This window comes from Duganella sp. AC917 (genome assembly GCF_979258245.1).
This window is the reverse complement of sequence record NZ_OZ409848.1, coordinates 1-57,671: the sequence shown is the minus strand read 5'-3', so window position 1 is coordinate 57,671 and position 57,671 is coordinate 1. Positions and strand designations below refer to the sequence as shown.

Here is a 57,671-nt window from a genome sequence, read left to right as displayed (position 1 = left end):
TGCGCCTGAACGTGCGCAGCGCCTCGGGCGGCATGGTGCCGCTGTCGGCGGTGGCCAGCACGCGCTGGATCAACGGTCCGGTGCAGCTGGTGCGCTACAACGGCTACCCTGCGATCAAGCTGACTGGCGACGCCGCGCCCGGCCGCAGCACCGGCGAGGCGATGGCCGAACTGGAACGCCTGGCCACGCAGCTGCCGCCTGGCTTCAGCATCGAATGGACCGGCCAGTCGCTGGAGGAAAAGACCTCCGGCTCGCAGGCGCCGGCGTTGTTCGCGCTGTCGATGCTGGCCGCCTTCCTGGTGCTGGCCGCGCTGTACGAAAGCGAATCGATCCCGATCGCCGTGCTGCTGGTGGTGCCGCTGGGGATCCTGGGCGCGCTGCTCGGCGCCCATATCCGCGACCTGCCCAACGACGTCTACTTCAAGGTGGGCCTGATCGCGATTATCGGCCTGTCGGCCAAGAACGCGATTTTGATCATCGAATTCGCCAAGGACCTGCAAGCGCAAGGCATGGGCCTGATGGAGGCGACGCTGGAGGCGGTGCACCTGCGCTTCCGTCCCATCATCATGACGTCGCTGGCCTTTATCCTCGGCGTGCTGCCGCTGGTGATCGCCACCGGCGCCGGCTCGGCCAGCCAGCGCGCCATCGGCACCGGCGTCATGGGCGGCATGATTACGGCGACGGTGCTGGCGGTGTTCCTGGTGCCGGTATTCTTCGTGGTGATACGCAAAATCTTCAAGGGCAGCGAACGCCAGCGCAAGTTGGCCGCTCACGAAATGGACGACAAAAAGCATGAGACTTATGACTAACCGGGCCCGCGCCTCCCTCCCCGCCGCGCGCACGGGTCAGCCTATGACACGGTTGGCAACGCAGCTGACCACCGCCATGCTGGGCGCGGCGCTGCTGTCGGCCTGCTCGCTGGCGCCGACCTACCAGCGGCCCGAGGCCCCGGTGGCCGCCGCCTTCCCGGCCGACACCGCCGGCAAAGCCGCCATGACCGGCTCGGCGCCATCGGCCGCCGCCAACCAGCGCGACGCCGTCGATACCGGCTGGCGCGACTACTTCATCGAGCCGCGCCTGCAACAGCTGATCGCTGCGGCGCTGGAGAACAACCGCGACCTGCGTACCGCCGCGCTGCGCATCGAAGAGGCGCGCGCGCTGTACAACGTGCAGGTGGCCGACCGCCTGCCCAACCTGAACGCCAGCGTCGGCGCGACGCGCGCCAGGACGCCAGCCACCGTGTCGCCCACCGGCCAAACCGTCATCGGCAAGCGGGTCGACGCCGGCCTGTCGCTCTCCTCGTTCGAGCTCGATTTCTTCGGCCGCGTGAGAAGCCTGAGCGACGCCGCGCTGGCCGCCTACCTGGCCACCGACGAGGCCCGCCAGGCGGCGCAAATCAGCCTGGTCGCGCAAGTGGCGCAGGCCTATTTCACCGAACGCGCCTACGCCGAGCAGTACGCGCTGGCGCAGCAAAGCTACGAGGCGCGCGCCCGCACCTACAAGCTCACGCAGCAGCGCGCCGAAGCCGGCGCCTCGTCGCGCCTCGAGTTGCGCTCCAACGAAACGCTGATGGAAACGGCGCGCGCGTCGGCGCTGACCCTGGCGCGACAGCGCGCGCAGGCCGAAAACGCCCTGACCTTGCTGGTCGGTCAACCGTCGGCAACCGGCGCCGCCGCCGGGACCAATGCCGGGGCGATGCCGACCGACGCCCAGATCGACGCGCTCAGCGCCGTGCCGGCCGGGCTGCCGTCCGACCTGCTGGCGCGCCGGCCCGACATCCGCGCCGCCGAGCAGCGGCTCAAGGCGGCCAACGCCAACATCGGCGCCGCCCGCGCGGCCTTCTTCCCGCGCATCAGCCTGACGGCGGCGATTGGCAGCACCAGCCCGACCCTGGGCGGCTTGTTCGACAGCGGCACCGGCAGCTGGTCGTTCGCACCGCAACTGGTGCTGCCGATCTTCGACGCCGGCCGCAATCGCGCCAATCTGACTTTGAGCGAAGTGCGCAAGAACATCGCGGTGGCCGACTACGAGAAGACCATCCAGACCGCCTTCCGCGAAGTGGCCGACGCGCTGGCCGCGCGCGACTATCTGGGCGAACAGGTGGCGGCGCAGCGCGCGGTGCAGGAGGCGCAGGCGGACCGGCTCAAGCTGTCGCAACTGCGCTTCGACAACGGCGTCGCCAGTTCGCTCGACGTGCTGGACGCGCAGCGCGAGCTGTTCAGCGCCGAGCAATCGCTGGTCCAGGCGAGGTTGCAGCGCACGACCAGCGCGATCGACCTGTATCGCGCGCTCGGCGGCGGATTGAAGTAATCATGGCGGCGAGCGACGCGTCAGCGCATCGACACGTATTTTCTACTTAACGCATACACCGCATGTCGTCGCCTATTAATATCCGCTTGGGTCAACGCGCCCGCCAGCGCATCGCCGCCGAAGGCATGCAGGCGGCCGACATCGCCATCGTCCCGGCCGCCGCCGGCGGCCCCAAAGGCCTGATCCTGAACGGCCTCGATCTGTGGTTGTTCGGCTCCTGGCTCAAAGCGGCGCCGCGCCCGCGCAAGCTGGTCGGCGCCTCGATCGGCGCCTGGCGCATGGCCGCTTCCGCCTTCGACGACCCGGTCGCCGCGCACCAGCGCCTGGCCCACCTGTACGCCCACCAGCGCTACCCCGCTAAAGTCACCGCCGCTTACATCAGCCAGACCTGCCGCGCGCTGCTCGACGAACTGCTCGACGGCCGCGCCGCCGAAGCGGTCGACCATCCGCACCACCACGTCAGCGTGCTGACCGCGCGCGGCACCGGCGCGCTGGCCCGCACCAACGGCGTGCGCTGGCGCGAGCTGGCCGGCTTCCTGCTGGCCGCCGCCGGCAACGCCGTCTCGCGCGACCGTCTGGCCGGCGCCATGGAACGCGTGGTTTTCCACAACCGCCACGACGACGTGCACTGGCTGCGCGAGCCATTCGACGCCTTCGCCGGACACTTCGTCGAGCTGTCGCAGGCGAACCTGCGCGACGCGTTGCTGGCTTCCGGCTCGATCCCGCTGGTGCTGGAGGCGGTGACATCGATCGCCGGCGCGCCCAACGGCGCCTACTGGGATGGCGGCTTGATCGACTATCACCTGCACCTGCCCTACCAGCGCGACCCCGGTCTGGCGCTGTACCCGCACTTCAGCGACTACATCGTGCCGGGCTGGCTGGATAAATCGATGCCATGGCGCCGCGCGGGTCGCGGCAACGGCGGCGATCCCGCGCTGGACAACCTGATCCTGGTGTCGCCGTCGGCCTCCTTCGTCGCCACGCTCCCCAACGGCAAGCTGCCGGACCGAAAAGACTTCACCGCCTACGGCCAAAACCACACCGGCCGCATTCGCGACTGGACCCGCGCCATCGCGGAGAGCGAACGCATGGCCGAAGCCTTCGCCCGCTGGTGCGAAAAGCCCGACTTAAAGGCAACATTGTCTTTTTAGGCAAGACACATTGTTTCATATTTGCAACGGAACTTCACTCAGTACATGACCGGCCGCAAGACGCGGCGCATACTTGCGACTATCAAGCCGCGCCACGCCGGCGCCGCCCCGCTTAGTCTTGTCTGCGTTCGTTATCGGAGTAAATCATGAACTTTCTGTCGCATACGCGCATCGGCACCCGCCTCGCCATCGCGTTCGCCACCGTCCTGCTGCTGGCGGTCGTCGCCACCACCGTCGGCCTGGTCAACGCCCGTAGCAACGCCGCCGCCACCAGACAAATGATGGAACAGCCGCTGGCCAAGGAACGCCTGGTCTCGGACTGGTACGTGCTGATTTACTCCGCCGTCGCCCGTACCGAACTGATCGCGCGCAGCAAGGACGACACGCTGCCGGTGGTGTTCGCCGACACCATCGCCGCCAGCACCAAGCGTGGCGGCGAATTGCTCGGCAAGGTCAAGGAGCTGCTGGTCAGCGACGATGAACGCAAACTGTACGACGCCACCATCGCGTTGCGCGCCGCCTACCAGAAATCCAAGAACGAAGTCGGCGACATCCGTAAAACCGGCGACGACGCTGCCGCCGAAGCGGCCTACCGCGACAAGTTCCTGCCCGCCGCCGAAGCGTACAAGAACAAGGTCAACGAGCTGCTGGCGTACCAGCGCAAGACCATCGACGATACCGCGCACGCGATCGACGACGCCAACGACCGCAGTAACACGCTGCTGTTGATACTGACGGTGCTGATGGTGGCCATCGGCTCGGTGGCGGCGTGGATCATCTCGCGCTCGATCACCGCGCCGCTCAAGTCGGCGATCGACATCGCCGCCACGGTCGCCAACGGCGACCTGACCACGCGCTTCGACGGCCCCACCTCGCGCTCCGAAATCGGCGAACTGATGACCGCGCTGCGCGGCATGAACGACTCGCTGCGCAATGTCGTCAGCCAGGTGCAGGTCGGCACCAAGACCATCGCCAGCGCCTCCAACGAAATCGCCGCCGGCAATATGGACCTGTCGCAGCGCACCGAGGAACAAGCCAGCTCGCTGGAGGAAACCGCGTCGTCGATGGAGGAACTGACATCGACCGTGCGCCAGAACGCGGAAAACGCCCGCCAGGCCAACCAGCTGGCGCACGCCGCGTCGGACGTCGCCGAACGTGGCGGCTCGATCGTCGGCCAGGTGGTCAACACCATGGGGACCATCAACGATTCTTCGCGCAAGATCTTCGACATCATCAGCGTCATCGACGGCATCGCCTTCCAGACCAATATCCTGGCGCTGAACGCGGCGGTGGAAGCGGCGCGCGCCGGCGAGCAGGGGCGCGGATTCGCGGTGGTGGCGTCGGAGGTGCGTAATCTGGCCCAGCGCTCGGCGGCTGCGGCCAAGGAGATCAAGGAGTTGATCGGCAATTCGGTCGAGCAGGTCGACATCGGCTCGAAGCTGGTGCAGCAGGCCGGCAGCACGATGAACGAGGTGGTCGACAGCGTGCGCCGCGTGACCGACATCATGGGCGAAATCACCTCGGCCAGCAGCGAGCAAAGCATCGGCATCGATCAGGTCAACACCGCGATCACGCAGATGGACCAGGTCACGCAGCAAAACGCCGCGCTGGTCGAGGAAGCCGCCGCCGCAGCGGCCAGCATGCAGGAACAGGCGGAGCGCCTGGCCGATGTGGCGTCGTCGTTCAGGCTCGGTGACGATGGCGCGCAGCAGTCGCTGGCGGCGCCGCCGGCGCCGCGCAAGGTCGCGGTCAAGGTTGCGGCCCGTCCGGCGCCTGCGGCCCCGAAAAAGCCCGCGGTCCGGCTGGCGTCATCCAACACCGGCAGCGCCGCCCGCAGACCCGCCACGGTCGGCAACGACAAGGATTGGGAAGAGTTTTAAGCGCGTTGCGGAATGATCGGCGTCAGGTCGTCAAAAACATCTGCTGCAAATCGTTGAGGAAGCGCTGCCCCAACTCGGTCGGCTTGATGATTTTGTAATCACGATACAGCAGCCCTTTGGCCTCGGCGGCGTTGAGGCTTTTCTCGATCGCGTTCAAACTCAGTCCCGTGCGCTCGCTGAACAGATTCGGATCGAAGCCGCCGTGCAGCCGCAAGGTGTTGAGCATGAACTCGAAGCCCATGTCATCGCGCGCAATCTCGTACTCCTCCTGCACCGGCGCGCCCAGCCTGACCTGCTCCATATAGGCCTTCGGCTGCTTGTAGCGCGCCTGCCGCAGTATCCGGTGCGGGAACGATATCTTCGAATGCGCCCCGGCGCCGATGCCCAGGTAATCGCCAAACTCCCAGTAATTCAGATTGTGGCGCGCGCGGTGGCCCTCCTTGGCGTACGCCGACACCTCGTACTGCTGATAGCCATTGGCGGCGGTCAGTTCGGCGATCATGTCCTGCATGTCGGCGCTGGCGTCGTCGTCGGGCAGCGATGGCGGGTACTTGGCGAACAGCGTGTTCGGCTCCATCGTCAGATGGTACAGCGACAGGTGCGGCGGCTTGAACGACATCGCCGTCTCCACATCCAGCCGCGCCTCGTCCAGCGTCTGCGACGGCAGCGCGTACATCAGATCCAGATTGAAGTTGTCGAAGTTGGCGAGCGCGATATCGACCGCGCGGCGCGCTTCGTTGTCGTCATGGATGCGGCCCAGCGCCTTCAGGTGACGCGCATTGAAACTCTGGATGCCGATCGATAACCGGTTGACGCCACTGGCGCGGTAGGACTTGAACTTCTCCGCCTCGAAGGTGCCCGGATTGGCCTCCATCGTGATCTCGACGTCGCTGTCGAGCGGCAGCAGGGTGCGCACATCCGACAGCAGCCTGTCCAGGCCCGCCGCCGACATCAAACTGGGTGTGCCGCCACCGATGAAGATCGTATAAATCTTGCGGCCCCAGATCAGCGGCAGCGCCATTTCCAGGTCGGCGCGCATGGCGTCCAGGTATTCCTGTTCGGGGAAGGCGCCGCCCTCCTTCGCCTCATGCGAATTGAAGTCGCAATACGGGCACTTTTTCACGCACCACGGAAAATGGATGTACAGCGACAGCGGCGGCAGCGCCTGCAGATTCAGCGAACCGCTTTGCAGATACTTCAGCGCGACGCCGGCCGCGTCGCCCAAATCGGCGCTGGAAGCCTGCGGTGAAGCCGGTGATGCCGGCTTGCCGCCGGCGCCGACGATTTTGATCGGGATCATTTCAGTTTCTCTACCAGTGCGCGCAAGGCCTGGCCGCGATGCGACAGCGCGTTTTTCTCATCGGCGCTCAACTCGGCCGCGCACTTGCCCAGTGCCGGAATGAAGAAATACGGATCGTAGCCGAAGCCGCCGTTACCGCGCGGCGTGGCGATCATTTCGCCATTCCAGCGGCCGTCGGCGATAACCGGTTGCGGATCGTCGGCGTGGCGCACGAACACCAGCACGCAGTAGTAGTAGGCCGATTTGTCGGCGTGCGCGGCCAGGTCGGCGATCATTTTCTCGTTGTTGCGGGCGTCCGATTTCGGCTCGCCGGCAAAGCGCGCCGAGTACACGCCCGGCGCGCCGCCCAGCGCGTTGACGCACACGCCCGAATCGTCGGCCAGCGCGGGCAGGCCGGTCAGCCGCGACGCGTGACGCGCCTTTTGCAATGCATTTTCGACAAAGGTGTGGAAAGGCTCATCCGCCTCTGGCACGCCGAACTCGCCCTGCGCGTGGACGGAAAAGCCCACGGTGGACAGCAATTCGTTGAATTCCTTGAGTTTGCCGGCGTTGTTGGAGGCGAGAATCAGGCGTTGGGTCATGGTATGGGCTGCGATCGAGTCATGCGGAGAAGGCGATATTGTAAACCTTTTGCCTTCACCCCACGCGCCGGCGATGCGCCGCTAGGGCACCAGCAGCGACTGGATCTCCGGCCGCAGATGGTTTTCCAGCGTGACCATCACCGCCTCGGTCACGACGTCGCGTCCCTTGACGGGCGCGCCTTTGGCCGCCGCGATCGCCGCCTTCATGCCCTGATAGCCCATCTGGCGGGCGTTCTGCAACACCAGGCCGTGAATTTCCCGCTTTTTCAGACCGTCGAGCAGAAAATCGCTGGTATCGAAGCCGATCAGCTTTTTCTTGCCGGCCTGCCCCGTCTGGCGCAGCGCGCGCAGCATGCCGTCGCTGGCCGATTCGTTGACGGCGAAGATGCCGTCAATCTGCTGGTGTTTTGTCAGCGCGGCCAGGCCGGCGCGGGCGATCTTGCCGCGCGTGCCGCCGCCGTATTCGTCGATGATGGCGATATGCGGCGCGTTTTTGGCGAGATAGTTGACGAAGCCGTTGGCGCGGTCCTCGGTCGACGCGCTGCCGGCAATGGTGCGCATCACCAGCACGGTGCCATGCCCGTTCAGCAACGCCGACAGGCGCTCGGCGGCTAGCCGGCCGGCGGCATGGTTGTCGGTGCCGACGAAGTTGGTGTGCCAGTCGCCGCCCAGCGCAGAATCGACGACGACGATTTTGATGCCCATCGCGGACGCCTTGCGGACCGGGTCCATCAGCCGCACCCGGTCGGTCGGCACGATGATGATGGCGTCGACATCCGCGCGCGAGTACAGGCGCAGGATATCGATCTGCGAATCGATATCGTCGTTGTAGGCCGGGCCGCGCCAGGTCAGATTGACGCCGCCGGCCTCGCGCACCGCCTTGTCGACGCCCTGGCGCATGAAGGTCCAGAAATCCTGGTCGCGCGACTTGGGAATGAAGACGATATTGAGGTCTTTGGACAATGCCGCAAGCGGCCAGCCCGTGAAGAGGATAGCCCACAACAGCAGCACGACCGGCCACTTCTTCATGAATTCCCCTCCGCGACCAGGACGGTCGCCCTACATGGATCGTTACGCCACGCCCAGCACCTGCTTCTGCAACTTGATCAAATCGGCGATGCCGCCCTGCGCCAGATCGAGCAGGCGGTTCATGCCGGCCCGGTCGAAGGCCGCGCCCTCGGCCGTGCCCTGCACCTCGATGAAGTGGCCCGCGTCGTTCATCACCACGTTCATATCGGTGTCGCAGTTCGAATCCTCGACATAGTCCAGGTCCAGCACCGGCACGCCCTGGTACACGCCCACCGAGATCGCCGCCACGAAACCCTTGAGCGGAATGGCCGGCACGGCGCCGCGCGCGACCAGCTTGGAGAAGGCGTCATGCGCGGCCACCATGGCGCCGGTGATCGACGCGGTGCGGGTGCCGCCATCGGCCTGGATCACGTCGCAGTCCAGATGCAAGGTGCGTTCGCCGAAGGCCTGCAGGTCGAAGGCGGCGCGCAGCGAGCGGCCGATCAGGCGCTGGATCTCCTGCGTGCGGCCGGACTGCTTGCCGCGCGCGGCCTCGCGGTCCATGCGCGTGTGCGTCGAACGCGGCAGCATGCCGTATTCGGCCGTCATCCAGCCCTGGCCCTTGCCCTTCAGGAAGCCGGGCACCTTGTCCTCGATGCTGGCGGTGCAAATCACCTTGGTGTCGCCGCATTCGATCAGCACCGAGCCCTCCGCGTGCTTGGTGTAGTCGCGGGTCAGGCGCAAGGTGCGCAAGGCGTCGACAGTGCGGCCGCTCGGGCGGGCGAAGGTGGATGGTACTGAGGTCATACGTTTCCTTGTGAATTGAGTGAGGATTATTTGAGAATCTGGGAGGATTTTTCGATCGCGCCGCGTATCTCGGCGATGGCTTTTTCAATCGCGGCGTCATCGAAGACGGCGTCCATCTCCTGAAGCGGCCCGCCCTGGATGGTGGTGCTGTGCAGGTCCTGCGGCAGCGCCTCGGTCGAGATCACCGTTGCGATCGCAGTCGACGCGCCGGCCGCCGTGGCGCCTATGCCGTCGGCCACCGAACTGCCCTGCCACGTAATGGCCAACGCGGTGACGTTGTCGCTGCCGTCGCCGGCGGCGTCCAGCGCGGCCCGCAACAGCTCCGGCACTGCCAGCTCCACGGTTTGCGCGTGCAGGCGGCGCGCCATGTCATCGTCCGGCAGCATAGACCACAAACCGTCGGAGCACAATAACACCTGGTCGCCCGGAAGCAAGCCGCCGCCGCCCGACACCTCCACCTTCGGCAAGCTCTCGGCCCCGAGGCAGTTATACAGCTTGTTGCGGTCCGGGTGGGAGGCGCGCGCCGTTGCGGGCACCAGCCCCCTGGCGATCAGGCTTTCAATATGCGAGTGATCGCGCGTGCGCGCCAGGATAGCGCCGTCGCGCAGCCAGTACAGGCGCGAGTCGCCGCAGTGCGCCCACGTCGCGGTGTTGTGCTGGATCAGGCAGGCGACGATAGTGGTGCGCGGGGTCTCCGGCATGGCGTGGGCCTTGCGGTAGTCGTGGATCTCCTGGTGCGCGGCCAGGAATGCCTCCTCGAGAAAGCGCTGCGGCTTTTTCACGTAGGGCGTGGCCTGCTGCTGGAACATGGCCGAAATGGTTTGCAGCGCGACGCCGGCGGCGATTTCGCCGCGCAGGTGGCCGCCCATGCCGTCGGCCAGCACCAGCAGCAACGCGTCGCGCGTGAAGCTGTAGCCCACGCGGTCCTGATTGGCCTGGCGCCCGCCGATGTGGCTTGCCTGGTACACGGAGAATTGCATTGTTTGCCTTCGCAGTCGGTCTTGCATTCGGTCCGGCTCAGACCAGCGTATCCGGTCCCGCCTTGGCCTTCGGTCTGGCCGCGCCGCCCAGCCGTCCGACCAGGCCGCGCAAACCGCCGCCCAGCTTTTCGATGATACTCCGCCGCGCCTGCGCCGGCGCCGTCGGCCCTTCCGGCGTCGCCGACACTGCCGCCTGCAGCACTTTCTGCAGCGCGAACAGGCTTTGCGGCCGCTCCAGCGGATCGACCATCAGGCACCAGCGCACCAGCCGCACCAACTCCGGCGTGTAGCCGTCGGCGAGCTTTTCAAAGTGGGCCGCCATTTTATCCTCGGTCTTGCGCTGGTCGGCCGGCTGCGGCGGCGAGCCGACCATGCAGGCGAACATCGACGCGCCGATGCTGTAGACGTCCGACCACGGCCCCAGGCCACCGGTTTTGACGTACAGCTCCGGCGGCGCGTAGCCGGGCGTGTACATCGGCGCCAGCGTCGGCATGTCGTTGTTAACTGTCTGGCGCGCCGCGCCGAAGTCTAACAGCATCGGCGTGCCGTCGGTGCGCAGATAGATATTGGCCGGTTTCAGGTCCAGGTGCAGCAGCTTGTTGGCGTGGACCTCGCGCAGGCCTTTGAGCACTTGAATAAAGATCGTTCGGATGAAGGCCTCGCCCACTTTGCCGCCTTTGGCGCGCTGGTTCTGGATATGCTCCTGCAGCGAATGGCCCGATTCGTAGGCCATGACCATATAGACCGTATCGTGGGCGCGGAAGAAGTTAAGCACGCTGACCACGTTGGGATGGGAGATGCGGGCCAGCGCCCTGCCCTCCTCGAAAAAGCACTTCAAGCCGATCCGGAACACCGGCAGGTTGGCGCGCGGGACCGTCGGCGCCAGCTCGCCGTCACGGCGCAGCGCGAGAGAACTGGGCAAATACTCCTTGATGGCCACGGCGACCCCGCCCGGGTCGTACGCGAGGTAAACAATACTGAACCCACCGGACGCAATTTTCTTTACAATGCGATATCCAGCAATTTCCAGACCATCTGGTAACGGGGCGTTGTTTTGTGCAGCCATTAGATTCCTCGCCTCAACAACCGGATTGTGTGGATAAATCACTGTTTTGTAAAGATTAAATCGGGGACATCCATTGAGCATTTCCAGCATGACGGGCTACGCGGTCGCCACCAGTGAAAGCGCGGCGGGCACATTGACGATCGAAATCAAGAGCGTGAACTCACGCTTTCTCGACCTTCAGTTTCGAATAAACGACGATTTGCGCGCGCTCGAACCCGATTTACGCTCGGCGGTCATGGCCGCCATCACACGCGGCAAGGTCGAGCTGCGGCTGAGTTTTGGCCGCAAGGCGGCCACGGCCGGCACGCAGGCGCTCAACCTGCCCTTATTGACAGAGTTGCAACGACTACAACAGGAAGTCGGCGCCCATTTCCCGGCCGCGCCGACCATGTCCGTGGCGGAATTGCTGCGCTGGCCCGGCGTTATCGAGGAGGCCCAGATCGGCCAGGAGTCGCTGCAGGCCGACGTTGCCGCGCTGACCGCCACCACCGTGAAGGCCTTTGTCGTCAGCCGCCAGCGCGAAGGCGCGGCGCTTGAAGCGATGCTCACTTCGCGCATCGAGGCGATGGAAGTGATCGTCAAGCGCATCACGCCACTGATTCCGCAGGTGGTTGCCGCCTTCCAGCAGAAAGCCGTCGAGCGCATGCAGGACGCGTTGGGCCTGGCTTGCCAGGGCTCGAATTCGGCGCTGTCGCGCCAGGACGCGCTGGAGCGCATCCGCCAGGAAGTGATCCTGTACGGCATCCGCATCGACGTCGCCGAAGAGCTGGGCCGGCTGTCGGCGCATCTGACCGAAACTCGCCACATCCTGAAAAAGGGCGGACAGGTCGGCAAGCGCCTGGACTTCATGATGCAGGAACTGAACCGCGAAGCGAACACGCTGGGCGCCAAGGCCTCCGTCAAGGAACTGGCCGACGCCTCGATGGAGCTCAAGCTGCTCATCGAGCAGATGCGCGAGCAGGTGCAAAACCTGGAGTAATACAGAAAAGGGAGCTTCGGCTCCCTTTCTTTTTGCCGGCGGGCTTGCAGGGCCCAGCTTGCTTGCCGCTGCGTGCTGAACGGAGTACTGTGTTTTGAACTGAAGAAGGAGGCGCGATGAATACCGCAACCTTAAAGCAAAACAACGAGCAGATGTCCGAACTTAAAAAAATCACGCTCGGCAAAGAGATTTAATTGCCGCGACGGCACTGGCACATCAAATGACCGTCGTCACGCAAAATGTCGGAGACTTCCAGACCACCGGAGCGATGGTCCTTAACCCATGGCTACAATAACTGATTCAGCTTGGTGACCTTGATGTCGGCCAGGCCGCCGATAGTCTTGACCAGCTCGTGGAAATGCGGCGTCGTTTCGTGCAGCGCGTGCGCTTCGGCGTCGTCCCAGGCTTCGATCATGACAAACGTCGCAGGATCGGCCAAATCCTGATGCAGGTCGTAGCGGATGCAGCCGGTTTCGGCGCGGCTCGGCGGCACGATCTGGTCCAGCGCGGAACGCACCAGCAGCTCGGAACCCGAGTGGGCGGTGATGGTGGCGACGATAATCAAATCTGACATGTTCTATCCTGATGGAATGTTGAGACTTCTATAATTGGGGCGGATTGCCGAATGAAAAGCCCCCGATGCGCGGAGCGGCCCGGCCGGCATGACGTTAGTTTATGCTATCTTGCTGAGCGAGGCGGCGGGCGTGCGCTACAGCCAGTTCACCAATCCCACCGATGCCACGCTGGACGGCGATCCGTTCAAGGTAGGCAAGCACGACAACCAGGCCCGCTGGTGGATGGTGGATGGAGTTCCTGACGCCGACCACCGCCAAGGTCGTCGCGCGCCACAAGCATCCGTCGCGGCCGAACTATGCCGTGCAGCCGGCGCAATACCCGCTCATTGCCCGTGGCGGCACGCTACAGAACGGCAATCAGGTGCGTTACTTGCTAAACTATACAGCCAAGCCGCAGCGCGTCAACGACGTCTACGCCAACGGCACGGAACTGCTGTCGGGACCGGACGTCAAGCGCGGCCAGGCGCTGGAATTGAAGTCCTGGGGCATGGCCATCGTCGAGGAACGCTGAGGCGCTGAGGCGCTGAACGCAGGCGCGGCCCGGCGTCCCGCCACGATCTTCGCAAACGTTTTTCGGGGAGCACGCATGGCCGCATCGAACGCAAAATCGACTATCCGGGTGGGCATCGGCGGCTGGGACTTCGCGCCGTGGCGCGAGACGTTCTACCCGAAGGACGTGACGCAAAAGAAGGCGCTTGAATACGCCAGCCGGCACGTCACCAGCATCGAGATCAACGGCACCTTTTACCGCACCGCCAAGCCCGAACACTTCGCCTCGTGGAACGCGCAAACGCCGGACGATTTCATCTTCTCGGTCAAGGCCAGCCGCTACGCCACCAACCGCAAGGTGCTGGGCGAGGCCGGCGAATCGATCGAACGCTTCATCGGCAGCGGGCTGGCGGAACTGGGCGACAAACTCGGCCCCCTGCTGTGGCAACTGGCGCCGACCAAGCAGTTCGATCCGGACGATCTGGAGGCGTTCTTCAAACTGCTGCCGACGAAACTGGGCACGCGCAAGCTGCGCCACGTGCTCGACACGCGCCACGACAGCTTCATGTGCGCCGACTACGTCAAGCTGGCGCGCAAATACAAGGTCGCCACGGTGTTCACCGACTCGCCCAAATTCCCATCCTACGCCGACGTCACCAGCGACTTCGTCTACGCCCGTCTGATGGACGCGCGCAGCGAACAGGTGACCGGCTACACCAAGCCGGCGCTGAAGAAATGGGCGGCGGTCGCGCAGCAATGGCAGGCCGGCGCGCTGCCGCCGGAACTGCCTTATGCGGCGCCGCCGCCCGCGTCGGCCAAGGCCGCCGACAAGGCGCGCGCGGTGTTCGTCTACTTCATCAACGGCGCCAAGGAACGGGCGCCGGCAGCGGCCCAGCATTTGATCGGACTGTTGTAATTGCGGCCCGATTGCACACCAATTGGAGGCCGAATTGAAAGCCGATCATTGCTCTTGGTAAAATACGTCTTTGGGCGCTGCCCGCATACGCATTTGAAAGTTAATCACATGAGCTCATCCAACGCATTCGCCGGCAGCCTGTTCATGGTGGTGGCGCCATCGGGCGCCGGCAAGTCGACGCTGGTCAACGCGCTGCTGACGCAGGAACCGACGATCAAGCTGTCGATTTCCACGACCACGCGCGCGCCGCGTCCGGGCGAAACCCACGGCAAGGAATACTATTTTACTAACGCCGAGGATTTCGTCGCGCGCGCCGAGGCCGGCGAGTTCCTGGAGTGGGCCGAAGTGCACGGCAATTACTACGGCACCTCGCGCATCATGGTCGAGCAGCAGATGAAGACCGGCACCGACATCCTGCTGGAAATCGATTGGCAGGGCGCGCGCCAGGTCAAGAAGCAGTTCCCGCAGGCGGCCGGCATTTTCATCCTGCCGCCGTCGATTGAGGCGCTCGAACAACGGCTGAAAAAACGCGCGACCGACGAGGCGCACGTGATCACCCGCCGCATGCTCGCGGCCGGCGGCGAAATCGCCCACGCTCCCGAGTTCGAGTATGCTATTATCAATGAAGAATTCACGGTCGCCCTGTCTGAATTGACGGCGATTGTCAGAGCGGCCCGTTGCCGATTTGCGCAACAAGCGGCACGCAACATCTCGCTATTTGCCCAACTGGGTATCCACGCTGAATAAATACACAAGATTTTAGGAGTTATCATGGCCCGTATTACTATCGAAGACTGTCTCAAAACCATTCCAAACCGTTTCCAGCTGACCCTGGCCGCGACCTACCGCGCCCGTCAACTGTTGCAAGGCCACACCCCTAAGGTGGAAGCCAAGGACAAGCCGACCGTCGTCGCGCTGCGCGAAATCGCCGCCGGCAAGGTTGGTCTGGAAATGTTGAAAAAGGTCCCAATGTAAGTTGGGACCCGCGTTCCCGAACAATGTGAATGATGTGGTTAGCAGCGGTTGAGCAATAGCGCACGCCATCGGGTAGTATTTACATTGATATTCTCATTACGACGGAACGCACACGTATGAATCTGATCCCCGCCGATCCGACATTAAGCGGCAAGCCCCGGTCCAAGCAACCGGCGAAACAGCCGGCCAAAGCGCCGGCCGCAGCCACGTCGGGCGCCAACGCGGGCGACAGCACTGCCTCCACCATCGCCTCCTCCGCACCAGCCCCCGCTCAACCAGTGATTTCATCGTCGCCCCTGGCCACGCCCACCCTGACCGCTGGCGTCGCCTCCGTCACGCACCTCACCGAAAAACTGGCCGAGTACATGACGCCGGCCGACCTCAAAAAGGTCAAGGAAGCGTACCGCTTCTCGGACGAGATGCACCTGGGGCAGGTGCGCAAATCGGGCGAGCCGTATATCTCGCATCCGATCGCCGTGGCCGAAATCTGCGCCGACTGGAAGCTCGACGCGCAAGCCATCATGGCCGCGCTGCTGCACGACGTGATGGAAGACCAGGACGTCAAGAAGGACGAGTTGATCGAACGCTTCGGCGCGCCGGTCGCGAATCTGGTCGACGGCTTGTCGAAGCTGGAAAAAATCGAGTTCCAGAGCCAGATCGAGGCGCAGGCGGAGAACTTCCGCAAGATGCTGCTGGCGATGGCGTCGGACGTGCGCGTGATCCTCATCAAGCTGGCCGACCGTCTGCACAATATGCGCACGATGGAAGTCATGGCGCCGGCCAAGAAGGCGCGCATCTCCAGCGAGACGATGGAAGTGTACGTGCCGATCGCGCACCGCCTTGGCCTGAACAACATCTACCGCGAGCTGCAGGACCTGTCGTTCTCGCACCTGTACCCGCTGCGCTACCGCACCCTGGCCAAGGCCGTGAAGGCGGCGCGCGGCAATCGCCGCGAAGTGGTGTCGAAGATCCTCGACTCGGTCAAGACCACCTTGCAGATCGCCGACATCGAGGCCGAAGTCTACGGCCGCGAGAAAACCCTGTACGGCATCTACAAGAAAATGCGCAGCAAGCACCTGTCGTTCTCGCAGGTGCTGGACGTCTACGGCTTCCGCGTGGTGGTCGACAGCTTCCCGAACTGCTATGTGGCGCTGGGCACCCTGCATTCGCTGTACAAGCCGATGCCCGGCAAGTTCAAGGACTACATCGCAATCCGCAAATTGAACGGCTATCAGTCGCTGCACACGACGTTGATCGGCCCGTACGGCACGCCGGTCGAATTCCAGATCCGCACCCAGGAAATGCACCGCACCGCCGAATCGGGCGTGGCCGCGCACTGGCTGTACAAGAACGGCGAGTCGAACCTGACCGACCTGCAGCAGCGCACCCACGCGTGGCTGCAGTCGCTGCTCGACATCCAGCAGCAGACCGGCGATTCGGCCGAATTCCTCGAACACGTCAAGGTCGATCTGTTCCCTGATTCGGTCTACGTGTTTACGCCCAAGTCGAAGATCATCGCCCTGCCGCGCGGCGCCACGCCGATCGACTTCGCGTACTCGATCCACACCGGCATCGGCGACCACACCGTGTCGGTCAACATCAACAACGAGCCGGCCTCGCTGCGCACGGAACTGCGCAACGGCGACATCGTCGAAATCGTCACCGACTCCTCGTCGCGCCCCAGCCCGACGTGGCTGTCGTTCGTCCGCACCGGCAAGGCGCGTTCGGCGATCCGCCACCATCTGCGCACCATCAACCTGCCGGAGTCGATCACGCTCGGCCAGCAGTTGCTGTCGCAGGCGCTGACGTCGCTGGGCATGAGCGCCGACCTGGAAGACCATCTGATCGAACGGCTGCTCAACGAATCGAGCGCCAAATCGCTCGACGAGCTGTATGCCGACATCGGCATCGGCAAGCGCATGGCCGCGCTGGTGGCGCGCCACATCTTCGGACTGCGCGGCGGCGAATCGGCCAGCGCGCCGGTGGACCACAACAGCGCCGCCGAACTCGATCCGGTGACGATATGCGGCAGCGAGGGCGTGTCGGTGCAGCTGGCGGCGTGCTGCCTGCCGATCCCGGGCGACTCGATCGTCGGCCAGCTGCGGCGCGACCAGGGCCTGCTGGTGCACACCAACGACTGCACCGTGGCCAAGCGCCAGAAGATCAAGGAGCCGGACCGCTGGATCGCCGTCAAGTGGGGCACGGAACTGAACCGCCGCTTCGACAGCCGTATCAAACTGTTGATCAACAACGAAAAGGGCATCCTCGCGCGCGTGGCGGCGGAGATCGGCGAATCCGACGCCAACATCACCTACGTCGGCATGGACGAGGACAAGGAACACGTGCTGCATCAGCTGCGATTCACGATCCAGGTCAAGGACCGCGTGCACCTGGCCGGCCTGCTGCGCAACGTGCGCCGCGTGGCCGGCGTCAACCGCATCCTGCGCGAGCGCAGCTAACTCCCGGCGGCGCCGCAGCCGAACCCTCGTCGGCTCCCCCTGACGAATCTTTTCGCATTTGAATATGCGTTTTTGGCATTCGCGCGGCACTTCCCCGGGGCCAATCGCGCCCATAACAAAAACAGATATCGACAACTAAAAGTGTTCGTTCTCAAGCGTTCAATTGAACCGTAGTCTCTGGTTTTTTGAACCCTGCGGCCTGGCCCGCGGCGCCCGGCGATGGAGAGAGCATGAACTTCCAGCAGTTGCGTACCATCCTCGATCTGACCCGCAACCGCTATAGCTTGACCGAAGTGGCGCACCTGTCGCGGATCACCCAGCCCGGCGTGAGCCGCCAGATCCGCGATCTGGAGGGTGAGCTGGGCGTGGCGATCTTTGAACGGGACGGCAAGCGCATCACGGGGCTGAGCGAACCTGGTAAAGCCATCGTCAAGATCGTCGACCGCCTGATGATCGAGGCCGACCAGCTGCGTCGCGCCGGCACCGATTTCGGCGTCACCGCCGCCGAGGAAATCGCCATCGCCGCCTCGCACACGCAGGCACGCTACGCACTGCCGCAAGTGGTACAGGGCTTTCGCGAGCGCTATCCCAATGTGCGCATCACGCTGCAGCAAAGTACCCCTGAATATATCGTCCGCTGGCTGCTGTCCGGCGTGGCCGACATCGGCATCGCCAGCGACCGCCTCAACGCCATCCCGGAGCTGGTGACCTTCCCGGCCTACCGGTGGCAGCACCAGATCCTGGTGCCGGACGGCCATGCGCTGCTGGACCTGCCGGCGCCCGCGCTGGCCGACCTGGCACGCTACCCGCTGATCACCTACGACCGTGGCTTCACCCGCCGCTGCGGCATCGACCCGGCCTTCGAACAGGCAGGACTTCGCATGAACGTCGCGCTGACGTCGATGGATTCGGACGTCATCAAACAATACGTCTCGCTCGGATTGGGCGTCGGCCTGATCGCCTCGATGGCGCACGACAGCGAACGTGACGCCGGCCTGCAAGTGATCGACTCCGCCCACCTGTTCGAAGCCAACACCACCTGGATCACGGTGCGGCGCGGCGCCTATCTGCGCGCCTCGACCTACGAATTCATCCTGCGTTTCGCGCCCCACCTGACACGCCAGCAGATCGACCGCGCCATCAACGCCGAGTGGCAGCCAGACTCGGTGCCGAAGGTTCCCAACCTGCCGCTGCAAGGGACGGCGCCGTCCAGGCGCAGAACCATGATCAACCCGCATTCCTGACCGGACCAAAGGAGCCCGCATGCCCAGCATCCCGACCACCACGGACGACACCCCCGACACGCTCTGGTACACCCGCTGCCCCGCGCCCACCCCGTTTGGCATCGCCATCCAGCACGGCTGGCTGGCGCAGGAATTCAGCGCCGACGGCATTACCGTTCGCGCGCTGCAGGACTCCGCCGACGCCGCGATCCGCCGTTCCCATTTCACCCATAGCCAGCCAAATTCCTTCCGCCAGGGCGGCAATATACCGGCACTGTGGGCGCGCGCCTCCGGCGCGGACACCCGGGTGATCGGCATCAGCTGGGTCGACGAGTTCCAGGGTTTGCTCAGTGCCCGCGGCAGCGCCATCACGGCGCCCGAACATTTGCGCGGCAAGCGCTTTGGTTTGCCCCGCAATACCAACACCAGCACACGCGGCGGCGTGGTCGACTTCCATCGCGCCACCGCGCTGCGCGGTTTCAGTTCGCTGCTGTCTGCGGCCGGACTGACGCTCGACGACGTCCATCTTGTCGATCTGCCCTACGCGCCGATCGGGCTGGCCGACGATAAGCCGGTGGAGGACCAGGGCTACGCGCGCCTGCTGGCCACCCACGGCCAGCAGGAATTCAGCCGCGAGGCGCTGGCACTGGCCAGCGGCGAGGTCGATGTGGTGTTCGCCAAGGGCGCCACCGGGCTGGCGGCGGCCAACCTGCTGCAGGCGCAGGTGGTGATCGACATCAGCCAGCAAGCCGACCGACGGCTGCACGCCAACAACGGTACCCCGCGTCCGCTGACGGTGGACGCGGGGCTGCTGGAGCGTCGGCCCGATCTGGTGGCGCGTGTGCTGGCCCGCGCGCTGGAAGCCGGCGCTTGGGCCGCCGCGCATCCGGCCGAAACAAGCGCCTACATCGCCCGCGAAACCCGCAGCCCGGAGCTGTGGGTGCGTCATGCCTACGGTCCGCAACTGCACCGCCAATTGAACATCGACCTGGCGCCCGAATCGGTCGCCGCGCTCGCCGATTTCAAGGACTTCCTGCACCGGCATGAATTCCTGCCCGCCAGCTTCTCCATCGACGACTGGGTCGACCCGGCGCCGCTGCGCGAAGCACACCGGTTGCTTGCCGACCGCCGGCAGACCAAGGAAACCGCGCTGGCCGCATAGAGCGTCCCTCGACACCCGCAACAGAAAGGCAACCGTATTCATGGCATCCCTGTTTTCCGTTTTTTTCGCACTTTTGCTGTTGCCGGCGCTGTCCGGCGCCGCCACCACTCCCAAGGCCGGCGGCACGCTGAACTTCGTGGTAACGCCGGAGCCGCCGGTGCTGGTCAACCTGGCCACCAGCGCGGTGCCGGTGCTCAAGGTCAGCGGCAAGGTCACCGAGGGTTTGCTGCGTTACGATTTCAAGTTCCAGCCGTTGCCGCAGCTGGCCACCTCGTGGAACATCAGCGCCGACGGCAAGCGCTACACCTTCCATTTGCGCCAGGGCGTCAAATGGCATGACGGCAAACCGTTCACGTCGGCCGACGTGGCCTTCTCGCTGCAGCTGCTCAAGCGCATCCACCCGCGCGGAAAAAGCACCTTCGCCAACCTGGTCGAAGTGAAAACGCCGGATGCCTATACCGCCGAACTGCTGCTGTCGCAGCCGGCGCCCTACCTGATCAAGGCCTTCTCGTCGTCCGAATCGCCGATCGTGCCGCAACATCTGTACGCAAACGGCGATCCGCTGGCCAATCCAAACAACACCGCGCCGATCGGTACCGGGCCGTTCAAGTTCTCCAAATGGGTACGCGGCAGCTACATCGAGTACGTCCGCAATCCGGACTACTGGAACCAGCCCAAGCCCTATCTCGACAAGATCATCGTCCGCATCATTCCCGATGCCGCCGGACGGGCCATCGCATTTGAAAACGGCAGCGTCGATCTGGGTGGAGACACCCCTGTGCCGCTGGGCGACATCGCCCGCCTGAAGAAAAATCCGCTACTTGGCGTCGAGACCAGCGGCTACCAGTTCCAGGCCGGACCTGCGCGCATCGAGTTCAATCTGGACCACCCGGCGCTATCCAAGCTGGCGGTGCGCCAGGCGATCGCCCACGCCATCGACCGCAACGTCATCAAGAGCGCCGTCTTCTACGGTTATGCCGACACCATCACCAGTCCGATCCTGCCCGCGAGTCCCTATTACAGCGCCGCGCCCACGCCCTACCCGTTCGACCCGGAGCGCGCCAACCGGCTGCTCGACCAGGCGGGATACCCGCGCCAGGCCGACGGCAAGCGCTTCGCGCTGGTGCTCGATCCGCTGCCGATCGGCGACGCCCCCACCCGCACCGCCAACTACATCAAGTCGGCGCTGGCCAAGCTGGGCATCGCCGTCACCATCCGCGCGCAAGACCTGCCGGCCTATCTTAAGCGCGTCTACACGGACCGCGATTTCGCCCTGCTGGTCAACGGCATGAGCAACCTGTTCGACCCGACCGTGGGCGTGCAGCGGCTGTACTGGTCGCAGGGTTTCCGGCCCGGCGTACCGTTCACCAACGCCTCGCACTTCAACAACGCGGAGCTGGACCACCTGTTCGAACAGGCTGCCGTGGAAATCGATCCGGCCAAGCGCGTGGCGCAGTTCAAACGCATCCAGCAGATCGTCGCCACCGAGCTCCCCGACATCAATACGGTATCGCCGCGCCAGATCACGTTGTACAACCAGCGCGTGCAAGGCCACACGCTGTCGCCCAACGGCCTCGATGAAAGCTTTGTCGACGTCTGGTTGAGCCGATGAACTCCGAAAGCCCACCCATGAATACCCGCTACTCTTCCGACACCAGCAGCGCGCGGCGCGTGCTGGCCAGCCTGCGCCGCGCGCTGCTGCACGCGCTGCCCACGGTGCTGGGCATCGTGATCCTTAATTTCCTGCTGCTGCAGCTGGTGCCCGGCGATGCCGCCGACGTGCTGGCCGGCGAATCCGGCTCCGCCACCGCCGAGACCATGGCCATGATGCGACGCCACTTCGGCCTCGATCTGCCGGTCTGGCAGCAATTGCTGGCCTACCTGAACAATCTTGCGCACTTCAGCCTTGGCTTCTCTCCGCGCTTTAACATGCCGGTGGTGGATCTGATCTGGAGCCGCCTGCCCAACACCCTGCTGCTGATGGCCAGCGCGCTGGCGATCGCGCTGGTGCTGGGCATCGCCTGCGGCGTGGTGATGGCTACCTGGGTCGGCAAGTGGCCGGACCGCCTGCTGTCGCTGGTGTCGCTGCTGCTGTATTCCACGCCCGGCTTCTGGATAGGCCTGATGGCGGTGGTGCTGTTCTCCGTGCATCTGGGCTGGCTGCCCAGCGACGGCAACGCCACCATCGGCGCCTCGCTCAGTGGCTGGGACGCGCTGCGCGACCGACTCAGTCATGCGGTGCTGCCCGCGCTGGCGCTGGCGTCGGTGTTCATCGCCATCTACGCGCGCCTGACCCGCGCCGCCATGCTGGAGGCGCAAACCCAGGACTACGTGCGCACCGCCGAAGCCAAGGGACTGCATCCACTGGTGATCCAGCTGCGCCACGTGCTGCGCAACGCGCTGATCCCCGTCACCACGGTGGCCGGCATCCATCTCGGGAATCTGCTTGGCGGTGCGGTGGTCATCGAGACCGTCTTCAGCTGGCCGGGCCTGGGCCGGCTGGCGCTGGAGGCGGTACAAGGGCGCGACTACGCGGTGTCGCTCGGCGTATTGCTGCTGTCATCGCTGCTGGTGATTGCCGCCAACCTGCTGATCGACCTGCTGCACGTCTGGCTCGACCCAAGGATCAAGGACTGACATGAGCATCATCGACACCGAAAAGCCAGCCCGCACCGCAGCGCCGCGCCACGCGGCACCCGCGCGCCAAGCGGATAACCTGCGCATCTGGATCGCCCCCAATGTGGTCTCGATCTCCGCACCCGAACCGGCGCCACCCGCGCTGCCCCCGGCGCCAACCACCGCGCCAGGATACGAAGCACTGCGCCGCTACCTGCGCAATCCCGCAGCCATGGGCGGCAGCGCGATTCTGCTGCTGATGGTGCTGCTGGCGCTGGCGGCGCCGCATCTGTTCCCTGGCGACCCGCTCGACATGGTGGCCCAGCCGCTGCTGTGGCCCGGCCAGGACCCGCAGTATTGGCTCGGCACCGATTCGCTGGGCCGCGATCTGCTGGCCGGCGTGGTGCACGGCGCCCGCGCCTCACTGCTGATCGGCGTGACGGCGGCCACCATCGGCCTGTCGATCGGCACCATCGTCGGCGCCTGCGCAGGCTATTTCGGCGGCTGGACCGAAAAGATACTCGGGCGTTTGACGGAACTGTTCCAGGCCACGCCGTCATTCCTGTTCATGATCGTGGTGGTGTCGATCGCACCGCCGACCATCGGCATCATCTCGTTCAGCATCGGCCTGACGTCATGGACCACGGTGGCGCGGTTGGTGCGGGCCGAGTTCCGTGCACTCAAACAGCGCGACTTCGTACTGGCCGCGCGCAGCCTTGGCTACAGCGACCTGCGCATCATCGCGCGAGAAATCCTGCCCAACGCGCTGCCGCCGATTATTGTCACCACGTCGGTGATGGTAGCCACCGCGATCCTGATGGAGTCGGCGTTGTCCTTCCTCGGCCTGGGCGATCCAAACCGCGTCAGCTGGGGAAGCCTGATCGGCAGTGGCCGCGACATGCTGCGCACCGCCTGGTACCTGACAGCCATCCCGGGCGCCGCCATCATCCTCGCGGTGCTGTCCCTGAACCTGGTGGGCGACGGTTTGAACGAAGCGCTCAACCCACGCCTGCGGAGCCGCGACGCATGAGCCATCTGCTGGAAGTACAAGACCTCAACATCCATTTCGGCGGACACCACGCGGTGCGCGACCTGAACTTCACCATCGCCCGTGGCGAGACGCTGGCCCTGGTGGGCGAGTCGGGCTGCGGAAAATCCAGTACCGCGCTGGCGCTCATGCGGCTTTTGCCGGCGCAAAGCCGCATGAGCGGCCGCATCCTGTTCGAACAGCGCGATCTGCTGCCGCTGTCTGCACGCGAGCTGCGCGCCTTGCGCGGCAACGCCATGGCCATGGTCTTCCAGGAGCCGATGACGTCACTCAATCCGGTGCTTACCATCGGCCACCAGATCGTCGAAGTGCTGCGCCTGCACCAAAACCTGACGACGGTGCAGGCGCGCCAACGCGCCATCGAGCTGCTCGACCTGGTCAGGTTGCCCGAACCAAAGCGCCGCTTCGACGACTACCCGCACCAGTTGTCCGGCGGTCAGCGCCAGCGCGCCATGATCGCCATGGCCGTCGCTTGCCGTCCGCGCCTGCTGATCGCCGACGAGCCGACCACCGCGCTTGACGTCACCATCCAGGCGCAGATCCTGGAGTTGCTGGACCAGCTGCGGCGCGAGTTTTCCATGGGCCTACTGCTCATCACCCACGACCTGGGCGTGGTCGGCCAATGGGCGGACCGGGTGGCCGTGATGTACGGCGGCGAAAAACTCGAACAGGGCGAGACTGAACAAGTCTTCACGCGACCGCAGCACGCCTACACGCGCGGCTTGCTTGGCGCCTCGCTCAATCTGGAGCGCGAGCTGCACTATCGCGGCCAACGCCTGCCAGAGATCGAAACCCGCATCGACGACAACGGCCAACGCCAGTTCGCGCTGCGCACCGGCAGCCGGGTGATCGAGGCCAGCGCCGCCTTTCGCCCCAATGGTGGCGTGACGGCCGAAATCGCCGCCGACGCCGTCGTACAGGACACCGCCGGCGCCACTCCGCTGCTGTCATTGCGCGACGTGCATGTGCGCTATCCTGGCCAGCGCGACACCGCCGGCGCGGTCAATGGCGTGTCGTTCGACCTGCTGCGCGGTGAAACGGTGGGGCTGGTGGGCGAGTCGGGCTGCGGCAAGTCGACCTTGAGCAAGACCATCCTTCGGCTGGTGGACTCCTCCGCCGGCGCCATCGAATTCGAGGGCGAAGACATCACCCGCTTGGGCCAGCGCCAGTTGCAGCCTTTCCGGCGCAAGGTCCAGATGATCTTCCAGGACCCGTACGCGTCGCTCAATCCGCGCCACAGCGTGGCCGAGATCCTCGACGCCGCGCTGCGCGTGCACGGCGTCGACCAGCGCCAGGAACGCGAACAGCGCGCGCGCCGCATCATCGACCGGGTCGGCCTGCCGGCGGCATCGTTGCAGCGTTATCCGCACCAGTTCTCCGGCGGCCAGCGCCAACGCATCGGTATCGCCCGCGCACTGGTGCTGCGACCCAGCCTGCTGATCTGCGACGAGCCGGTATCGGCACTGGACGTGTCGGTCCAGGCACAGGTGCTCAACCTGCTGGTCGACCTGAAACAGGAATTCGACCTGACCTATCTTTTCATTTCCCACGACCTGTCGGTGGTGCGCTACATCGCCGACCGGGTGCTGGTGATGAACGGCGGGCGCATCGTCGAGAGTGGCGACCACGCCACCATCTGGAACGATCCGGTCAATCCGTACACCAAAAGCCTGATCGGCGCGGTGCCGACGTCGGCCTTCGCCCCACTTGAGCCGCCGGCGGCGCCCGAGCGCGAGCTGGCCGCACCCTATTACCGCTTCGCGATCTGAATCCGCATGGGAGACACACAATGAAGACATGGGATGTGATTGTGCTGGGCAGCGGCGCCGCCGGACTGGCGGCCGCCTTCCACGCGCGCGCCGGCGGCGCCAGCGTCCTGGTGGTGAATAAAAGCCTTGTCGGGCGCAGCGGCGCGACCATCACCTCGGGCGGCGGCGTGTCGCTGGCCGGCAGCAGCGCCATTGCGCTGGGCCTGGCCGGCGACCCGGCCGACACGGAAGAGAATTTTTTGCACGACACCATCCGCGCCGGCGGCTTCCTTGGCCAGCAAGATCTGGTGCAGGCGATGGTTACCGGAATCGGCGACGAAATCGGCCGGCTGATTGCGGCCGGCACCAAGGTACAGGTGACGCCGCGCGCACCGGGCCACAGCAGCGGGCGTGGCGTCCGCATCTCCGGCCCAAGCATGCAAAACGCCATGACCGGCGCCGCGCTGCGCGCAGGCGTGCTATTTCGCGAAGACTTCCAGTCCGCCGCGCTGCTGCGGCGGAACGGCGCAGTAGTCGGCGTGATGGGATTGGACCGGCGCAGCGGCGAGGTGGAGGCGCTTTACGGCAAAAGCGTGGTGCTGGCCACCGGCGGCGCCACCTCCAACTGGGGTCTGCGCACGGCGCCCGATGAATTGAGCGGCGATGGCCACATGATGGCGCTCGACGCCGGCGCCACGCTGATCGACATGGAAATGCTGCAGTTCCTGCCGTGCTGCCTGGTGGCGCCGGACATGTGGCGCGGCTTGCAATTCCCATGGATACTCGGCCCGCAAAGCGGTGTGCGCGCATGGCTGCTGAACCGCTACGGCGAACGCTTCATGGCCCGCTGGGACGCCGACAAGATGGAACTGGCCACGCGCGACATGGTGGCTGCCGCAAGCGCCACCGAAGTACTCGAAGGCCGCGGCAGCCCGAATGGCGGCGTCTACCTGTCCTGGGCGCACCTGCCGCGCGACATCGTCGATAACTTCCCCACCTGGTCGCGCGGCATCTCCAGCGACTGGCGCTGGGAAGGCTTCGACATGACGCCGCTGGTGGAGCGCATCCGTGCCGGCCACGCGATCGAGGTGGCGCCAGCGGCGCACTTCTCGCTCGGTGGTGTGCGTATCGACGTCGCCGGCGGCACCGGCGTGCCGGGACTGTACGCCTGCGGCGAAGTCACCGGTGGCCTGCATGGCGCCAACCGGTTGTCTGGCAACGCTAGCGCCCAGGTACTGGTGCAGGGCAAGGCGGCCGGCCTGAGCGCCGCCGCCCATGCACGGCGCGAGCCGGCGCCAGACCGCGCGGACAACCACGACATGGCGCGCGCGGCGATCCTGGCGCCACTACTGCGCGCCGGCGACGATGGCGGCGATGACGAGGCCAATGCGCCCCACCGTATCAAACAACGCCTGTGCGCCCTGGCCAGCGAGGCGCTTGGTCCGGTGCGCAATGGGGCGGCGCTGGACAGCGCGCTGGCTGAGCTGCGCAGCATGGTCAACGACGATCTGCCCCGAATGAGCTGCCGCCAGAAAGCGCCCGAATGGAATCGCGACTGGAGCGACGCGCTGGAGTGCCGCGCCGGAGCGGCCGTGCTGGAGGCGGCATTGGTTGGCGCGCGGCGGCGCGACCGTTCGCTGGGTGCCCACAGGCGTCAGGACGAGGCAAAGGGTCAGCCGCCCGCGTCGCTGTTGCACGGCCTGGCCAAGCTGTCGGAAGGTACCCTGCTCCACCGCGTCGAGGCGGTCGATTTCTCGCTACTGGCGCCATCATGCTGATCCACCTTCGCCTGAACCGCAATCACGGCGGTGCGAACGAACCGAACGCCGACACGGGCGCCTGGCGCGCCTACACACTGCCGTCAGCGCAGCTGGCCGGCATCAACGGCCAGGAATGGAGCGAGGCCAGTGTGAGCGCAGCGCTGCAGTACCTGCAACGCGCGGTCGATCCCGCGCTGGCCTACTCGCTGTCGTGCCGTCGCGGGCTATGCAACGTCTGCGCCATGCGCATCGACGGCGAGGTGCGCACCGCCTGCACCACCCCGATGCGCGACGGCATCCGGGTCGAGCCGGCGCACGACAAACTGCACCTGCGCGACACCGTGGTTGAACTGAGCCTGGTGCGCAAGGCGCGCGCGCCGGCGTCCGACCCGTCCTGACCATACATTATCCAAACTCTCAACCGGTCCCCACGACTATGAACCAGATCATCGACACCCCCGCGTCCACCATCCAGCGCTTCGCCGCCCCCGCCGATTTCCCCCACAGCCCGGTGGCGCAAATCCTGCGCCAACCGATGATGCTTGGCCTGTTCCTGCCGATCCAGGCCGGCGGATGGAGCGCTTCGCAGCTCGAACGCAGCACCGACTGGAGCTTCGACTACAACGCCGCCCTGGCGCTGCGCGCCGAGGAATTCGGCTTCGACCTGGCATTCGCCTTGTCGCAATGGCTGCCCAAAGGCGGCTACGGCGGCGTCTTCAACGGCGAGGCCCTCGATTCATTCACTTCCCTGGCGGCGATGAGCGCCATCACCAAGCGCATCATCCTGGTGGCCACCAGCCATGTGCTGTACGGCCCCTGGCATCCGCTACACTTCGCCAAATACTGCGCCACCTTGGACCATATCTCCAAAGGCCGCTGGGGTATCAACGTGGTTACCGGCCACCGCGCGGTGGAGCACGAGATGTTTGGCTGGCAGCGCATCGAACATGACCACCGCTACGCCATGGCAGCCGAATTCCTGGACGCAGTCCAACATCTGTGGGCGGTCGACGAAAACTATTCGGTCACGCCCGAACTGTCGTCGTGGAAGCTGGACAAGGCCTACGTCACGCCGCGCCCGCGCTATGGCAGGCCGTTGCTGGTCAACGCCACCGGCTCGGACGCCGGCATCGACTTCGCGGCGCGCCATTCCGACCTGGTGTTCATCACCAGTCCCGGCGGCGGCGCCATCGACCAGGCATTGGCATCGCTGCCGCCGCACACACGCAAGATCAAGGCGGCCGGCGCCGCGCTGGGACGCGACCTGCGCACCTTGATCAATCCAATGGTGATCTGCCGCGATACCGAGAAAGAAGCCTGGGACTACCACGACGCCATCGCCGCGCGGGTCGATCCGGTGGCCAGCATGCAAAGCTTCAACAGTGATGCCCACGCCTGGCGCGACCGCAAGGACAAACACCAGGACGCGGCGCGTGCAGTGGGCGGCAATATCCGTCTGATAGGCACTCCGGAACAAATCGTCGATCAGGTGATTTCGCTGAAACAGGTCGGCATCGACGGCATTCAGTGCAGCTTCTTCGACTTTGGGCCGGACCTGGAACACTTTGGCACACGCGTGGTACCGCTGCTGAAACAAGCCGGCCTGCGGCTGTGATCCTGCGGCCATGACGCTGCTGCAAATCTGGCGCGGCAATTTCTCGCCGCTGCGCTCCGCGCCCGTGCGCCTGTACCTGGCTGGCACCGGCGTCTCGATGCTGGGCAACTGGCTGCAGCAGACCGCCCAGGCACTGCTGGTGTTCAAGCTATCCGATGGCGCGGCCGGCGCATTGGGCACGGTGGCCTTCTGCGCCGGCCTGCCGCTGATACTGTTCAGCGCCTTTTCCGGCGCGCTGGCCGACCGCTTCGACCGCCGCCGGCTGCTGATCGCCTGCCACGTTATCGAAATGCTGCTGGCCTGCGCGCTGGCGCTGCTGACGCAGACCGGCCACGCGCAACTGGCGCATATCTACCTGATCGCCTTCCTGCTCGGCAGCGTCAACTCGATTCACTTCCCGGCGCAGCAAGCGCTGTTCTTCGAACTGACAGGCCTGGACCAGATCCGCAAACTGGTCAGCCTCAATTCGATGCTGCTCAATGTCTGCCGCAGCGCTGGGCCGGCGCTGGCCGGTTACCTGGTCGCGCGCTACGGCAGCGCGGTGGTGTTCTGGCAAAACGCCGCCACCTACCTGGCGGTGATCGCGGTGCTGGCGCACCTGCGCGGCTTTGGAGCGGCCGGGCCGGCGACGACGGTCAAAGCGGGGATGGGCGACGCGCTGCGCCACATCGGCGCCCATGTGCAGTTGCGCTATGCCTACTTCTCTTGCGCCGTACTGACCATGTTCGGACTGGCGACATTGACCCTGGCGCCCGCGCTGGCGCATGGCGACCCGCGCGAAACCGGGATGATACTGGCGGCGGCCGGCGGTGGTTCGCTGGTGTACGGGTTCTTGCTGTCGCCATTCGTCAACCGCATTGACCGCATGGGCCGGGCCTTGTCGCTCTCGCTGATGTGGATGGGCGGATGGCTGCTGGTGGCGTGTTACAGCGATACACCGGCTACGCGACTGCTGGCGATGTTCATGTTCGGACTGGCGACATCGATGGCGATGGTGGGCAGCACCGGCATGATCCAGGTGCTGGCGCCGTCGGCGATGCGTGGCCGTATGATGGGGATGTTCAGTGTGATCGGTTTTGGCGCGCAGCCGTTGGCGGCGCTGGCGACCGGCCTGCTGGCCGACCGTATCGGCGCGCACCGCGCGCTGGGCGTTTCCGGCACGCTGGCCATTGCCTGCGCCGGCGCCATGTTGAGCAATCCCGCATGGCGCGGCGCCAGCCTGCACGGCGGCGCCCCGGAACCGCTGGCGCTGCCATTGCCGCAAAAGCCGTGAAAGCCTAGCCGCCGTTGCGCGGCTGGCGGCCGAGGATAACGTGACTCGGGTCGTTGAAGCCCGGCGTCGACGGATGGCCGCTGACCACCAGCCGGTCGACCAGCGCTTCGTCTTCGGCGGTAAAGGTGTACTTCAACGCCGGCAGGTAATCATCCCACTGCTCCTCGGTGCGCGGGCCGGTGATGGCGGACGTGATCAGACGATTGTTCAGCACCCAGGCTAGCGCGAACTGGCCGGCGCTGATGCCGCGCTCCTCCGCATGGCGTTTGATTTCCTGCGCCAGCTGCAGCGATTCGGGACGCCACTCGGTCTGCAGGATGCGCTTGTCGTTACGGCCGGCGCGGGTGCCTTCCGGCGGCGGCAAGTCCGGATCGTACTTGCCGGTCAGGACGCCCCGTGCCAACGGGCTGAATGACACCACGCCAACGCCGTAATAGTCTGCCGCCGACAAGTGCTCGGCCTCCGGCTGGCGGTTGGCCAGGTTGTAGCAAGGCTGGCTGGCGGCCGGCCGGTCCACGCCCAGCAAATCGGCCACGCGGACGAATTCGGCCAGCTTCCACGCACGGTGGTTGGACACGCCCCAGTAACGCAGCTTGCCCGCCTGGACCAGGTCGGCCAGCGCGCGCACGGTTTCCTCGGGACGCGTTTCGTGGTCTTCGCGGTGCAGGTAAAACAGGTCGATGTAATCGGTGCCGAGCCGTTTCAGGCTGGCCTCGACCGACTGGATCACGTTCTTGCGCGACGCGCCCTTGTCGTTCGGGCCGGAGGCGCCAGGATTGGGGTTGACGAATTTGGTCGCCAGCACCCATTGGTTGCGGCGGGGAGCGATCAGGCGACCGACCGTCTCCTCGGATTTTCCGCCGTTGTAGCCGTTGGCGGTGTCGATGAAATTGACGCCCTGTTCAAAAGCCTTGTCGGTGATACGGCGCGCCACCGCGTCGTCGGTCTGGCCGCCGAACATCATGGTGCCCAGACACAGCGGCGATACCTTGATACCGGTCTTGCCCAAATTTCGATAGGTCATGCAATCAACTCCTGTCATAAAAGTCTGAATCGGTGAAGGTCTTTGAATCGTCAAGAATAGCCAGTAAGGCCGCCATGCGAAACGAATGTTTTCGCGCTTGTTTATGCCGATCCGGCCCGGCGAAACCTGCCGACATATCCATATTCAGAATGATTCGTTCAATCGCGCCGGAGAGCTGGCTATATTGAGAACCGACCGGTACTTATCGTCCACGAAAGGAATTGCGATGTCCAACGTCCGCCCCCTCGAGCCGCGCGCCGCGCCTACTGAACTGTGGTACACCCGCTGCCCGGTGCCCACCACGTCGGGCATCGCCCAGCATTTCCGCTGGCTGCATGCCGAATTCGCGCGCCACGGTGTGCGTCTCGAGTCGATCAGGGCCTCGACCGATCCGGCGGTGCGCGAGTCGCATTTCAATCACAGCCACCCGGACATGTTCCGTGAAGGGGGCAACGCTCCGCCGATCTGGGCTCGCGCCAATGGACAGGACACGGTCGTCGTCGGCATCACCTGGGTCGACGAGGAACAGGTGATACTGGTGAGGCCAGACAGCCGTATCCACAGCCTGGCGGACCTCAAAGGCAAGCGCCTCGGGCTACCCAAGCAGATCGAGACGAGCCACGTAGATGTCGGCCGCGCGCAAGACCTGCGTGGCCTGCTGACAGCTTTGAAGCTGGCCGGCCTGCGGCGCGATGAAGTCAGCTTCGTCGATGTCGAGGACAGCATCGGCGACGGCCTGCGCGAAGACAACGGCGCAGACCAGCGCAAGCGCAAGGCGCCGCCGCGCAGGCACGCAACCAGCGACGCCCTGCTAGGCGGCCAGGTGGACGCCATTTACGCCAAGGGCGCGGTCAGCGCCACGTTGATTGCCAACCACGGGCTGCGCGCGATCGTCGACTTCAATCAGTATACGGACCCGCTGGTACGCATCAACTCAGGCACGCCGCGGCCGATCACCGTCAACCGCGCGCTCGCCAAGCAGCACCCGGAACTGGTGGCGCGCTATCTGGCGGTACTGCTGCGCACCGCTGAATGGGCCAGCGAACATCCCGACGACGTGGTGCGCGCCATCGCCGCTGAAACAAGTTCCTCGGAAAGCGCCGTGCGGCAGGGTTACGGCGCCAGGTTGCACGAACAGTTTGAACCGAAGCTCAGCGTCGACTATGTGCGGGCGTTGGAGCTGCAGAAGAACTTCTTCGTCGAGGAAGGATTCATCGAGAAGGACTTCGACTTCGCATCGTGGATCGTCCCCGGTCCACTGGAACTGGCTTACAGCCTGGTTCCGGAGGTGACGCTGGAGCAGCCGAAGGCGGATGCGGCTTAATGGCGCCGGCGGCTGGTGATGCGCTGACCGCATTGTTCGGTGCGGAAGGTGCGCTGGCACTGCTGGACGGTTATTGGCCCGAGCGCCGCTTCGTCGTCCACCGCCAGCCGGAGCAGTTGCCCGCGCCTCTGCGCGCGGAGGAACTGGCCAGCCTGGACGCGCTGGCACAACGCTACCGTGGCGCGGTCACATTTGGCCGGGGCGCGCGCGATGCCCGCACCATGAATCTCGACACCAATGCCGTCAGTCTCTTCAAGCTGGGGATGACGGTGTACCTGCCCGATATCGCCAGGTTCTTGCCGGACCTCGGAGCCTGGCTGCTGTCGCTGGAGCGGGCGCTGGGATTGCCGGTGGGCTGCGCCAGGATCGGCGCTTTCGCGTCCCCACGCGACGACGGTGTGGCTTGCCATTTCGATGCAGACGACGTTATCTCGATCCAGCTGCAGGGCACCAAGGTATTCCACGTCGCGCCGGTGAGCGGCTTACGCTATCCGAGCGGACGCCAGTTCGGCCCGGGCATGCTGCCGGGCGACGAGCTATATCCGCAGGCCGGTGATGGATTTCCCACGCCGGATACGGAGACGTTCGAGCGAATCGACATGCATCCGGGGTCGGTGCTGTTTCTGCCGCGCGGAACCTGGCACCGCACTGAGGCGCCGCAAGACTCTTTCGCGGTGAGCATCGGTATTCGGCCACCGGTGGCAATAGACCGGCTGCTACAACGACTGCGCGACTTGTTGCTTCAGGAGCCGCAGTGGCGACGCCCCCTGTATGAAAACGGCGCTGCCGCAGAGGCGCGTATGGAGGAGCTGTTACACGATCTGCCAGCCATGTTGGGACGCATTGCGCCCGGGGATCTGCTGGCTGCCCCCGCGACCTCGGATCGGTTTCAGCGCATTCCCATGGCGACTTTGCGTCATGAACCCAGCGGCATTGGCAGGTTGCGGTTACGGGTGACCGCCTGGGACGGCGACTGGATCGAGCGGGAGACGCTGGACACCGAGGCGCCCGCGCCGCTGGCCGGGGCACTCGACTGGCTAGCGGAGCACGGCGCGGCGTTTAGCATCGCGCAGTTCGAGGCCCGCTTTCCCGGTTTGGCGCCAGCCGATGCGCGTCAGGTTCTAAGTTTGCTGGCCCGGGCCGGATTCCTGAAGTCTCTATGGTTCCCCCTTGCGAAGCCCTCGATCACATAGGTCCGACGCGGGCTCACACAACTACGCGGCGGCGCGAGCCTGTCCGCTCTGTACCCAAAGCGATTGGCCCGGAGCGCTGCGCACATCCGGCCAGTTTTCCCGCAGGCTGGTCGAATGACCATGCTCGAAGGCGGCAATCGATTTGCGTACCGCCTCGAAACCGTGATCCAGCATCTGCGCCTCATAGGCATTCAACCCGTCCAACAGCGCCTTGCGGCCGGCCTTGACCTCGACCAGTTGACGCAGCAGGAACGCGGCATCCGCCATCGCCGTATTGGCGCCCAGCGCGCGGAAGTACGTCATGCTGTGGATCGAGTCACCCAGCAAGGTGGCGGCGCGGGTCGGCCACGGCTCGACCGGCAGCGAAGTGCGGATCGGCAGCACACCCAAGGTCGACGTGTCGGTCAGGTCGAACAGCTGGCGGTATGCCGGATGCCATCCCGCCACCGCCTGGTTGATGAATTCCCGCAGCTGGCCACCATCGAACTTGAACAGCACATCGTCCGGCGGCAACTGTTCACGCAGGCCGCTCAACGCCCACATGATGTAGCTCTTCGTATTGTCGAACAGCAGACCGGCATGGACATCGAGGGCGGCGTCGTTACCGCCGATTTCTCCGGTGGCCTCGTGGCCGGGCTGGAACTCATGCGCGGTGAAGAACAGGTTGAAGCCACTGTCCGACTTGACCGATAGCGTCTTCCGGTAAAACATTTCCGGCACGGCGCGTTTGACCACCTCCGTCAGCTCGATCTTGCCGGCCAGTCGCCGCGCGCCGGTATCGACCCAGCGCGCATGCGGCACCAGTTGGCGACGCACGCGCGAGTTGGCGCCGTCGGCGCCCACCAGCACATCGCCCACCGCCGTGCTGCCATCGGTGAAGTAGGCCACAACCTTGCCGTCGGCCCGCTCCTCGTAGCGATCAAAAGTTTTCTGGTGATGCAGCACATCGGACAGACCGGATAGCAGCACCTGACGCAGCGTGATGCGGCTCACCGACTTATCGCGCTCGCTGTTTTCCAAATCCGGATCGGTGATCTCACGCGGCACCTCTTCCAGCTGCTCCGAGAGCACCGCGTAGTCGGGCGGCGCGGCGGCGTAAGTGGTGGCGAAAGCCTCGTAGAGCGCCGCAGGCAGGCAGGCGCGCAAGGCCTCGATGCCGCGTGTGCGGATCTGCAGGCGAAATCCCTGCAGATAGTCGGTGCGGGCTGCGTCGCGCTCATACACCGCCACGCTGATGCCCTCCTTCTTCAATCCCTGCGCCAGCAACAGGCCACCCGGCCCGGCGCCGATCACGATTACATGCAACGCTTGATGCTCGGTCATACTTTGTCCTCTTGAATAAATTATGCGGCGGCCTGCCAGGCCGGCTCGCTTTGATGCAGATGCACTTCCCAGCCGCGCCGGCGCAGCCAGTGCGCGGTCGTAGCCGCGCGCACGCCGGTGTCGTCAATCAGCACCAATCGCGCGCCGCGCACCGCCAGGAAGCGGAAAGTGCCGAGAATGAGCTGCCCACCCGGCGCCGACAACGCGCCCGGCAAGTGATCGCGTGCATATTCGTCGCTGGTGCGAACGTCGACCAGATAGGTGGTGCGGGCACCATCCTCGCGCCACTGGGCGATGCGCCCGGCGTCGACCTGGCCGATCTCGGGATTCTGGAGGCGACGCGTCTTGCGCTGTGCGAAATCGCCGGCGTCGGCGCTATAGGGTCCGAACACCCGGGTCGGGCCGTGTTCGAGTTCAAACCCGGCGTCGCGCCAGCCCTTGGTGCCGTCGTACAGGAAGACCACCGGATTGCCAACGCCGGCGTCGATCAATGTCTGTGCGCCGAGGATGGCGCGGGCCAGCAATGCGCACGATACCACCACCAGCGTTTCCGCCGCCGGCACCAGATCCAGATAGCGCTGCAACAGCTCCGCTCCGGGCACGCTGACGGCACCCGGCACATGGGATTCGCTGTACTCTTCCAGCGAGCGGGTATCGAGCACGATCGAGTTCCGGCCATCGCGGCGCAGGTCAGCCAATTGCTGCGCCGTGATCGAGGGCGTACCCTCGGCACGCAGGATTTGGTCGGCGTAGTCATTGCCGGTGACGCTGAAGGTGGTGGCGAAACCGCTTGCCGCCCAGGCGCCGATGCCGCCCTTCAGCACCCGCACCGCGCTGTAGCCCAGGTCCAGCAGCAGACGAGCGCCCTGCTCCGCCACGCCGTCGCCGCCGTCAACCAGCACCACGGCGGTGTCGCGTCGCGGCACCGCGCGGACGATGTCGCGTTCAAGGCGTTCGAACGGTAGATTGGATGCGTTCAGCGGCGCGCCCCATTTACCGAATTGCTGCGCGCCGCGTAGGTCAAGCACGGCCAGTTCGCCGGGCTGGTTGAGCAACTGGTTCAGGGCTGCGCTGTCGATATGGAAAATAGTCACGGTAGCCTCGTTCAGGTGGGCGGCGCGAACGCGCCGGGTGGGGTTACAGCCGAAGGCCGGCCTGCTTCAGCAATGGCAGGATGCGTTCGCCGAAATGCTGCAGGTCGGGCAGAAAATCATCGAAACTCAGTTGCACGCCGTCGATGCCGGTTTTCTTCAACGCCAGCAGCTGGTCGACCACCTGCTCCGGGCTGCCGATGATCTCGATATTGCCACCGACGCCAAGGCCCTGTTTATGGCTGGCGTCCTTGCGGCCGCGCCAGGCGTGGGCATCGCTGGCGTAATCGTGCTTGCCGGTGCGCTCGGAGTTGGCGACGATGGCGCGCGCATGCTCGTGCGCCTCACGCTCGGTTTCCCGGCAGACGATGACGGGATTGATCAAGGTACGCACGCGGCGGCCCTTGGCCTCGGCGGCGTTACGGATGGTGGCGATATGCGCGGGCAGCGTCTCGAGCGCGCTGTCGATATGCGCGCCACCGGGACTGGTGATGAAGACGATGTCGGAATACTCGGCGGCGAAGTCGATGCCGGCCGGCGAGCCGGTGGCATTGACCAGCAAAGGACGGCCAAACTGCGGCTTGGGCGTGACATAGGCATCCTTCAGGCGCCACGACGACTGGCCCTCGAACGAATAATTCTCAGTGTCGCCCCACAGCCGCTGCACCACGTCGAAAAACTCACCGGCCAGCGCGTAGCGGCGGTCATGTTCGATCTGTGGCGCGCCGAACATCTCGTGCTCGATAGCGCGGTGGCCGGTAACGATGTTGACGCCCCAGCGACCCTTGGAAATATGGTCCAGGGTGGCGCCGAATTTGGCGAAGTGCAGCGGGTGCCACGGTCCATACAGCACGTGCACGGTGGAGATCAGCAGGATATCCCGGGTGATCGCGGCCATCGCGCCCAGCGCGACAAAGGCGTCCAGCGAAGCTTCGCCGTCGTAGCCCCCTTTAGGCAGCCACTGCGTGCGGCTGAAGGCCAGCTCGAAGCCCAGCGCGTCGGCCAGCTTGACCACTTCGGCGTTGTAATCGAAGGTCCACGTCGAGGTGTTGGGCAGACGCGATTTGCGCATGTCCTGCAGGTTGAGGAACACGCCCAGCATCAACGGCTGCTGAAAAGCCCTGGCGACCGGGCTGCCGGCGATGTCGCCGGGCGCGCTAAGCTGAAAAGTCATGCGGCGGTTTCCTTACGCGGCCAGGCTGGTGAGCTCGGGCAGCTGTTCCAGCGGAGTTTCGAACAGGTGCGACAACACCTGGCGGCGGTAGCCGTCATAGACGCCCACCACGTTGGTCAGGTCCGATTGCCAGGCCCGCCCGGCATTGGCGATGCGGTGCCGGAGGTAGGGATTCAAACGTCGCTGCATATCGTCGTCGGCCGCCACCACCTTGGCCACCCACTCGCGGCGCGCCTCGTCGTCGGGCAGCGCGTCGAGATGGCCCTTGATCCAGTCGACGATATTGATCCGGTGAAGCAGCTCGTCGTCGGCCTCGTTGCCGGCGGCGTAATCGAGCACCTCGTCCTTTTTGCGGCCGTACTTGATTTTGGCGGTGCGTCCTTCGGCCTTGAGGCGGCCCTGGATGTGCATCTCGTAGTGCAGCTGGAAGGCCAGGAAGCCATACACATCGCGGTACGGGATATCGCCCAGCGCCTGCCACAACTCGGCGATGTAGCTTTCCACCAGCGGCAGCTGGTCGACACCCGTTAGCGTTTTGAGGCGATGCCGTGCCAGTTCCGCGTGGTGGCCGTCGTCGCCAACCTGGCGAGCCAGCTTCAGATGGAAGTGGGTGTCGATATCGAGGTTGGCGATCGCCTTGGAGACCGCCTGCACGATGAAGGTGTCGTGCGCCGCCAGTCGCGCCGTGAACTCGACCACTTCGGCGATTTCCTCGGCCGTCTCGGGCTCGCGCGTGTTACCCGGCGCGCTCAATGGCAGGTGCGGCGCGGCGACCGCGATAACCTGGTTGAACAGGGCGTTTTCGAACGGCGCGTCCCACTGGTGACGGCTGGCTTGCTCACTCATGCTGCGGTCCTTTCTTGCTGGTGATCGTTACAAAATGTCGGTTCATCTTAATGACCGCACCGGGCCTTGCAAACGAATAAAAAGCAGCTTTGTTATGCGTTGCGGTTTACGGCTCAGGCCTTGGCCAACCACGCCGAGGCGAAGTTGCCATACACGCTGTCGGCCGAGACGATGATGTTGTTCAGCCGCCGGCTGCGCACCACCGGCGGGCTGGCGGAAATCAGCGGCAAGGTCACGGCGTCGCGCTGCACGATCTCCTGGAACTGGCGGTAGAACGCGCGCCGCCTGGCCGGATCGAGCTCGATCTGCGCCGCCTCCAGCAACCGGTCGACCTCCGGGTTGTTGTAGTGCGCGCCGTTGGAAAACGCGATCCCCGGCTGGAAATTCTTCGACCAATAAAAGCGCTGGCTACCGATCGCCGGGTCGGGACCGGCCGCCGCGCCATAGACCACGGTATCGAAGTCGCGCCGCGTGTAGACGCGGTTGACGAATTCGCCGGCATCCTGCACGCGCACGTTCAGCTGCACGCCGATGCGGCGCAAGCTGCCGCGCAAATACTGCGCCGCCGTCGTCATCGCGTGCGTGGGATACGGATCGCACGTCAACGTCAGGCGCACGCCCTTTGCATCCGGCTTCAGTCCGGCCGCGTCGAGCAATGCAATCGCGCGCGCCGGATCGTAGGCGTAGGACGGCAAGCCAGTGGCAAAGAATGCCGGCAGCGTTTCCGGAATCGGCGAGGTGGCTGCCACCGCGTCCCCGAACCAGACATTCTTGACCAGGAAATCACGATCGATGGCATGGGCGATGGCTTGGCGCACACGCGGGTCGCGCAGCGCCGGCCGATCCAGGTTGAACTCGAACGAAGTGATGGTCGACGAAAAACCGGTCGGACGGGTATCGACCACCAGCGCCGGATTGCGCCGCAACCGCACCACATCGGCCGGCGCGGCGGCGGTGGCAAGCTGGATCGTGCCCGTTTCCAGCGCGGCCGCCATGGACGCCGGATCGGGCAGGAAGCGAAAAATCAGCCGGTCCAGATACGGCTGCTCCGGTTGCCAGTAGTGGGGATTTCGTTCAAGCACGAGATTGCTGCCGCGGGTCCAGCTCACGAAGCGGAACGGCCCCGTACCGATCGGCGCGTTGTTGGCCGGATTGCGCAGCACCTCACCCTGCTGGTACATGTGGGCCGGCAAAACCTGCGATTCGGCCGAGGCCAGCGCGCTCAAAATATACGGCGCCGGCTTGGACAGGCGCCATATCGACGTCAGCGGATCGGGCGAATCGACCGCGACCACGTTGGCAAAGGTGCCACGACCACGACTGTGATAAACGCGCCACACCTTCAGCAGCGAAAACGCCACGTCGGCCGACGTGAACGGCTTGCCGTCATGCCAGCGCACGCCCGGGCGCAGCTTAAAAGTTAAGGTCAGGCCATCCTTGCTCACGCTCCAGGCGGTGGCCAGCTGGGGCTGCGGCGTCAGCGTCAGGTCGTAGGTCAGCAGACCGTCGAAGATTTTCCCCGACACCATCTGGCTCGGTCCGGCCGAGGTGATCGCGCTGGTCAGCGTGGTCGGCTCCGGATTGGCGCCGACCACCAGCGTGCCGCCGCGCTGTGGTACGGCCGACGCGGCGGCCGCGCCTGACAACGCGGGCCAGGCCAGCGCGCCCGCGCCGACCGCGCCGATGAATTGTCGTCTTGAAAATTGCATGGCACCTCCCCGATCAATGTGGCGTGCGATCACCAGCTGACATCGACGCGCGCGTAGTAGTAGCCGCCATCGATGCCGTAAGGCGAAACCCAGCTGTACGAAGGGCTGGTCACCGGGATCGCAAAGAAGCGCTTGGCCTCGCTGTTCAGCTCGTTCGGGCGCTTGCCGAAAAGGTTGTCGGCACCGAGCGATATGCGCACGTGCTTGTTGTAGGCGTACCCGGCGTTGAGGTTGGTGATGAACGCGGCATCGACCTCCTCGTCGCGCGCGGCGGCGACCGAACTGGCGTTACGCACCTTGCCGTAGCGGGTCTCCTTGATGGTCAGGTCGAACTTGCCGATCTTCCACAAGGCGCTCAGCGAACTGATATTTTTCGGGTTGTTCTCCGTCAGCGCGCTGATGGTGGCGCGGTTGTAGGCGATGCCGCTGTTGGCCAGCACGGCGGGGATCGCCGCCAGTTCCGTGACCTTGGTCGAGTTCTGGTTGCTGGTGAAGATCCAGTCGATCTTGCCGTAGCCGGCCGGCAGGTCGGTGCGATGGTCGATCACCAGATCGAGGCCACGGGTACGCGTGCTGGCGGCATTGGTGAAATACGTCACCGAGGTGATCTGGCTCGACGCCAGGCCGCTCGCGTTGAGGATGCGATTGACTGTCGCCCCCTGCAAGGTCGGGGTGGAGATGATGCGGTTGCGAATCGCGATCTGATACGCGTCCAGGCTGACGTTGGTGTCCTTCCACGGCTTCAGCACCAAGCCCACGCTGTGACTGACGGAGCGTTGCGGCGACAGGTCGGTGGCGCCAAGCGCGCGCGCCACCACGCTGTTGGGCGGCGCCGTCAGGGCAAAGCTCTGGCGCAGTTGGGCGGTGGTCGGATCGGTGGTGTAGCCGCCGACCTTGGTGCTGTAATACTGCTGCTGCATGGTCGGCGCCGAGAAGCCGTTGCTCACCGTGGCGCGCAAGGCGACGCCGTCGCTGACCGCATAGCGGGTCGACAGCTTGCCGGTCCTCACGTTACCGAAGTCGTTGTAATGCTCGAAGCGTGCGGCGGCCGCCGCGCTCCATTTGGCGCTGAAGTCCTGGCTGAAGTCGGCGTACACGGCGTCGTTGGTGCGCGAGTACGAACCGGTGACGTCGGGCGAGAAACCGCCCATGCCCGAGGCGCCCGGATTCGGCCGCTGGCCGGCCAGCGGGCCCGACGGGAACGCGTATCCCCCATTGGCGTACGACGCCCATTCGCCCTCGAGCTGCTTGAAGTGCTCGACCCGGTGCTCATAGCCGGCCGACACCGTCAGCGGCCTGGCGAACCAGCCGCTGGCCACGCTGCGCGTCACATCCAGATTGGTCACCCACTCGCTGGACTCGAGCGCGCCGTCGTAGAAATCATGCTGGGTTTGATAGGCCGGCCCCAGCGAGCCGTTCAGCGACTCCTTGGTATAGATCTTCGCCTTGTCGTGGCCGTAGCTGGTGCTCAGGTCCCAGTCCCAGCCGAGCGCGTTCTTGCCGCGCGCGCCGGCCACCACCTGGAAATCGGTTTCCCTGGTTTCGAACTTGGGGATGAAGCCGTCCGGGTAGACGTCGGGATAATTCTGCGGCGAGCTGGCGGGACGGTAGTAGCCCCATCCTTGTGAATAGCGGTCGCTGGCGGTCGAATACGAATACAGCGTGACGTCGTCGTTCAACGGCAATTCGGCGTTGTAGGCCAGGTTGTAGGTCTCGCCGGCCGGTTTGCCCATGATCATCTTGTAGCGCGACTGCGACGTCTCGCGCGGATCGTTACCGAAATAGATTTTGGTGGTGGTCGGGATCGGTCCCTGGTTGTTGGTGGCGCGGTGGGCGTCGGCGGTGGCGCTGATGTTGATGAAGCCGCCTTTGTCGCCCAGCTCGAAGCCCTGGCTGAACAAGGCGTTGTTGGTCTTGCCGCGACCGTCGAAATCGCCGACCGTCTCGCCATACTGGCCATACAAATAGCTGAAGGCGCCGCCGCCGGCATTGGTCTTCAGGATGATGTTGATCACGCCGCTGATGGCGTCCGAGCCATATTGGGCGGCGGCGCCGTCGCGCAGCACCTCGATGTGTTCGACCGCGCTCATCGGGATCAGATCGAGATCGGTGGGCGACTGGCCGTTGATGATCAGCGGCGTTTTGTGGCGGCGCTTGCCGTTGACCAGCACCAGCACGCTGTTGGCGTCGAGGCCGCGTAACGTGGCGGTGGCCACGGCAATGCCGGTCTGGCCCTTGAAGCCGGGCGTGTTGCTGTAGGAGGGATACAGCGTCGACAAGGCGTCGCGCAGGTTTTGCTTGCCGGTGCTCGCCAACTCCTTGGCGCCGACCACGTCGATCGGCGACAGGCTGTCGGCGATGCTGCGCGCCGCGCCGCGCGAGCCGGTCACCACCACGATATCGCGCGCCTGGATGGCGCCGTTGTCGATTGCCGTCGGCGCGTCCTCGGCCATGACCGCAGCGCTGGCGAACAAGCTGCCCAGCACCAGCGCCAGGGGCGACAGACGCGGCAGACGCGGCACAGCGCGGCAAGTTCCTTGTTTTTTTTGCGACAACTTCGACATCAGAGACCCCTAGTGAGAATGTGTGAGAAACCAGTTCACGGGGACTATATCAATCGATGTTTTCTTTGATAACGAATCTTTTTGTCGTCTGTTATTACATTTGGTTTACGCGTAAAAGCCGGAGTGAGCGTCTAACGATATGCGTTTTAAGCACTGGACGTTTGCAGCCGATTGCGGCAAGCTGATCGGCCGGAAAGCCAGTATCCGTGCGGCTCTGGGGCGACGAGATAAGCGTCCGGACATTAAAAATCGTACCGGCCGAACGATATTTTTTTATTATTTATATTATTTTCGGCGTCGCCTAGGGCCGCGCCAGCGGATCATACCAATACGCCTTGTTAGACAACGGCGTCTTCGGTGGCAGGAACGGATTGTCCAGCTTGAAAATGCGCCGTTTGCGCAAACCCACCTTCTCGATCAGGCCATCGTAAGCCTGATGAAACAGCCGATCCAGACGTCCATCGGCGGCGATCGACCGCATGCCGTACTCCAGCCGTTCCGCCAGTCGCGGCTGGGCAGGCGAGATGAAAAAATAACGCGCCAGCGGCATGTACAGCGCCAGCTCTTCCTCGATGGCCAGTGTAGGCAGCCCGGGGGCGTAGGCTTCCCGCTCGTAGACCGCCTCTTCCACCGAACGGGGGAAAAACACAAACCGCTCGGCAGCGAGCATGGCCTGCATGCCGAGGACGGAAGTGCCCATCACAACTTTGAAACCATTATGGACGAGCACCGGCGTCGAGCCCCACTGCCGGCCGGCGCCCACCGTCAGTTCCTTCAACTGCGGCAAACCGCGCACCGCGCTGAACTGTGCCTGGCGGCGGCCGTCGATCAGGAAAATGCGGTAGCCGGAAAATCCTTTGTCGATCGGAATGCGGATCGGGACCAGCTTGCGCTCCCACTCCTCCGAAGTGACCTGCGCGGTCAGGTTGACCATGTCGCCCTTGGCCATTTCCTGCATCAGACGGTCCCGCTCCATGATCAGCGGCGCGACGATCAGCTCGAAAGGGCCGTATTTTTCGCTCGACGCCTCCAACGCCGCCTTCAACACGGCCAGCGCGTACCGGTCCCGGTAATCAGGATTATTGAAGACAAAATCACCCCGGTAGGTATCGAGCGCGCGCGCCGGTTGCGACCAGCCCAACAGCGCCAGCGCCAGCAGCGCGCCGCCGGCCAGCCGTACGGCGCCCGCCGGCAGGCGGCCGGTCCGACCCCGCTTGAGGACAAGTGCCGTGTTCATGGTGCCCATTGTATCGCCGCGCGCAATGTCAGTCGGCCACCGGCGCCGGATAACTCACTTCCAGTATCTCCAGCTCTTCCACCCCATGCGGGGCCTGGAACGTGATGACATCGCCTTCGCGCGCCTTGGTCAGCGCGCGCGCCACCGGCGCCACCCAGCTGATCTTGCCGTTCAGCGGGTCGAGCTCGTCGATGCCGACGATGGTGATCGTGCGGGTTTCGTCGTTCTGGTTGCAGTAGGTGACGGTGGCGCCAAAGAATATCTGGTCGCTACCATGATGCACGCTGGGATCGACGATGGCCGCCGAATCCATGCGCTTGGTGAGGAAACGGATGCGGCGGTCGATCTCGCGCAAGCGCCGTTTGCCATATATATAGTCGCCATTTTCGGAACGGTCGCCGTTGGACGCGGCCCAGTGCACGATGCGCACGACCTCTGGACGGTCGACGTCGATCAGCTGCAACAGCTCATCCTTGATGCGCTGGTAGCCGGCCGGCGTGATGTAGTTCTTCGACCCGGCCGGTATCGCCAGCGCCAGCGCGGCGGCTTCCTCGTCGTCGTCCCCGTCCGATTCTTTGACAAATGCTTTATTCATACGGATCATTGTACCCCCTGCCCGTCGCGCCGCACGATAGGGTTTCCCCGCATCGGCGATGCTTCACGTATCATGCTGTCAGAGGAGCAACATAACCGATAATGAAACCCATCCGACGATACGCACGCAGACTGTTCGCGCCGCTGGTGTATCTCGCCGCCGTGTTGCTGCTGCTGGAAGACTGGCTCTGGACGCTCGGCGCGCGCCTGATGGAAAAGCTGACCGCGTGGCCGCCGCTGCACCGGCTCGAGGCGTGGATCTGCCGCCTGGGGCCGTACGCGGCGCTGGTGCTGTTCGCGCTGCCGGCGGTGCTGCTGTTTCCCGTCAAGCTGCTGGCGCTGTGGGCGATGGGCAACGGCCACGCGCTGACCGGCTTGCTGGTCATTGTCGCGGCCAAAGTCATCGGCGCGGCGGCCGTGGCGCGGCTGTATCTGCTCACCCGCCCGGTGCTGCTGACCATCCTCTGGTTCGCCCGGCTGCTGCACTGGTTCCTGGCGATCAAGGAACGCTGGATAGCCAGCCTGCGCGCCACCGCCGCCTGGCGCCGGGTCGAGGCCCTGGCGGCCAGGCTGCGCCGCTGGCGGCAAGCATTGCCGGCGCCGACGGCCGGCAGCTGGACGGCGCGCTTTCGCCGCCTGCTGAAACGTATCCGCGCCCGCTGGCGCGCATGATCCCGACACTTCTTTCGACGGCTACCCCATGACCGCACCTCCCGACACCCCCAACGACAGCGCCGCGCTGGCGGCAGAGCTGGCCGAGGTGCGCGCCCGCTTCGACGCCATCGTCTCCAACACCCCCGGGCTGGTCTACCAGTTCGTGCTGCATGCCGACGGCAACGTTTCTTTCCCCTACCTCAGCGACGGCTGCCTGGCCCTGCTGGGCGTGACGGCGTCCGAGCTGCACGCCGAGCCCGCGCGCTTCCTCGACCTGATCCTGCCCGACGACCGCCGCGCCTACCGCGACGCCATGCAGGCGTCGGCGTCGGCGCTGTGGAGCTGGAACTGGGAAGGCCGCATCTGGGTCGACGCCTGGAAAGACGTCAAATGGATCAACCTGCGCGCCACGCCCCACGCGCTGCCCGGCGGCGGCGTGCGCTGGAATGGCATGATGACCAACATCACCGAGAGCAAACTGGAACAGATGGAGGTGCGCCAGTCGCGCGCCCGGCTCGCCGAGCTCAGCGCCCACACCGACCGCGTCAAGGAACAGGAACGCACCCGCATCGCCCGCGAGATCCACGATGAACTGGGCGGCAACCTGACGGCCATCAAGATGGCGCTGGCCATGCTGGCGGCCCGCCTCGACGGCGCCGACCCGGCGCTGCGCGAGAAAACCGACTATGTCGACGCGCTGGTCGACCGCACCATCGATGCCGTGCACCGCATTTCGCTCGACCTGCGCCCCGCGCTGCTGGACCTGGGGCTGGTGGCGGCGCTCGAGTGGCAGGTCAAGGAGTTCGAAAAGCAGGCCGGCGTGCCGAGCACCTTCAGCGCCAACCAGCGCGACATCGCGCTCGACAACGACCAGGCCACGGCGCTGTTCCGCATCGCCCAGGAGGCGCTGACCAACATCGCCAAGCACGCCAACGCCACCCGGGTGACGGTCAAGCTGGCGCGGCTGCGCCACCACGTGTCGCTCAAAATCACCGACAACGGCGGCGGCATCCGCCAGGCCGACCGCGCCAAGGCCGCCTCGTTCGGCCTGCGCGGCATGGCCGAACGGGCGCGCGCGCTGGGCGGAACGTTAACGCTGAGCCACGCCGCCGGGGGCGGAACTGTTGTAGCGATCAAGATTAAGCAAGATAGCGCGCGCGAAACGCTCATCGCGGCCGCCGCCGGCACTACAATAGCTGGAGAAAAAATTACCACTGTGAAATAATGTCACGGCGGGCATCCAGCTAGCGTAGAGAAATATAACAAAATGACAGAAAAAGCCATTATCAAGGTCTTCATCGCCGACGACCACGCCATCGTGCGCGAGGGCTTGAAGCAGATCCTGGCCGAGACGCGCGACATCGTCGTGGCGGGCGAAGCGGAGAACGGCCTCGACGCCGTCAAGCTGTTCCGCAAGTCCGAATGCCAGGTGATGCTGCTCGACATTTCGATGCCGGACCGCAGCGGCATCGAGGTGCTCAAACAAATCAAGAAGGAAAAGCCGGAGCTGGCGGTGCTGATGCTGTCGATGCACCGCGAGGACCAGTATGCGATCCGCTCGCTCAAGGCCGGCGCCTCCGGCTACCTGACCAAGCAGAGCGCGCCGCGCGAGCTGGTGACGGCGATCCGCCAGGTGGCCGGCGGCCTCAAATACATCAGCCCGGCGCTGGCGCAGGAACTGGCCAACCACGTCGGCGAGGACCACGAGGCGCCGCCCCACGACACCCTGTCCGACCGCGAATACCAGACCCTGACGATGATCGCCTCGGGCAAGACGGTGGGCATGATCGCCAAGGAACTGTCGCTGTCGGTCAAGACCGTGAGCGAATACCGCGCGCGCCTGCTGGTCAAGATGAAACTGAAGAACAGCGCCGAACTGACGCACTATGCGATCAAAAACCAACTGATCGAGTAATCGGACGCGGGCGACCCGGCGGCGCGGGTAAGATAGTGGTTGCTTGATAAGCTGCACCCAGGGCCGCGCGCCCCGGATGGTTGACGGATTGCACATAGTTAATGCCGTGATGAAAGGCATGATCCGCCCCCTGCTCCGCGCATTGCCATTCAGGACACGGCCTTATCATGGTGGTAATCAGAAAACCTTTTAAAAGGCCGCGTGTCATTTATGTCCAAACCATCCACTCCCGAGCTGAATCCGGCCGAGATCGCCCGCGAGGCGTTCAAGCGGCTGGCCGTGCGGCGCATCGCGCCGACACCGGAAGCGTACCGGGATATATATAACGAGATCGCCGGCATCACCGAACCGGCCGCCGCGACCGCGCCGGCAACGGCGGCGCCGCTCGGCAGCGTCGACCCCGGCCCGGAATCGGTGCTCAGCCAGTTCGCCACGCGCCTGACCGAAAACACCGGCGACCTGGCCGACTTCGGCCGCCGCTTCAACCGCGCCGTCAAGACGCGCGACTGGGAAGGCTACGCCAAGACGCTGTCGCAACTGGTCGAGCGCCATTTCGTCGCCCGCAAAGGCATCGAGATCGCCGACGCCGACAACGAGCAAAGCCGCGTGCTGCGCGACCTGCTCAGCCGCACGCTGACGTTTGCCGTCGCCTCGCTGCTGAGCGGCGCGCCGGTGCTCGTGGCCGAGGCCGAATCGCTGGGCGCGGCCACCAAGCTGGCCCACAGCGAGGAAGCGCTGGCCGAGATCGGCCTGCGCCTGAAACAATTGTGCTTCCAGATCGAACTGCGCGGCGGCGACAGCGGCGAGCAGCAGGAATTGCTGCTGCGCCTGTTCAAACTGCTGCTGGAAAACGTCAGCGAACTGCTCGACGACGACAGCTGGCTGCGCGGCCAGATCGAATCGGTGCAAAACCTGATCGCCGGCCCGCTCGACGTGCGCGCGCTCGAGGAAGCCACGCGCAGCCTCAAGGAAGTGATCTACAAGCAGGGCCAGCTCAAGCACAGCCTGTCGGACGTCAAGCTCACCGTCAAGAACATGATGATGACCTTTATCGACCGCCTCAGCCAGGTCGCCGCCTCGACCGGCGACTTCCACGAGAAGATCGGCGGCTATTCGGAAAAGATCAGCAAGGCCGACAATATCTCCGAGCTCAACAGCATCCTCGACGAAGTGCTCAAGGAAACCCGGCTGGTGCAAAGCGAAGCGCTCAAGGCGCGCGACAAGATGGTGTTGGCGCGCCAGGAAGTGCAGGACGCCGAGTCGCGCATCCACGCGCTCGAGGCCAAGCTGCAGCATTTGAGCGAACTGGTGCGCGAGGACCAGCTGACCGGCAGCCTCAACCGCCGGGGCCTGGACGATGTCTTCGAGCGCGAGACCGCGCGCGCCGACCGCCGCGGCACGCCGCTGTGCATCGCCATCCTCGACCTGGACGATTTCAAAAAGCTCAACGACACCTACGGCCACATCGCCGGCGACGCCGCCCTCAAGCATTTGGTCAAGATCGTCAAGGACACCTTGCGTTCGATGGACGTGATCGCCCGCTTCGGCGGCGAGGAATTCCTGATCCTGATGCCGGAAACCTCGGTCGAGGCGGCCGCCACCACGATGACCCGGCTGCAGCGCGAGCTGACCAAGCACTTCTTCCTGCACGATAACGAAAAAGTGCTGATCACGTTCTCGGCCGGTGTGGCGTTGCGCCGCCCCAACGAGGAGCAGACCGAACTGGTCAAGCGGGCCGACAAGGCGATGTACACTGCCAAACAGACCGGCAAGAACCGGGTGGTGATCGCCGAGTAGTACCGCAACGTGGTCGAATCGACCAACAACGGGCGTCGGCGCCTGTCGAAACCACCCCAACCCGGCCTGCGCCGGGTTTTTTTTCGTCGAAAACAGTGTGAAAAATAATTATTTTGGCCCTAAAGATTCCGGATTCGCGGTCGTTTAAGCGGGCACATGGCGCGAACTTGAGGCGACAAACAGCGATTTCTTACTGTTTCCCACCCTAAAGCTTCCCATAGGGCAACCGTTAATCATTACAACAGCGGTTTGATTGTCTCGGAACAGGGAGACAGACCAAAGTGAAATGAGCATCTAGCCCAAATCGAAGTAATCTGGAGAATCATCATGGCACAAGTCATCAATAGCAATATTTCCTCGCTGAACTCGCAACGTAACCTGAGCACCTCGCAAGCTTCCCTGTCGACCTCGCTGCAGCGTCTGTCTTCCGGTCTGCGCATCAACAGCGCCAAGGACGACGCCGCCGGTCTGGCTATTTCCGAGCGCTTCACGTCGCAGATTCGCGGTAACCAAACGGCTGCGCGCAACGCCAACGACGGTATCTCGCTGGCTCAAACGGCCGAAGGTGGCTTGAGCACTGCTGGCGATCTGCTGCAACGTGTGCGCGAACTGGCCGTCCAGTCCGCCAACGGCACCAATTCCGATTCCGACCGTAAATCGATCCAAAACGAGGTCTCGGCCCTGTCGCAGGAACTGGACCGCGTCGCCAACACCACCCAGTTCAACGGCCAGAACGTGCTCGACGGCTCGCTGACCTCGGCCCAGTTCCAGGTCGGCGCCAACTCCGGCCAGACCATCAATGTGGGCGTGCAGTCGGCCAAGGCGACCGACCTCGGCAATAACACGCTGAAATCGGCCACCGGCAGCACCCTGACCAGCGCATTGTCGCAGCCTGTTGCCGGCGCAGCCGTCGACGGCCAAAACAACGTGGCGGCAGCCGAAACGTTGTCGATCAAATCCGGCGCCGGCGTCAGCACGGACCTGCTGGTCGCCCAGGGCGCCAGCGCGGGCAAGATCGCCAAGGACATCAACTCGCTGAGCACCACGACCGGCGTCACGGCCCAGGCCACGACCACCGCCACCATCACCGGCATCACCGACGGCTCGGTCCAGTTCGAACTGCGCGGCGCCAATTCGAAAGCCAACGACGCCAATTCCAAGCCGGTGACGATCTCGGCCAAAGTGGTCGGCGGCGATCTGTCGGCCCTGGCGCAATCGATCAACGCCCAAAGCGGCACCACCGCCATCACCGCGTCGATCAAGAAAGACGGCGCCACCGGCGCGACCTCGCTGGTGTTGAACAATGCCAACGGCGACGACATTAGCATCAACAACGTGCTGGCCGATACCGCCACCGGCTTGGGTGCGGCCAAGATCGCCGGCGCGCCAACGCCAGCCAACGGCACCACGGCAGCGATCGACTCGACGCCGATCGATATTCCAAAAGGTACCTCGGCCGCTCCGGCCTCGGTAACGGTCGGCGGCTCGGTCAGCTTCTCGTCCGATAGCGGTTTCTCGGTCGCCTCGACCGGCACCGCCATCATCGGCGGCACGGCCGGCACCGCGATCGGTTCGGACCTGCAGTCGGTCGCCAAGCTCGACGTCAGCACCGTCGAGGGCTCGAACGCGGCACTGAAAACCATCGATTCGGCGCTGAACCAGATCAACAGCAACCGCGCCGCGCTGGGTGCGATCCAGAACCGTTTCGCCTCGACCATCGCCAATCTGAACACGACGACGGAGAACTTGTCCGCTTCGCGTAGCCGGATTCAGGATACCGACTTCGCTGCGGAAACGGCCACCCTGACCCGCGGCCAGATCCTGCAACAGGCCGGCACCGCGATGCTGGCCCAGGCCAACTCGCTGCCGAACGGCGTGCTGTCGCTGCTGCGTGGTTAAGATCCGGGGATGAGTTGACGTCGTCCAGTCACTCCGACTAGGTTCCCCGGCTGATTTTTCGTCAGTCGGGGATTTTTCGTAAAGGAACGTATCATGACTATCGATACCATAGGCTCCGCCACGACGGTGCGCCAGGCCGATCGCGCATCCGGCAGCGATGCGGCCGTGTCGCCGGGCGCCCCGCGCGCCCCGGCCACGGCGCTCGACACGGCGGCCGCCGTCAAGGGTCCGGCCAACGTGCCAAGCGCCGAGCAGCTCAAAGAGGCCGTCTCGCAGCTCAACAAGGCGTCCCAGGACAAGTCGCAAGGCTTGGAGTTTTCCATCGACAATGACAGCAAGCGCACCGTCGTCAAGGTGATCGACCAGACCACCAAGGAAGTGCTGCGCCAGATTCCGACCCCGGAAGCGCTGGAAATTGCCAAGGCGCTGGCCTCGAAATCCAGCACCGCCGGCTTGCTGATCCAGCAAACCGCATGAAGCGGCCGCGCCCAGCGCGCGCCGCTTTTTCTTCTTTTCGGGCATGCTTCCCAGAGGCAATGTCCAGCATGCCCCATTCGCGTTGACGCCGTCGGCGCCCGCCGCTGCGGCTGTGCCGCCTGTTTTTTCCGCTTTGCCCGAACAGGCCGGTAATCGCCCCTCTCAAGTCCGGTTTGATTCTGCCGATACTGTCTTATATTATTGCTTTACTTAGGAGCGCATTGTGGCCATCTCATCCCCCGGCATCGGCTCAGGCCTGAACGTCAACGACATCGTCAGCAAACTGATGGTGGCCGAATCGACGCCGCTGGCGCAATTCGACAAGAAGTCGGCCAGCTATCTGGCGCAGGTGTCGGCCTTCGGCAACCTGTCGAGCGCGCTCGGCTCCTTCCAAGCGTCGCTCTCGAGCCTGACCTCGCTGAGCGGCTTCCAGACCATGTCGACGACACCGGGCGACGCCTCCATCTTCACCGCCACCGCCAACGGCACCGCCAAGCCGGGCAGCTACCGGGTCAACGTCACCCAAATCGCCCAGGCACAGACGCTCGCTTCGCAAGGCTACAAATCGACCACGGCCGCCATCGGGCTGGGCGCCAAGACCACCATCAATTTCTCGCTCGGCACCGTCAGCGGCGGCACCTTCGGCATCACCGGCGGCGCGCTCGGCGCCAGCCTGACCAGCGGCGGCCTGACGCCGGGCGCGCTGAGCATCAACGGCACGGCCATCGCCACCGACGGCACCACGCGCAGCGCGCGCCTGCTGGCCGACGCCGTCAACGCCAAGAGCACCACCACCGGCGTGTCGGCCAAGGCCACGGCCACCGTCACCAGCGCCACCCTGTTCGGCGCGGCCGGCGCCTCGAGCTTCGGCCAGGTCGACACCAGCGGCGGCGGCACCTATTCGCTGTCCGTGGGCGGCGTGGAAATCGCCGTCCAGGCCGACGGCGTGGCCGGCGGCGCCGGCGTAACGGCGGCCTCGATCGACGCCGCGCTGACCGGCAACACGGCCACCGCGCGCGCGCTGGCCGACGCCAATATCACCTATACCGGCAGCGCCGCCGATGGCACTTTGCAATTTACCAATGCCGACGGCAGCAACATCGCCATCGCCGAAGCCGTCTCCGGCACCGTCACCGGCGGCATCGGCAACAACGGCGCGGCCAATATCGGTTCGAGCACCACGGCCGTCGGCGCCATTTCGCTGGTGTCGGCCGACGGCAGCCCGATCAAGGTGGGCGGCACCAATCCGGAAGGCGCCGGCCTGACCGCCGGCACCGGGGGCGCCTACCTGGGCGCCGACTTTGCCGCCGACGGCGACCGCACCAGCGGCAACATCGTCATCGATAGCACCAATAATTCCCTGCAAGGCATCAGGGACGCGATCAACAAGGGCAATTTCGGTGTCACCGCCACCATCGTTTCGGACGGGTCGACCGGCACCGGCGCAACCCCGAACCGCCTGATCCTGACGTCCACGGCCAGCGGCCAGAGCTCGACGATGAAAATCACGCTGGCCGGCACCGGCGGCGATCCGGCCGATCCGGCGCTGGTCGGCCTGCTGGCCTACGATCCCAACGGCGTGCAGAACCTGAGCCAGAAAGCGGCCGCCTCGGACACCAAGGCCACCGTCAATGGCATCGACGTCACCAGTTCCAGCCTCGGCATCTCGGGCGCCATCGAAGGCGTGACCATCAGCACGCTCAAGGTGGGCGCGTCGACCCTCACGGTGGCCAAGGACACGGCCGCGCTCACCGCCTCGGTCAACGGTTTCGTCAAGGCGTACAACGAGCTCAATAGCCAGATGACCTCGCTGGGCGGTTACAACGCCGACACCAAAACCGGCGGCCCGCTGCTCGGCGATCCCACCTTGCGTAACCTGCAATCGTCGATCCGCGCCCAAATGTCGGGCACCATCACCGGCTTGCAGGGGACCAGCCTGAAGAACCTGTCGCAGATCGGCATCGCGTTCCAAAAGGATGGCACGCTGACGCTCGACACCTCAAAGCTGCAAAAGGCCATCGACAACAACTACAACGATATCGCCGGCCTGTTCGCGGCGGTCGGGCGCAGCACCGATCCCGATGTGAAATTCGTCAGCTCCAGCGCCAAGACCAAGGCCGGCGATTACGCGGTCAATATCACGCAGCTGGCCACCAAGGCGACGTTGCAGAGCACGGCGGTGCTGCCTGCCGAAACCACGATCGACGCCGGCACCACCTGGACCATCACGCTCAACGACACCGTGCCGTCCAACCTGAACAACACGCAAACGGTGAGCATTCCTGCGGGCACCTACAATCCGACCCAACTGGCCACCATGCTGCAATCGGCGATCAACGGCGTAAGCCAGTTCTCCACCGCTGGCGCGACGGTGGCGGCGACCATCGGCGATGACGGCAAGCTCAAGCTGGAATCGACGCGCTACGGGTCCAAATCGAACATTTCCGTCTCGAACGACTCCGGCACTGCGACCTCCGCCGTGTTCGGCAGCGGCGCCCCGGTCAACGGCGTCGACGTCGCCGGCACCATCGGCGGCTTCACGGCGACCGGCGACGGCCAGACCCTCACCGGCGCTCCCGGCGCCGACGTCGACGGCTTGAAACTGACGGTCGAGGGCGACACGGTCGGCTCGCGCGGCACCTTCGGCTTCTCACAAGGCTATGCCTATCAGCTCAACACGCTGGCGGCCGGCTATCTGGGCGCCCAGGGGGCGCTGACCAGCCGCACCTCCGGCCTGAATAAAACCGTGGCCGAGATCACCAAGCAGCGCGACACCTTCAGCGCCCGCCTGGTCGACATCGAGGCGCGCTACCGCAAGCAGTACTCGGCACTCGACACGACGATCGCCAGCATGAACACGACCATGTCATTTTTGACGCAACAACTCGCGGCCCTGGCGGCCAACAGGTAACACGAACCCATTCACAGGAGACGGAATATGTTCGGATCTCGACACACTGGCGTGCATGCCTATGCCAACGTCGGCATGGAAACAGGCGTTGTGGCCGCCAGCCCGCACAAGCTGATCGTCATGCTGTTCGACGGCGCGCTGGTGGCGCTGAACGCGGCATTAAACGGTATGCGCAGTGGCAATATCGCCGAAAAAGGCAAATCGATCTCGAAGGCCATCATGATCATCGACAGCGGCCTGCGCGCCGCGCTCGACAAAAAGGCCGGCGGCGAGATCGCCGAGGGGCTCGACTCGCTGTACGAGTACATGAGCGGGCGCCTGCTGACGGCCAACATCACCAACGACACCGGTATCGTCGAGGAAGTGCAGCGCCTGCTCATCGAGCTGCGCGACGCCTGGAACGCCATTGCCGACACCCCCGCCGTCACCGGCATCAAACAACCCAACCTCGCGAGCGCCTGATCCATGATGACGAGCCAAGAAATCCTATCCGTGTACGCCGCCATGGCGGCCCTGACCGAGCAGATGGTGCAGGCCGCTACCCGCAGCGACTGGGACATGCTGGTGCTGCTCGAGGAGCGCGTGGCCGTCCACGCGAAGTCGCTGCGCGAGCAGGAGCCGCCGGCGCCGATGCGCGGCGCCGAGCGCGAACGCAAGATCGAACTGATCCGCCAGATGCTCAACGCCGACCGCCAGATCCGCGACCTGACGATGCCATGGATGGAGCAATTGTCCAAACTGATCAACTCGACCGGCACGGAACGGCGCGTGGTTAGCGCCTACGGCAGCGTTTAAAGCAGGCCGGCGTCATGTTGCCGCGTTTTGACGCCGCCGTCCTGCCCGTCCGCCCGGCCGACGGCCTTGGCGCCGGCGCGGCCGTCGGCGACGACCGCCAGGTCGCCTTCCAGCGCGCGCTGCAGGGCATGGTCGGCAAGTCGGTGACAGCTGAAGTCATGTCGCGCTTCAACGACGGCAGCTCGCTGGTCAAGGTGGCCGACAACGCGGTGCGGATGATGTTGCCGCCCAATGTCAACGTCGGCGACCAGGTGCCGCTGACGGTGCTGACCGCCTCGCCCCGTCCGACCTTCCAGCTCGGCACCGGCACGCCGGGCGCCTCCCCCACCGTGGTCTACAGCGAAGGCGCGGGCGCCGATGGCGCCGACGCGCTGTATTCGCCGTCGCTGCCGTCCCAGCAAGCGGCCGGCCAGCCCGCCGGCCCCGGACGTGCGCCGGCCGCCACCGTTCCCGGCCAGCCGGGCCAGCCCGATGCAGGCGCGGCGGCCGAACCGGACGCCCTTCCCGGCCAGGCGCGACCCGGAGCCGGCCCCGCCGCTACCGCCGCCCAGCCCGACACGCAGCCCGCCTTGGCGCGGCCCGGCGCCGAAGCCGCCCAAGCCGCCGCCACACAGGGAAAACCCGCCGATGCCGCAGCGGCTGGACGCCCATTGCCGGCGGGCGCCGGCCAGGCCGCCGCCGCACAATCCGCACCAGGCGCGCAAGCGGCCGGCACGCCGCTGCCCGCCGACGCCGTCAAGCCGCAGAGCCTGGCGGCCACGCTGCTGGGCAAGGCGCCATTGACGCCGTCCAGCGAACTGCCCGCACTGGACCACACCACGCCGCAATCGACGTTGAGCAACACCGCGCGGGTGCTGACGTCGGTGCTGACGACCGCCCAGAGCGGCCAGGTGGCGCAACTGGCGCTGATCGGCAAGACCGCGTTGTTCGGCAACGGCCTGCCGGCCACCGACGAGCTGGCGCAAAAGCTGCAGGACACCATCTCCAAGAGCGGCTTGTTCTACGAATCCCATGTCACCGAATGGGTCAAGGGTGAGCGCAGCCTGCCCGAACTGATGCGCGAGCCGCAGATGCAACGCATGGCGCAAGGCGCCGAGCAGGCAGCCGCGCGCGCCGCCGCCAGCGGTCCGGACCTGACGGCCGCGCAGATGATCAACCAGCAGCTGCACACCCATGAGCAAGGCCGGGTCCAGTGGCAGGGCGAGGCGTGGCCGGGCCAGCCGATGCAGTGGGACGTGCGCCGCGAGCAGCGCGAAGGCGGCAAGCACGATGGCAACGCCGGCGACGAGACGCCCGAACAGATCTGGCGCAGCGGCGTGCGCTTCCGCTTTCCGCTGCTGGGCGAGGTATCGGCATCGGTCACGCTGATCGGCGGCCAGGTCCACATCCAGGTGCAGACCGGCAGCGACGACACCGCCGACACGCTGCGCATCCACGCCAGCCGGCTCGAGCAGGCGATGGAGGCGGCCGGGTCGCCGCTGTCGTCGCTGCTGATCACGCAGGATCACAGTGGCGCCGATGGAACCGGAGGCGGCAATGGCGGATGACGCTCCGCGCCGGCCGCTGCAGCAGGCGGTGGCGCTGGCCTATCAGGACGGCGCGCCGGCGCCCAAGGTCGTGGCCAAGGGACGCGGGCTGGTGGCCGAGCAGATCATCGGCGTGGCGCGCGAGGCCGGCGTGTTCATCCACGAGTCCAAGGAACTTGTTTCTTTACTCATGGATGTGGATTTGGATCAACAAATCCCGCCCACCCTCTATAGGACGATTGCGGAACTGTTGGCCTGGCTATATCATATTGAATCAGCGCAAAAGTTGGGCTTGCCGTTGCCCGATGCGCCGGACACCAGCCTCCCCCTCACCGAAATTTGACGCCGGCCCAGATGTATCCACACTTTCAGGATGTCGAATTGGAAAACTGGCATGACTATGAAATCGAGTCGCGCAAGGAGATCGTCTCCCTGCTGCGTGGCATCGGTGAGAAAAACCAGCTGATCCGCATGCTGATCCAGGGCGAGTCCGACGTCTGCGTCACCTCGATCCTCGACGTCGACGACCAGCTCGACACAATCGTGCTCGACAGCTCGATCGACAAGGAGCAAAACAAGCGCATCCTCGCCTCGCAGGGCCTGTCGTTCGAAACCACACTGGACAAAGTCCGCATCCTGTTTGCCGCCGATCGCGTCGAAGCGACCGTTTTCGAAGGCAATCCGGCCTTCAAGATCGTCGTGCCGCCGACACTGATCCGCCTTCAGCGGCGCGAGTATTACCGCATCGCCACGCCGGTGACCAATCCGGTGCGCGTGATCATCACCTTGCCGGATGAACTGGGCGGCATCACCACCTTCCCGCTGGCCGACATCAGCTGCGGCGGCATCGCCATCCTGGACAATAAAATGATACTGGGCGACGCCATCGGCAAGGAATATCCGAACTGCCGCATCGACCTGCCGGAGATCGGCCAGGTCACCACCGCGCTGCAGGTGCGTAACTCGCTTGACTTGACCCTGCTCAACAACAAAACCAACCGCCGCCTCGGCTGCGAGTTCGTCAACATCCAGCGCAGCACGCTGGCTTACGTGCAGCGCTACATCACCAAGCTCGAACGCGAACGCAACGCCCGCATCGCCGGCATGGCGTAGCAGCGCCAAGTTAGCGCCGGGTCAGCGCCGATAAGCAGTCCGGTAGGCCGACGGCGAGGTCTGCAACACCGCGCGGAAATGCTGCCGCAACGACAACGCCGAGCCGAATCCCGCCTCCTGCGCCACCAACTCGATCGACGCGTCGCCGCTTTCGAGCATCCATTGCGCGTGCGCCAGCCGCTGGCTCAGCAACCACTGCTTGAACGAGGTGCCAGTGGCCTGGCGGAAATGGCGCGTGAAGTTGCGCCGGCTCATGGCGGCCCGTTCCGCCAGCGCGTCGATGCTGTGGGGCTGGTCCAGACGCTGCGTGACCCAATCCAGCACGTCGGCAAAGCGGCCGTCACTGCTGGACACCGGCAACGGCCGTTCGATGAATTGCGCCTGGCCGCCCTGCCGGTGCGGCGCGATCACCAGTTGGCGGGCCACGCGGTTGGCGGCGTCGGCCCCGCGCAGCTGGCGCAGCAGATGCAAGCAGCAGTCGAGCCCGGCGGCGACACCCGCCGACGTCAGCACCTGGCCGGCGTCGACATACAACACGTCGGGATCGACATCGACCTTTGGATAGCGCTCGGCCAGTATGGACG

51 protein-coding genes (1 of these 51 running past the window's edge) are annotated in these 57,671 nt (G+C 65.0%); 34 read left to right on the top strand and 17 right to left on the bottom strand.

Annotated features, from left to right (window positions below; genetic code table 11):
* The 4 genes from ACZ0BA_RS00255 to ACZ0BA_RS00240 all read left to right on the top strand — a co-directional run.
* Positions 1 to 809, top strand: the end of a protein-coding gene (locus ACZ0BA_RS00255; RefSeq protein WP_463449381.1) for an efflux RND transporter permease subunit. It extends 2,344 nt beyond the left edge of the window; only the last 809 of its 3,153 coding nucleotides appear in the window; the start codon falls outside the window, past its left edge; it ends in the stop codon at positions 807 to 809.
* Between the two features lie 43 nt (positions 810 to 852).
* Complete coding sequence (locus ACZ0BA_RS00250; protein ID WP_463449380.1) at positions 853 to 2,310, top strand: efflux transporter outer membrane subunit; 1,458 nt, start codon at positions 853 to 855, stop codon at positions 2,308 to 2,310.
* Positions 2,311 to 2,372: 62 nt separating this feature from the next.
* Positions 2,373 to 3,461: a patatin-like phospholipase family protein gene (locus ACZ0BA_RS00245; protein ID WP_463449379.1), complete on the top strand. Its 1,089-nt coding sequence runs from the start codon at positions 2,373 to 2,375 to the stop codon at positions 3,459 to 3,461.
* A gap of 146 nt (positions 3,462 to 3,607) precedes the next feature.
* On the top strand, positions 3,608 to 5,341 hold the full coding sequence (locus ACZ0BA_RS00240; protein WP_463449378.1) for a methyl-accepting chemotaxis protein: 1,734 nt from the start codon (positions 3,608 to 3,610) through the stop codon (positions 5,339 to 5,341).
* Between the two features lie 22 nt (positions 5,342 to 5,363).
* Here the strand turns inward: ACZ0BA_RS00240 and hemW are convergent, their stop codons facing one another.
* The 6 genes from hemW to ACZ0BA_RS00210 all read right to left on the bottom strand — a co-directional run bounded on the left by hemW (position 5,364) and on the right by ACZ0BA_RS00210 (position 11,083).
* The gene (gene hemW, locus ACZ0BA_RS00235) at positions 5,364 to 6,641 is read right to left on the bottom strand and encodes a radical SAM family heme chaperone HemW (RefSeq protein ID WP_463449377.1); all 1,278 of its coding nucleotides are present in this window, start codon (positions 6,639 to 6,641) and stop codon (positions 5,364 to 5,366) included.
* Positions 6,638 to 7,222, bottom strand: a complete 585-nt coding sequence (gene rdgB, locus ACZ0BA_RS00230) for an RdgB/HAM1 family non-canonical purine NTP pyrophosphatase (protein WP_463449376.1) — start codon at positions 7,220 to 7,222, stop codon at positions 6,638 to 6,640. The genes hemW and rdgB overlap by 4 nt, the downstream gene beginning before the upstream one ends.
* Before the next feature lie 81 nt (positions 7,223 to 7,303).
* A complete protein-coding gene (locus ACZ0BA_RS00225) occupies positions 7,304 to 8,251 on the bottom strand; it encodes a substrate-binding domain-containing protein (protein ID WP_463449375.1) in 948 nt (315 codons plus the stop codon).
* Between the two features lie 42 nt (positions 8,252 to 8,293).
* Positions 8,294 to 9,037, bottom strand: coding sequence for a ribonuclease PH (gene rph / locus ACZ0BA_RS00220; protein WP_463449374.1), 744 nt, complete (start codon positions 9,035 to 9,037; stop codon positions 8,294 to 8,296).
* Between the two features lie 26 nt (positions 9,038 to 9,063).
* The gene (locus ACZ0BA_RS00215) at positions 9,064 to 10,017 is read right to left on the bottom strand and encodes a PP2C family protein-serine/threonine phosphatase (protein ID WP_463449373.1); all 954 of its coding nucleotides are present in this window, start codon (positions 10,015 to 10,017) and stop codon (positions 9,064 to 9,066) included.
* 37 nt (positions 10,018 to 10,054) lie between these two features.
* Positions 10,055 to 11,083: a serine/threonine protein kinase gene (locus ACZ0BA_RS00210; RefSeq protein ID WP_463449372.1), complete on the bottom strand. Its 1,029-nt coding sequence runs from the start codon at positions 11,081 to 11,083 to the stop codon at positions 10,055 to 10,057.
* 88 nt (positions 11,084 to 11,171) lie between these two features.
* Here ACZ0BA_RS00210 and ACZ0BA_RS00205 point away from each other — a divergent pair, with 88 nt between their 5' ends.
* Positions 11,172 to 12,062 carry a YicC/YloC family endoribonuclease gene (locus ACZ0BA_RS00205; RefSeq protein ID WP_463454681.1) on the top strand — a complete coding sequence of 297 codons (891 nt, stop codon included), beginning with the start codon at positions 11,172 to 11,174 and terminating at the stop codon, positions 12,060 to 12,062.
* A 286-nt stretch (positions 12,063 to 12,348) separates the two neighbouring features.
* Here the strand turns inward: ACZ0BA_RS00205 and ACZ0BA_RS00200 are convergent, their stop codons facing one another.
* Positions 12,349 to 12,636 carry a putative quinol monooxygenase gene (locus tag ACZ0BA_RS00200; protein ID WP_463449371.1) on the bottom strand — a complete coding sequence of 96 codons (288 nt, stop codon included), beginning with the start codon at positions 12,634 to 12,636 and terminating at the stop codon, positions 12,349 to 12,351.
* Positions 12,637 to 12,866: 230 nt separating this feature from the next.
* Here ACZ0BA_RS00200 and ACZ0BA_RS00195 point away from each other — a divergent pair, with 230 nt between their 5' ends.
* From ACZ0BA_RS00195 to ACZ0BA_RS00125, 15 genes are all read left to right on the top strand, one after another.
* Positions 12,867 to 13,148 carry a hypothetical protein gene (locus tag ACZ0BA_RS00195; protein WP_463449370.1) on the top strand — a complete coding sequence of 94 codons (282 nt, stop codon included), beginning with the start codon at positions 12,867 to 12,869 and terminating at the stop codon, positions 13,146 to 13,148.
* Positions 13,149 to 13,223: 75 nt separating this feature from the next.
* A complete protein-coding gene (locus ACZ0BA_RS00190) occupies positions 13,224 to 14,042 on the top strand; it encodes a DUF72 domain-containing protein (RefSeq protein ID WP_463449369.1) in 819 nt (272 codons plus the stop codon).
* Positions 14,043 to 14,150: 108 nt separating this feature from the next.
* The gene (gene gmk / locus ACZ0BA_RS00185; protein ID WP_463449368.1) at positions 14,151 to 14,789 is read left to right on the top strand and encodes a guanylate kinase; all 639 of its coding nucleotides are present in this window, start codon (positions 14,151 to 14,153) and stop codon (positions 14,787 to 14,789) included.
* Between the two features lie 24 nt (positions 14,790 to 14,813).
* On the top strand, positions 14,814 to 15,017 hold the full coding sequence (gene rpoZ, locus ACZ0BA_RS00180; RefSeq protein WP_008451304.1) for a DNA-directed RNA polymerase subunit omega: 204 nt from the start codon (positions 14,814 to 14,816) through the stop codon (positions 15,015 to 15,017).
* 116 nt (positions 15,018 to 15,133) lie between these two features.
* A complete protein-coding gene (locus ACZ0BA_RS00175) occupies positions 15,134 to 17,476 on the top strand; it encodes a RelA/SpoT family protein (RefSeq protein WP_463449367.1) in 2,343 nt (780 codons plus the stop codon).
* Positions 17,477 to 17,706: 230 nt separating this feature from the next.
* Positions 17,707 to 18,720 carry a LysR substrate-binding domain-containing protein gene (locus ACZ0BA_RS00170; protein ID WP_463449366.1) on the top strand — a complete coding sequence of 338 codons (1,014 nt, stop codon included), beginning with the start codon at positions 17,707 to 17,709 and terminating at the stop codon, positions 18,718 to 18,720.
* Between the two features lie 19 nt (positions 18,721 to 18,739).
* Complete coding sequence (locus ACZ0BA_RS00165) at positions 18,740 to 19,861, top strand: ABC transporter substrate-binding protein (protein ID WP_463449365.1); 1,122 nt, start codon at positions 18,740 to 18,742, stop codon at positions 19,859 to 19,861.
* A gap of 40 nt (positions 19,862 to 19,901) precedes the next feature.
* On the top strand, positions 19,902 to 21,473 hold the full coding sequence (locus tag ACZ0BA_RS00160) for an ABC transporter substrate-binding protein (RefSeq protein WP_463449364.1): 1,572 nt from the start codon (positions 19,902 to 19,904) through the stop codon (positions 21,471 to 21,473).
* 17 nt (positions 21,474 to 21,490) lie between these two features.
* Entirely contained in the window at positions 21,491 to 22,498 is a 1,008-nt protein-coding gene (locus tag ACZ0BA_RS00155) for an ABC transporter permease (protein ID WP_463449363.1), read from the top strand.
* 1 nt (position 22,499) lies between these two features.
* Positions 22,500 to 23,507 (top strand): ABC transporter permease, encoded by a 1,008-nt coding sequence (locus ACZ0BA_RS00150; protein ID WP_463449362.1) that lies wholly within the window; start codon positions 22,500 to 22,502, stop codon positions 23,505 to 23,507.
* The gene (locus ACZ0BA_RS00145; RefSeq protein WP_463449361.1) at positions 23,504 to 25,294 is read left to right on the top strand and encodes an ABC transporter ATP-binding protein; all 1,791 of its coding nucleotides are present in this window, start codon (positions 23,504 to 23,506) and stop codon (positions 25,292 to 25,294) included. Before ACZ0BA_RS00150 ends, ACZ0BA_RS00145 begins: the two co-directional genes overlap by 4 nt.
* Positions 25,295 to 25,314: 20 nt before the next feature.
* On the top strand, positions 25,315 to 27,051 hold the full coding sequence (locus ACZ0BA_RS00140) for an FAD-binding protein (protein ID WP_463449360.1): 1,737 nt from the start codon (positions 25,315 to 25,317) through the stop codon (positions 27,049 to 27,051).
* The gene (locus ACZ0BA_RS00135) at positions 27,045 to 27,431 is read left to right on the top strand and encodes a 2Fe-2S iron-sulfur cluster-binding protein (RefSeq protein WP_463449359.1); all 387 of its coding nucleotides are present in this window, start codon (positions 27,045 to 27,047) and stop codon (positions 27,429 to 27,431) included. Before ACZ0BA_RS00140 ends, ACZ0BA_RS00135 begins: the two co-directional genes overlap by 7 nt.
* 38 nt (positions 27,432 to 27,469) lie before the next feature.
* Complete coding sequence (locus ACZ0BA_RS00130; protein WP_463449358.1) at positions 27,470 to 28,648, top strand: LLM class flavin-dependent oxidoreductase; 1,179 nt, start codon at positions 27,470 to 27,472, stop codon at positions 28,646 to 28,648.
* A 10-nt stretch (positions 28,649 to 28,658) separates the two neighbouring features.
* Positions 28,659 to 29,921, top strand: coding sequence for an MFS transporter (locus ACZ0BA_RS00125; protein WP_463449357.1), 1,263 nt, complete (start codon positions 28,659 to 28,661; stop codon positions 29,919 to 29,921).
* A 4-nt stretch (positions 29,922 to 29,925) separates the two neighbouring features.
* Here the strand turns inward: ACZ0BA_RS00125 and ACZ0BA_RS00120 are convergent, their stop codons facing one another.
* The gene (locus ACZ0BA_RS00120; RefSeq protein ID WP_463449356.1) at positions 29,926 to 30,945 is read right to left on the bottom strand and encodes an aldo/keto reductase; all 1,020 of its coding nucleotides are present in this window, start codon (positions 30,943 to 30,945) and stop codon (positions 29,926 to 29,928) included.
* Positions 30,946 to 31,030: 85 nt separating this feature from the next.
* On the opposite strand from ACZ0BA_RS00120, the gene ACZ0BA_RS00115 reads away from it, so the two are divergent.
* Both ACZ0BA_RS00115 and ACZ0BA_RS00110 read left to right on the top strand, forming a co-directional pair.
* Complete coding sequence (locus ACZ0BA_RS00115; protein ID WP_463449355.1) at positions 31,031 to 32,269, top strand: ABC transporter substrate-binding protein; 1,239 nt, start codon at positions 31,031 to 31,033, stop codon at positions 32,267 to 32,269.
* A complete protein-coding gene (locus tag ACZ0BA_RS00110; protein ID WP_463449354.1) occupies positions 32,269 to 33,462 on the top strand; it encodes a JmjC domain-containing protein in 1,194 nt (397 codons plus the stop codon). Before ACZ0BA_RS00115 ends, ACZ0BA_RS00110 begins: the two co-directional genes overlap by 1 nt.
* Before the next feature lie 21 nt (positions 33,463 to 33,483).
* Here the strand turns inward: ACZ0BA_RS00110 and ACZ0BA_RS00105 are convergent, their stop codons facing one another.
* The 8 genes from ACZ0BA_RS00105 to greB form a co-directional block, all read right to left on the bottom strand.
* Entirely contained in the window at positions 33,484 to 34,785 is a 1,302-nt protein-coding gene (locus ACZ0BA_RS00105; RefSeq protein ID WP_463449353.1) for an FAD-dependent oxidoreductase, read from the bottom strand.
* Between the two features lie 20 nt (positions 34,786 to 34,805).
* Positions 34,806 to 35,879, bottom strand: a complete 1,074-nt coding sequence (locus tag ACZ0BA_RS00100; RefSeq protein WP_463449352.1) for a rhodanese-like domain-containing protein — start codon at positions 35,877 to 35,879, stop codon at positions 34,806 to 34,808.
* A gap of 43 nt (positions 35,880 to 35,922) precedes the next feature.
* Positions 35,923 to 37,050: an LLM class flavin-dependent oxidoreductase gene (locus ACZ0BA_RS00095; RefSeq protein ID WP_463449351.1), complete on the bottom strand. Its 1,128-nt coding sequence runs from the start codon at positions 37,048 to 37,050 to the stop codon at positions 35,923 to 35,925.
* Between the two features lie 12 nt (positions 37,051 to 37,062).
* Positions 37,063 to 37,896, bottom strand: a complete 834-nt coding sequence (locus tag ACZ0BA_RS00090) for a hypothetical protein (protein WP_463449350.1) — start codon at positions 37,894 to 37,896, stop codon at positions 37,063 to 37,065.
* Between the two features lie 113 nt (positions 37,897 to 38,009).
* Positions 38,010 to 39,605 carry an ABC transporter substrate-binding protein gene (locus ACZ0BA_RS00085; protein ID WP_463449349.1) on the bottom strand — a complete coding sequence of 532 codons (1,596 nt, stop codon included), beginning with the start codon at positions 39,603 to 39,605 and terminating at the stop codon, positions 38,010 to 38,012.
* A 29-nt stretch (positions 39,606 to 39,634) separates the two neighbouring features.
* Positions 39,635 to 42,127, bottom strand: coding sequence for a TonB-dependent receptor plug domain-containing protein (locus ACZ0BA_RS00080; protein WP_463449348.1), 2,493 nt, complete (start codon positions 42,125 to 42,127; stop codon positions 39,635 to 39,637).
* Positions 42,128 to 42,470: 343 nt separating this feature from the next.
* A complete protein-coding gene (locus tag ACZ0BA_RS00075; protein ID WP_463449347.1) occupies positions 42,471 to 43,406 on the bottom strand; it encodes a hypothetical protein in 936 nt (311 codons plus the stop codon).
* Between the two features lie 28 nt (positions 43,407 to 43,434).
* A complete protein-coding gene (gene greB, locus ACZ0BA_RS00070) occupies positions 43,435 to 44,001 on the bottom strand; it encodes a transcription elongation factor GreB (RefSeq protein WP_463449346.1) in 567 nt (188 codons plus the stop codon).
* 101 nt (positions 44,002 to 44,102) lie between these two features.
* On the opposite strand from greB, the gene ACZ0BA_RS00065 reads away from it, so the two are divergent.
* The 12 genes from ACZ0BA_RS00065 to ACZ0BA_RS00010 all read left to right on the top strand — a co-directional run bounded on the left by ACZ0BA_RS00065 (position 44,103) and on the right by ACZ0BA_RS00010 (position 57,087).
* Positions 44,103 to 44,672, top strand: a complete 570-nt coding sequence (locus ACZ0BA_RS00065) for a hypothetical protein (protein WP_463449345.1) — start codon at positions 44,103 to 44,105, stop codon at positions 44,670 to 44,672.
* A 28-nt stretch (positions 44,673 to 44,700) separates the two neighbouring features.
* Positions 44,701 to 45,879 (top strand): sensor histidine kinase, encoded by a 1,179-nt coding sequence (locus ACZ0BA_RS00060; RefSeq protein WP_463449344.1) that lies wholly within the window; start codon positions 44,701 to 44,703, stop codon positions 45,877 to 45,879.
* 42 nt (positions 45,880 to 45,921) lie between these two features.
* Complete coding sequence (locus ACZ0BA_RS00055) at positions 45,922 to 46,569, top strand: response regulator (protein WP_090322288.1); 648 nt, start codon at positions 45,922 to 45,924, stop codon at positions 46,567 to 46,569.
* A gap of 210 nt (positions 46,570 to 46,779) precedes the next feature.
* Positions 46,780 to 48,366: a GGDEF domain-containing protein gene (locus ACZ0BA_RS00050; RefSeq protein WP_463449343.1), complete on the top strand. Its 1,587-nt coding sequence runs from the start codon at positions 46,780 to 46,782 to the stop codon at positions 48,364 to 48,366.
* 327 nt (positions 48,367 to 48,693) lie between these two features.
* Complete coding sequence (locus ACZ0BA_RS00045; RefSeq protein WP_463449342.1) at positions 48,694 to 50,265, top strand: flagellin N-terminal helical domain-containing protein; 1,572 nt, start codon at positions 48,694 to 48,696, stop codon at positions 50,263 to 50,265.
* Between the two features lie 93 nt (positions 50,266 to 50,358).
* The gene (locus ACZ0BA_RS00040) at positions 50,359 to 50,742 is read left to right on the top strand and encodes a flagellar protein FlaG (protein ID WP_463449341.1); all 384 of its coding nucleotides are present in this window, start codon (positions 50,359 to 50,361) and stop codon (positions 50,740 to 50,742) included.
* A gap of 223 nt (positions 50,743 to 50,965) precedes the next feature.
* Positions 50,966 to 53,653: a flagellar filament capping protein FliD gene (fliD, locus tag ACZ0BA_RS00035; protein WP_463449340.1), complete on the top strand. Its 2,688-nt coding sequence runs from the start codon at positions 50,966 to 50,968 to the stop codon at positions 53,651 to 53,653.
* A 27-nt stretch (positions 53,654 to 53,680) separates the two neighbouring features.
* Complete coding sequence (gene fliS / locus ACZ0BA_RS00030) at positions 53,681 to 54,115, top strand: flagellar export chaperone FliS (protein WP_463449339.1); 435 nt, start codon at positions 53,681 to 53,683, stop codon at positions 54,113 to 54,115.
* A 3-nt stretch (positions 54,116 to 54,118) separates the two neighbouring features.
* The gene (locus ACZ0BA_RS00025; RefSeq protein ID WP_463449338.1) at positions 54,119 to 54,448 is read left to right on the top strand and encodes a flagellar protein FliT; all 330 of its coding nucleotides are present in this window, start codon (positions 54,119 to 54,121) and stop codon (positions 54,446 to 54,448) included.
* Between the two features lie 14 nt (positions 54,449 to 54,462).
* Entirely contained in the window at positions 54,463 to 55,995 is a 1,533-nt protein-coding gene (fliK, locus tag ACZ0BA_RS00020; RefSeq protein WP_463449337.1) for a flagellar hook-length control protein FliK, read from the top strand.
* Positions 55,985 to 56,317: an EscU/YscU/HrcU family type III secretion system export apparatus switch protein gene (locus ACZ0BA_RS00015; RefSeq protein WP_463449336.1), complete on the top strand. Its 333-nt coding sequence runs from the start codon at positions 55,985 to 55,987 to the stop codon at positions 56,315 to 56,317. The genes fliK and ACZ0BA_RS00015 overlap by 11 nt, the downstream gene beginning before the upstream one ends.
* Before the next feature lie 11 nt (positions 56,318 to 56,328).
* Entirely contained in the window at positions 56,329 to 57,087 is a 759-nt protein-coding gene (locus ACZ0BA_RS00010; protein WP_463449335.1) for a flagellar brake protein, read from the top strand.
* A gap of 21 nt (positions 57,088 to 57,108) precedes the next feature.
* On the opposite strand, the gene ACZ0BA_RS00005 is transcribed toward ACZ0BA_RS00010, so the two are convergent.
* Positions 57,109 to 57,671 (bottom strand): helix-turn-helix domain-containing protein (locus ACZ0BA_RS00005; protein WP_463449334.1); only part of this gene is annotated, 563 nt, incomplete at its 5' end.

Coding starts and splice junctions, on each gene's coding strand:
- ACZ0BA_RS00250 (WP_463449380.1), top strand. CDS start 853: ATGACACGGTTGGCAACGCAGCTGACCACCGCCATGCTGGGCGCGGCG.
- ACZ0BA_RS00240 (WP_463449378.1), top strand. CDS start 3,608: ATGAACTTTCTGTCGCATACGCGCATCGGCACCCGCCTCGCCATCGCG.
- ACZ0BA_RS00155 (WP_463449363.1), top strand. CDS start 21,491: ATGAATACCCGCTACTCTTCCGACACCAGCAGCGCGCGGCGCGTGCTG.
- ACZ0BA_RS00135 (WP_463449359.1), top strand. CDS start 27,045: ATGCTGATCCACCTTCGCCTGAACCGCAATCACGGCGGTGCGAACGAA.
- hemW (WP_463449377.1), bottom strand. CDS start 6,641: ATGATCCCGATCAAAATCGTCGGCGCCGGCGGCAAGCCGGCATCACCG.
- ACZ0BA_RS00175 (WP_463449367.1), top strand. CDS start 15,134: ATGAATCTGATCCCCGCCGATCCGACATTAAGCGGCAAGCCCCGGTCC.
- ACZ0BA_RS00215 (WP_463449373.1), bottom strand. CDS start 10,017: ATGCAATTCTCCGTGTACCAGGCAAGCCACATCGGCGGGCGCCAGGCC.
- ACZ0BA_RS00205 (WP_463454681.1), top strand. CDS start 11,172: ATGACGGGCTACGCGGTCGCCACCAGTGAAAGCGCGGCGGGCACATTG.
- ACZ0BA_RS00040 (WP_463449341.1), top strand. CDS start 50,359: ATGACTATCGATACCATAGGCTCCGCCACGACGGTGCGCCAGGCCGAT.
- ACZ0BA_RS00110 (WP_463449354.1), top strand. CDS start 32,269: ATGGCGCCGGCGGCTGGTGATGCGCTGACCGCATTGTTCGGTGCGGAA.
- ACZ0BA_RS00050 (WP_463449343.1), top strand. CDS start 46,780: ATGTCCAAACCATCCACTCCCGAGCTGAATCCGGCCGAGATCGCCCGC.
- ACZ0BA_RS00170 (WP_463449366.1), top strand. CDS start 17,707: ATGAACTTCCAGCAGTTGCGTACCATCCTCGATCTGACCCGCAACCGC.
- ACZ0BA_RS00115 (WP_463449355.1), top strand. CDS start 31,031: ATGTTTTCGCGCTTGTTTATGCCGATCCGGCCCGGCGAAACCTGCCGA.
- ACZ0BA_RS00095 (WP_463449351.1), bottom strand. CDS start 37,050: ATGACTTTTCAGCTTAGCGCGCCCGGCGACATCGCCGGCAGCCCGGTC.
- ACZ0BA_RS00190 (WP_463449369.1), top strand. CDS start 13,224: ATGGCCGCATCGAACGCAAAATCGACTATCCGGGTGGGCATCGGCGGC.
- ACZ0BA_RS00145 (WP_463449361.1), top strand. CDS start 23,504: ATGAGCCATCTGCTGGAAGTACAAGACCTCAACATCCATTTCGGCGGA.
- rpoZ (WP_008451304.1), top strand. CDS start 14,814: ATGGCCCGTATTACTATCGAAGACTGTCTCAAAACCATTCCAAACCGT.
- ACZ0BA_RS00160 (WP_463449364.1), top strand. CDS start 19,902: ATGGCATCCCTGTTTTCCGTTTTTTTCGCACTTTTGCTGTTGCCGGCG.
- ACZ0BA_RS00090 (WP_463449350.1), bottom strand. CDS start 37,896: ATGAGTGAGCAAGCCAGCCGTCACCAGTGGGACGCGCCGTTCGAAAAC.
- ACZ0BA_RS00025 (WP_463449338.1), top strand. CDS start 54,119: ATGATGACGAGCCAAGAAATCCTATCCGTGTACGCCGCCATGGCGGCC.
- ACZ0BA_RS00065 (WP_463449345.1), top strand. CDS start 44,103: ATGAAACCCATCCGACGATACGCACGCAGACTGTTCGCGCCGCTGGTG.
- ACZ0BA_RS00055 (WP_090322288.1), top strand. CDS start 45,922: ATGACAGAAAAAGCCATTATCAAGGTCTTCATCGCCGACGACCACGCC.
- ACZ0BA_RS00075 (WP_463449347.1), bottom strand. CDS start 43,406: ATGAACACGGCACTTGTCCTCAAGCGGGGTCGGACCGGCCGCCTGCCG.
- ACZ0BA_RS00060 (WP_463449344.1), top strand. CDS start 44,701: ATGACCGCACCTCCCGACACCCCCAACGACAGCGCCGCGCTGGCGGCA.
- rph (WP_463449374.1), bottom strand. CDS start 9,037: ATGACCTCAGTACCATCCACCTTCGCCCGCCCGAGCGGCCGCACTGTC.
- ACZ0BA_RS00165 (WP_463449365.1), top strand. CDS start 18,740: ATGCCCAGCATCCCGACCACCACGGACGACACCCCCGACACGCTCTGG.
- ACZ0BA_RS00200 (WP_463449371.1), bottom strand. CDS start 12,636: ATGTCAGATTTGATTATCGTCGCCACCATCACCGCCCACTCGGGTTCC.
- ACZ0BA_RS00150 (WP_463449362.1), top strand. CDS start 22,500: ATGAGCATCATCGACACCGAAAAGCCAGCCCGCACCGCAGCGCCGCGC.
- ACZ0BA_RS00015 (WP_463449336.1), top strand. CDS start 55,985: ATGGCGGATGACGCTCCGCGCCGGCCGCTGCAGCAGGCGGTGGCGCTG.
- ACZ0BA_RS00085 (WP_463449349.1), bottom strand. CDS start 39,605: ATGCAATTTTCAAGACGACAATTCATCGGCGCGGTCGGCGCGGGCGCG.
- ACZ0BA_RS00120 (WP_463449356.1), bottom strand. CDS start 30,945: ATGACCTATCGAAATTTGGGCAAGACCGGTATCAAGGTATCGCCGCTG.
- fliK (WP_463449337.1), top strand. CDS start 54,463: ATGTTGCCGCGTTTTGACGCCGCCGTCCTGCCCGTCCGCCCGGCCGAC.
- ACZ0BA_RS00245 (WP_463449379.1), top strand. CDS start 2,373: ATGTCGTCGCCTATTAATATCCGCTTGGGTCAACGCGCCCGCCAGCGC.
- gmk (WP_463449368.1), top strand. CDS start 14,151: ATGAGCTCATCCAACGCATTCGCCGGCAGCCTGTTCATGGTGGTGGCG.
- ACZ0BA_RS00105 (WP_463449353.1), bottom strand. CDS start 34,785: ATGACCGAGCATCAAGCGTTGCATGTAATCGTGATCGGCGCCGGGCCG.
- fliS (WP_463449339.1), top strand. CDS start 53,681: ATGTTCGGATCTCGACACACTGGCGTGCATGCCTATGCCAACGTCGGC.
- ACZ0BA_RS00010 (WP_463449335.1), top strand. CDS start 56,329: ATGTATCCACACTTTCAGGATGTCGAATTGGAAAACTGGCATGACTAT.
- greB (WP_463449346.1), bottom strand. CDS start 44,001: ATGAATAAAGCATTTGTCAAAGAATCGGACGGGGACGACGACGAGGAA.
- ACZ0BA_RS00140 (WP_463449360.1), top strand. CDS start 25,315: ATGAAGACATGGGATGTGATTGTGCTGGGCAGCGGCGCCGCCGGACTG.
- ACZ0BA_RS00210 (WP_463449372.1), bottom strand. CDS start 11,083: ATGGCTGCACAAAACAACGCCCCGTTACCAGATGGTCTGGAAATTGCT.
- ACZ0BA_RS00130 (WP_463449358.1), top strand. CDS start 27,470: ATGAACCAGATCATCGACACCCCCGCGTCCACCATCCAGCGCTTCGCC.
- rdgB (WP_463449376.1), bottom strand. CDS start 7,222: ATGACCCAACGCCTGATTCTCGCCTCCAACAACGCCGGCAAACTCAAG.
- ACZ0BA_RS00125 (WP_463449357.1), top strand. CDS start 28,659: ATGACGCTGCTGCAAATCTGGCGCGGCAATTTCTCGCCGCTGCGCTCC.
- ACZ0BA_RS00225 (WP_463449375.1), bottom strand. CDS start 8,251: ATGAAGAAGTGGCCGGTCGTGCTGCTGTTGTGGGCTATCCTCTTCACG.
- ACZ0BA_RS00045 (WP_463449342.1), top strand. CDS start 48,694: ATGGCACAAGTCATCAATAGCAATATTTCCTCGCTGAACTCGCAACGT.
- ACZ0BA_RS00195 (WP_463449370.1), top strand. CDS start 12,867: ATGGAGTTCCTGACGCCGACCACCGCCAAGGTCGTCGCGCGCCACAAG.